The following is a 57,671-nucleotide window of genomic DNA, read 5'->3' as shown; positions in this document are numbered from 1 at the left end:
AGGGGCTGGTACTTCAACAGAGAGCGGGATTCCTGACTTTCAATCCGCTGATGGATTATATAACGCTGGAACGGACGAGAGCTATACTCCTGAAGAGATGCTAAGCCGTGATTTTTTCATGAAACGGACGGGGGCGTTGTATAACTTTTATGAATCCAAAATGATTTATCCAGATACGAAGCCTAATCTGGCTCACGAAGCTTTAGTGAAGCTTGAGCAGAGAGGGCAGCTTAAAGCAAAAACTTTATGAAACAAGCAGATGTTTTGATCGTAGCAGGTACTTGTCTTACTGTTCAGCCAGCAGCAGGATTAATTCGGTTATATAAAGGAAACAAATTCCTATTGATTTATAAGAGCCCACGCCAATGGATGGACTAGCAAACTATCATTCTAAAGAGCATTGCCAAAGTGGTAGGTGCGTTAACTGCGGAATGAAGTTGTGTTATAGGATTAACGACCCGATGTTGGTATCAATCGAATGCAAATATCCATTTTTCATGGTATTCTGAAAAGAAATGGAGGTGTCAGGTATGGAAAGAAATGGCGATTTAAAGAAGCTAATTAAATTAACTGGAGAACGGGCAAAGCTTGACGCCAAAGCGAATGGAACTTATGTTGTTTACAAAGATATAGAGGGCAAATTAGTGAAGGAGTATGCGGATGGGGTAAAGGAAGTTCTACCAGCAGAGAATCAAGAATATGTCTGAGCCAACGATGTTTGTTTTTGCTGGAAACAATGGCAGCGGAAAAAGCACGATTCGTAATTTAATCATTGATCGAATAGGGATTAGTGTGAATATTGATCCGGATGCTTTGGCGCGGCGTATCAATCCATTACAGCCTGAAACATCTCGGGTTTCTGCTGGGAAGGAAGCGATCCGCTTAGCTCGAGAATGTATAAGAAATCATCGGGATTTTTCGATTGAAACGACTTTGTCTGGTGGATATGTGATACGGCTCATGCAGGAAGCAAGAGCGAATAACTTTGAAATTACCATGTTTTATGTCGGTCTCGGAGATCCGAATTTAAATATTGAGCGTGTTGCCATTCGTGTTCGAAACGGAGGTCATCACATCCCTTCCAAGGACATATTGCATCGTCATCATTCTTCAATTCAAAATCTGCTTAATCATTTGGATTTGGTGAATTACTTACTCGTCGTCGACAATAGCGCTCTGAATGGGGAGATCGTTCTTGAAGCAGATAACGGTAAGTTGAAATACCAAGATCCTAAACTGCCAAAGTGGGTCTTGCCTATTCGAAGCCAATTAGATTTGCCATAACTCGAGTCATCCTACACTAAAGTAGGTATGTTTCGGGTTATTTCTTTAATCAATTGTACCCTTTTTAAAACGGACGATGTACTTCTTGACCCTTATTCTGCAGAGTATCGGATTGAGAGCTAATTACGACAGCAAGTCGAATTTTTTTGAAAGCGTTAAATCTAGTTCTCCAGTTTTGGGTACAGGCAAATTGTACAATTGGTTTTCCTAATACGCTTCTGCACATATACAATTACTAAGGATTACAAAATTAAGAGGTGGTATATGAGGGCTAATAGAAGATATCCAGAACAAGTATATGCAACCATGCGCAGGATCAAACACCAGACTGGGATAATCAAGTTAAGAACGGACACACGAATTATATTTACCGATGACGATCTTTTACTCGGAACCGTTTTTATGACTAATCCGGGTTCTTATGGATTAAAAAGTCATGATCAATGGGATTGTTTTATACGAGGAGAAGGTTCGGAGGATATTATTGATGGTACAGATGCACCGGATACCACCATGCAAAATATTATTGAAGTCGTAAAAAAATCCTGTGATCAAGTCCAAGGCTACGAGCTAAAGGGATATCTGTCAATTTACAACATCACATCAGTTGTGGAGCCAGACGGAGAGAAAATCCAGAATTATCACCAAGCTATCATTAATCTATTTGAGGCTGACGGAATGGATACATCCGTATTATATGAAAGTCCAGTATACCGAGAGGCACATTTTCATGAACAATGCGAAAACTCTTCCTTTGTCATAATGGGTTTTCTAAATAATATATTATCGGAACACGTACAAAGGTTAAACAATTGGGGGAATAAGCACCATAACAAACTTGTATTTGCTTCAGACAAGCAAGGATATTTTGCCCATCCTTTCAGATGGCGATTGGATCAAAGCTTAAAACAGCAGGCGGTTGATCGACTTGTTGCCATTCTGAAAAGTACCCGTAAATAAAATTTTGTGATCGCCACGTACTTTCTTAAAAGGAAGCAAAGTGGCGATTTATTTGTTTGCCCCTTTTTGAACAGATACGAACTTGTATTCCCTGACATTCAGTTGCCCAAACCATATGCTACATTCTTATCAGATACTTTAAAAGAGAGGATGCTGAGCATATGACTTCACACATTCAAACAACTTATGCCTGGAACAAAGAGTACTGGCCAACCGGAGGCGTAGAGCGGGCGTACCTGCTTCTAGAAATGAAAGGAAACGCAGGATTGAATATGGAAAGAGCACCTATGAATGTATCATTGGTATTGGACCGCAGCGGTTCCATGAGCGGAGCCCCGCTCGCTTACAGTAAGAAGGCCTGTCAATTCGTTACCGAACAAATGAGTAAGCAAGACCAGCTGAGCCTGGTTGCTTTTGATGATGAGGTTAGCACTGTATTTACTCCACAGAGTATTTCTCACAAAGACGTGATGAAACAGCAAATTGAAACCATTCGATCCGGCGGTTCTACGAATTTGAGCGGAGGGCTGCTTCAGGGGATTCAATACGTGGTACAAGGGAAAAAGGACGGCAGCATTAACCGTGTGATCCTTTTATCCGATGGCCATGCCAATGAAGGAATTACAGATCGTACCAAGCTGCAGTCTATAGCCAGAGAGTTTCAAAGCGCGGGGATAGGCATTACGACCATGGGTGTCGGCAACGGATTCGACGAGGAATTAATGGAGGGTATTGCGGATAATGGGGGAGGCAATTTCTACTTCATTGAGAAATCAGAGAGCATTCCTGATATCTTCGCCAAGGAACTAGACGGTTTATTATCGGTAGTTGCCCAGAATGTGAAGCTGACCATAAATCCCTCAGAAATCACTCAAATCCTGCATATTTACGTGTACAAAACAGAAAGCACACAAACAGGTTTGAAGCTCTCATTGGGAGATGTTTTTGATCAAGAGACCAAGTCAATCCTCATTGAACTCTCCTGTCACCCGCACACTTCTGGAAAACATGAAATACTCCAAGTCCAGTGGGACTACGTTGATGTCACGGAAGGGGCAAAAGTTTGCAAGGTACAGGTTAGCGTCGAAATTGTATGTACCAACGACATAGAGTTGATTAACCTTCCTGCCAATCCTCATGTGGACAAACAAATCAAAATCACTGAATCGGCAGTAGCCATCGAAAATGCCATTTCCGCTTTCGATAATGGGGATGAGGAAGCCGGTAAAAAGCTGCTGCAGAAGCAAGCTGATTCTATGCTGGCATACGCTGTTATATCAGATTCGGTTGAACTTCGCGAAGAGGCACAAATGCTTTACAGCCATCTGGAACAATTCCCCTACTCCAGTAATACGAGGAAATCCTTATATGAGCAAAAGTATCGCCAAATGAAAAGAAAGAAGTAGCAGGAGTATCCCAAACCTGGGTCGAAATTACTATATTATACATAATTCGAGCATTTTCCCCAATGGATGAAGGAGCGAACTAACTATGCCTGAACGTTTGATTCGTCTAATGCGAATCATTAACCTGATCCAATCCAAACCTGGCATTATGGCCAGGGAATTAGCCGAGCGCTGTGAAACTGTTGAACGTACCATTTACCGCGATCTGGATGCGCTAAGCGCAATGCATATTCCCGTCACTAATCTTGGCCACGGAAAAGGCTATGCCTTCATCAGCAACTTTTCCTTGTATCCCCTTGATTGGACGGAGCAGGAGGCACTGGCTTTTTCCTTGCTGACTTCTGTGCTAGAGCCGATCAAACCGCTTATTCCCGAAGGTTTCGACTCTGCCTATGAGAAGGTTATGGGTGCCCATCACAAGGAGAAATCCAAGAGGAGAAATATCGTGCAAGATGTCGCAGATGTTATTCAGCTTGGGACTCCAGCTAATCGGAAGGATGGCCAAACGTCTTTGTACGACATCATCCAAGCGATCATATCGCAGCATACGATCCGCACGGTCTATTATTCGCAGGGACGTGATGAGCAGTCGCAAAGAGACATCGATCCGTATTATTTGATTCCCAGGGATAATCGCTTCTATATCATTGGATTTTGTCACAACGCCAAGGATATCAGGACATTCCGTATCAGCCGTTTTCGTGATGTTCGGCTGCTGGACCAAGCCTTTGATAAGAGTGAATTCAATTTAAAATCCTACATGAAAAACACATGGTCCATCGAGCGCGGCAAACAAAATATTCGCTTTAAAGTCCGGTTTCACCCGGATGCAGCTCGGTATGTCAAGGAAGAGGAGCTTTTTACAAAGCCGAAAATGACTCCTCAGAAGGATGGCAGCCTGCTCTTTGAAGTTACGCTAAACCATGACCGGGAGTTTCTTAATTGGTTGAGCCAGTACGGACCGGATGCTGAGATTTTGGAGCCCGAATCTTACAGGGAAATCATGCGTGACAAGCTGGAACGATGGAAGCAGCTGTATGAGGCTTAAGCTGTTGGGATGGAGGGATGAACTCTGAGGGCATTATCGAGAATTAGTCATTTACATGAAATCATCAAACGAAATCCGATGCAGCGTAAGATATTGCTTACAACAAGCCATGCTCAAGGCCATCAGTGGTTGGAACAGGTAAGCAGACAATATGGTCCAGTGTTAAACACCGAGGTAAGAGTTCTGGATAGGTGGGCACTTGATAGGTGTAAGCTGCTCCTCGCCAAGATTAAATTTCGATATGTATCAGATTCGGAATCCAGGTGGATCGTTGTCAAGCTGCTTCAGGAATTGACCGAGGATACGGGCTTTACCTATTTAACGGGAAATGCTTTAACACCTGGGCTTACCAAGGCATTTCACCAGGCAGTCTTGGATCTCAGAGGAGCCTTGATAAAAGCGGCTGAGCTAACTTCTGACGTTTTTGAAAATAGGGAAAAAGGCATATTTGTGAAAGAACTACTTTCACGATATGAAGCGGAACTGGTCCGTAATCGGCTTGTTGATCTGGCTGGTCTGTTGCCGTATGTCAAGCAGCTTTCTCCGACGAACGATTGTATTATCGTAGATGAATATGCAATTAGGACATCGTTGGTCGGAAAAAGCTTTCTGGAATCGCTCACCGGAGGCGTTTATATCGCTTTGAACAGCGGACATGAGTTCATGAGCGCAGATTCTTCTTTTCCTGTTGAACGGACCGAATTTTTCCATTCCCTAGGTTCATTGGCTGAAGTACGCGAGGTCGTCCGACGTATCATGGAAAAGGGCATCTCATGGGACCAGGTAGAGATCATAGCTTCAGATTATGAGAAACGCGCTGCAGCTGTTTATACAGTTACAACAACTACACAAATAGCATGTACCTTCTCGGATGGTCTGCCGATCGGCATCACGAATGCAGGGAAAGCAGCGAAGCTATATTTGGAATGGCTGGAGTCCGGCTATCATCTGGATTCTCTACTATCCGCACTCAAGCAAGGAGTCATCCGACTAAGGGATGAGCAACAAATGGAAATAACCTCCTCTAATGTGATTGGCGAGCTGGAGCGCTCAGGAATAGGCTGGGGTCAAGAACGTTATCGATTATGGGGACAAGCGATGGAAACTGATACCTCAAAGGAACAAATGCTGATAGTAGGTAATCAGAATGAAGCCAGAAGCGCTCTTTTGAAAATACTCCATCGTTTTTTTGAGCATTTGTTCCAACCACTCACCGAGCAAACCCTATCATCGCCAGCGATGTTGATCCATACGCTGATTAGCTTCTTGGAAACGTATGTAGTTCTAAATGAGGATAGTGACGATCAAGTCCTAAGTGGCCTTCAGAGTTTGGAACAATCTTTTCATATGGCCGATGAGCTTACTATGAACAGCAAGCTGGCATTGCGATATGTTCAGGAAGGACTGGAAGGGCTGCGAATTCAATCGAAAGAGACCCCATCACCGGGACGAATACATGTGACTTCGCTCTCATCGGGCGGGCAAACGGGAAGGCCTTATACGTTTATCATAGGTATGGCCGAAAAGAATTGGTCGTTATCCGTACGTCAGGATCCCCTCCTGCTTGATGAAGAACGGGCTAGAATAAGCCCTGATATGGATCAAAGCATAGAGCTTGCACAACGTCAGGTCGAAGAACGGGATGTTCGAATGGGTATGATTCGCGGCGACTGCACATTGAGTTTCTGTTCTTATGATATCGTGGACCATCGGGAGCATATGCCCGCCTATGAAATGCTTCAAATGTTTCGTGGTAAGACGCTGCAGACAGATGCAGACTATGAAGCTATGGTTCAGAGCATGGAAGAGCCTGTCCGATTCTTCCGAAGTAAAGCTGGCTTGTCCGTTGACGCGAGCGAGCAATGGCTGCGGTCGCTTGTAACGAATAACTCCCGAATTAAGGCTGGACAAGCTTTCGTTTATGCTTACTATGGCTCGTTAATGGATGGGAACAATGCTGAGCTATCTAGAGAAAATCTGGAATTCTCCGCTTACGATGGCTTGATCGAAACCAATTTACATCCTGTGCGGCTTCCAGGAGACGAGCATACCTTTGGTGGATCTGCCTTTAGCGCTAGTAGGCTGGAGCTATACGGCAGATGCCCCAAGAAGTTCTTTTATCAGGAAATTATTGGAGTTCGGGCTAAGGAGGTTGCTCTTTATGACCGTACGAGGTGGTTGGATGCCATGCAGCGAGGAAGTCTGCTTCACGAAATATTCGATCAGTATTTGATAGATTCGAAGGGTCGTCGTACCGATCTTAATGGTTCCTTGGGTCATGACCTTACATTTTTAAACGAAATAACAGAAGAAGTGTTAAGGCAATATGCGAAGGAAGTGCCAGCTCCAAGTATGCATATCTTACATAAGGAAGCGGAGAGTATACGCAAGGACGTCAACATTTTCTACCTTAGTGAACAGCGGCGGACTTCTATTCCTGTTTTTACAGAGCTGCAGCTGCATAGAGAAGGGAAGCCATTAGTACTCGAATTCAGCAATGAATTATCCATCCCGATAAAAGGATTCGTGGACCGCGTGGATCGAGTAGCACCTCACCACTACAAAATATATGACTACAAGACAGGCAACCCAAGGAAATACAAACAGAATGAATGCTTTTCCAGAGGGACACAGCTGCAGCTACCTTTGTATGGTCTGGCTGTCGAACAGTGGATGAAAGAGACAGGCTTTGATCCGGAGGCTCAGATCGTGGCATCTGCTTATTATTTTCCCACTGAACGTGGGATGGGAGAGGAAGTGAGCCGGCCGCAAAACCGCCGCGAAGACTTGGAGTCACTTCTTTATAACATGATGGAATCCATGAGAACAGGGCTTTATCCGCCTGCAATCGATCCCATAGGATGTACATGGTGCGATTATAACTCCGTTTGTGGCTCTCATTCAGAGCAGTTTTTGGACAAGAGAAGTGCACCCGGGAATGCGGATCGGCTTGAGCGTATCTTGGAGGTGAACCGGTTTGTTTAAACAATTTGTGACACAGGATGATGATGATGCTCGCTTGCGAATCGGGTCGGATCTGGATACCACATTTATGGTAGAAGCAGGAGCGGGGTCTGGCAAAACAACTTCCATCATCGGTAGGATGATTGCCTTGGTTCGTACACGCAAAGCCCAGGCTCGTGACATTGCTGCCATAACGTTTACGAACAAGGCGGCTTCTGAGTTAATGGGACGCTTTCGTATCAAGCTCGAGCAGGAGTGTGCCAGAGCTCCGCAGGGTGTGGAGCGGGATGCGTTGGAGGAAGCCCTTCGACAAATACCGGAATGTTTTATTGGTACCATTCATGCTTTCTGCGGAAGGCTTCTAAGAGAACGTCCTATCGAGGCCAAGCTCGATCCTTCTTTTCAGGAAATGGATGATCGGCAGGACCAAGAATTCCGGGATCAGTGCTGGGATGACTATCTGGATGAAATGCGTAGTGAGGGTGGAAAGAAGACCCAAGCAGAAGAGGGGGCCCAAGGTGAAGCAGCGTCGTGGTGTGCAGAAGCTTCCATCGAAGCTTTGGCAGCTCTACAGGTCAACGTGGAGGACTTGCGGGCGGTATATAACCGCGTTGCGGAGTATGAGGATGTGGAAATCTATACGGAACAGGTGGCGAGGCCTGGTTTTGACCGATTAAGAGATTCACTGTTTCCACTGTTAGAGGAAGCGTCCCCTTACATTCCAACCATGGAGCCGGCGAAGGATTGGGATGTTTTGCAGAAAACAATCCGCGATGCTGTGGGCCATATACGAAATAAAAATATGGCAGACGATATCAACATGCTAATTTTGGCGAAGCTGTTTGACCGTAACTTGAGCGTGACCTTGAACCGCTGGACCGACCCGAAGATGGCAAAGCAATTCAAGGAACAGTTTCACGACTGGCAGACATATATCTTGCGTCCATTCTTACAGGAATGGAGAGAGTTTCTCCATCCCAAGCTTATTGCTTTTGTGCTTCCTGCAATCCGGTATTGCACACAAAAGCGCATGGAGGCAGGCAAGCTGAACTTTCAGGATCTGCTCATGAAAGCTGCGGAATTGCTCAGAACCTACCCCGAAGTAAGAACATATTTTGGGAAACGATACAGCAGGCTGTTTGTAGACGAATTTCAAGATACGGATCCTATTCAAGCGGAAATGATGATGCTTCTAACGGGATCTAATGAAGCGGAGTGGAATTGGCGGAAGCAGCTGCCACGTCATGGTTCCCTGTTTGTGGTTGGTGACCCCAAGCAATCTATTTACCGATTTCGCCGGGCCGACATCTCGACCTATAATTTCGTGAAACAACGGATTGAACAATGCGGAGAGGTGCTTCAATTAACTCGCAACTTTCGTTCAGTTAAGGCGATTGGGGACTTCGTGAACTATGCTTTTGAAAGCAAATTTACATTAAAGGGGGAAGAGTCCGAATGCCAGGCACCATTTATCGAGATGATAACCCAACATCCAAACCCTGGGGGTAGGACTGCGCTGCATGGTGTCTATACCCTGACTGTGCCTAAGCAAGAAAGAGACCGACAAGTTGATATTGCCCTCTATGATGCGGAACGAATCGCGCAATTTGTTGCTTGGGCCTGTGGTGGCGGACTTCTCATCCATGACAAGACCGACGATGAGGGAAAGCCGATTTCCCGTCCAGCGCGACCAGGCGATTTCCTGATTTTGCTCAAATTCCGCAAGTTCATCAGCTTGTATGCGGGACAGCTTGAGAAGTATGGTATCGTGTCGGATACTTCTGGCAGCCTGGTCGTTTTTGAAGAGCTGCGGGTTCTTTACCAGTTGGCTTTAACGTTAAATGACCCTACCGACCGTGTACCTCTGTTGGCGGTTCTTCGAGGTATGTTGTTCGGTTTGAGTGATGATGCCTTATATCATTACTGTCAAGAAGGTGGCAGTATTAGCCTACATACTATTGCGGACCCGGCTAGACTCTCCGTGAAAAGCGTAAAAGTGGATCAGGTACTTCATAAGCTTCGTCAATATATGGAATGGGTCAAAGCCCTGCCGGCGTTGTCCGCTTTTACGAGAATCATCGATGACATTGGCCTTGTCGCTGCAGCAGCAGTAGGTGATTCCGGCGCAATCCGCAGCGGAACTTTGATCAAGCTGCTGGAGGTGCTCCAAGGAGATGCGGAAGCATCCATTGAATGGCCGGCGCTTACCGAATGGCTGCATAGGCTAACAGATTCAGAAAGTCTGGAAGCCGCGAGCCTGTTCTCAGGAAGCGCGGACGCTGTGCGAATCATGAACCTTCACAAGGCCAAAGGATTGGAAGCGTCGATCGTGATGATGGCCTGCCCTTGCGGCGACAATGATCACGATGCGCAGGAGCATATCGACCGGCTAGCCGAACCGTCGCTTGGATACTTCACCATATCCAAACAGAAGGATATGTTCACTTCGGAGGTAGTCGCCCAGCCTGTGGGTTGGACCCGGCATGCCGAGAGGGAGCGCGAGTTCATGAATGCGGAAACTGACCGTCTGCTCTATGTAGCTGCGACCCGGGCGAAGCAGCTATTAATTGTCAGCCAGTACCCCTCAAGGCCGGCTATAGATCCATGGAGTCTATTGTCTGTTTCCTTGCAGCAGCAACTGGAGCTGGAGCTGATTCACGTAGATCCTGTACAGCCAGAGGAGCTTGCCATGGTACCAGATATAGCGTCGAGTGTAGACGAATGGCAGAAGCGGCTGGATTCGGGGTCTGTACCCAGCTATCAACTGGGCAGTGTTACAGGCTTGGCGAAGTCATCGAGCGATATTGTGATTGAGCGTTCCTCAGGGGGTAAAGGAATGGCATACGGAAGCTTGATTCATCGCTGCCTGCAGGCTCTCGGTGAGGGGATGGATGACAGTGATTTGACTGACTTTTGCCGAATGGCTGTTGAAGAGGAAGGTGTCGAAGAAAAGTGGCTGGAGCTTGCAGTTGAAACGGTGCTGAAGGTGGCCGCTAGTACGTTGTGGAAACGAAGTATGTCGGCGCGCCGACGATACCACGAGTTCTCCTTTATGATTAGCCGAAGAATCGCAGCGACTGATGAAAATAAGCGGGTACAAGATAGTAGTTTCCAGGGTGGTAGCCTAGCTGACTCCGTTACCACGATCCTACGCGGCGTCATTGATCTCGTGTTTGAAGAGGAAGAAGGCTGGGTCATCGTTGATTTCAAGACGGATCGTTATGAGCTCCCGAATGAGCAGCAGTTGGTGGACTTTTACAAATCGCAGGTGCTGGCTTATGTGGAGGAGTGGGAACGGACGATAGGCGGGAAAGTAAAAGAAGCTGGGCTTTATTTTATTGATAGGGATCGGTACCTTCTAAACTATGGTGATACTCATGGATAGTAGAGAGAATAAGGAAAAATTCGTTCAAGGTCTTAATACTGTCAGAAGCAGCTTTGACCAGTTAGAAGTATTGTGCAGGGAAGTAAAGTCGGAGAATGATATTTTGTGGGACGTTATTCTTGCGTACGGCAATGAAGCCCTGTGGCAGAAGCTTTTTATCGCGTTAGCTAATTACAATGGAGAAGATGGCCCCGCTCTTATTGTTAAGAAAATTAGGGAATTGCTCGAACACAACCAATATTCGTTGGCCTTTTTGGGTCTTAATCATCTTGTGGCGATTACATATACTGAGGGTGAAGAGCCATCGGAATTCGTTCAGATTTCGGTCTCATCTATTCTTGATTTAATGTTTGCAATGAACATACCTGACCTAGATGAAATGGATAGGCTATTAATGGATACCATGAACTGGATGAAGAAAACAGCCCATTCGCCTTTACGGGATAGTGTTCATGAATTTATCCATGGAAATCACGCTAGATTGAATCAATTGATAGCGGATACGAATTCGCCTGAACTCATCCTAGAGTATCTGCATACCTTATTGGCATTTGATTTCTATTATCCGCTGAAAGGTATGATGGCATATATATTGGGTAAAGAATGGCCGTTTCTGGATGCGAAAATTCAGGAGAAGCAGTATGTTCATTTTTTATGGATAGCTTTTTATATTTCTATGGATGATGTTTTAGTGGAAGCTTCCGGGGAAAGCAGACGCTTTATTGAACAAGCTCACACCCCAGAGATGCTTATATATAAAAAATATTGCGCTATGAAGAGCGGCGGAGAGTGTAATCGTCAGACAACAGAAGATATTATAGCTCTTATGGCTCAAAGCCGAATGTTTGAAGAGCACGAAAAAACGAAGCTATGGGAAGAGATTTCAAAATTCCTAGAACCGCTAGCGGAAGCCTCGGTTACTATGGAATTACCAACCCAATTACCAACCGATATGAAGAAAGCCAGCAGTATCTGGCAATTAAAGAATAAAACGGACCATTGTCCGCACTGCAGTCAAAGCCAATTGGTAAAAGAGCTTGTCATCGTTGACGGATTTAAGAAACATTCAGTTCCGGCATATAAACCAATTGTTTTTGAATTGCTAACCTGCATCCTTTGCTCCAGAATATATGCTTATGACAGCACAAAAAGGAAGCTAAACAATGCTCTTGAGCCCTACCGGTGCATAGTCCAATTGGATCCAATCGATTACCCGCCCAAGCAACTAGCGGTGAAACCAGTGGCTTCACCAAAAAGAGTGGTGATAACGCCGACAACAACGAAAACATCGACAACATCGAAAGCTGCTGTAACGAATGAGTATTTTGCATGGCCAAGTACAGAAGCTAGGGAATCACAAGGGAAATCTGATAGAGAAAGTAACTTTAGAGATGAAACGCAGCTGCATCGTCTGGGCTATAAAATTACTGGCCTTAATCGAATGAAACGATGGGACATATTAGTCCGCAAAGTGATTCCCAAAATGACCCTTAAAGAAATTGTCAATACGATTGCAAACAATGTTCGTTTACGTAAGTCCCAGGAAGGCGGTCATACCAAATTTGCTTATGCTATTGCAGAGTGGGAGCATGACCTGGAACGTCTCAAACAAGAATATTACAGCTCGAATTTTACATGGCCGCAATATTGAGGGCGAGCTTTAAAACGAGAATTTAGTTTCTTTTCGATTGGTTAATGATAACATTGAAGCTACTTATTTTGAGGGGGTTGATTTCAAACGAGTATTAAAGTAGAACAAATGTTTCCTGACAGGGTAATGCCTTTAATGTATGATAAGCTTCTCTTAGTAGGAAAAGAACGTGTCTCTGGTATCACGGATATGTAAATATAACCAGATGATGGGATCTGTATAATTGAGAAAAAATCGCAATTTCTTATACATAAGTACTAAGAATCTATAATATGTGATATCCTATTACTTGTATTTTAAATACGAGTATTAGAGGTGTTCAATTATGGATGTATGTTACAATAAACTATTCAAGCTTTTAATAGATAAAGGGATGAAGCGAACAGAGTTACGTAAATTGACTGGTATCAGTCCTAACACCTTGACGAAGCTCTCAAATAATGAATTCGTTTCGATGGAAGTGCTGGTGAAAATCTGCCGTGTTTTGGGCTGCGATTTTGGTGACATCGTTGAGATTGCTAAGAGTCTAGAAAATGAAACGTCCAATCTTGTAGCATCGAGCGAAGAACTGTTATGAAAAAAAGAGAATACAGCGCCGGATCCGTTAAACAATCCTTTTGGTTCTCCGAGTTTCGAAAGGTTGTAAGCCTAATCAACAAAGGGAAAACACTGAATGAAATTAAGGAATTAAATATAGAGGAAAATCTTTTCGCGGCTCCAACGCAGGAAAGAGCTATTCAGATCTTTAACACGGTGTCCAGACGTGTAAAGAGTTTAGATCAGTCAATTTATCAGCTGTTTGAACAAAGTGACGTATCTACGCAAAAAATAATTGCTATTATTGCAATCATGAAGACAGACAGCTTGTTCTTTGATTTTATATATGAGGTTTATCGGGAAAAGCTGATTATTGGCAGCGATGAACTGGTTGGCAGTGATATCCGTATTTTCTTCAAGGACAAGCAACTGCAAAGTGAGAAAGTTGCAAGTTGGACGGATTATACGCTCAGGAGACTGGGCACTTGTTATAAAACGATGCTTATGGAAGCCGGATTAACAGATCGTGCATCCGGTAACAGAAAGATTCTGAAACCAATTTTAGATAAATCGTTAGAACAATATCTGAATGAAAATGGCATGGAAATGATGATTCATGCCCTGACGGGGGTGAGATAATCATGGCCAGCTTGGAGGAAAGATTAGACTTAGCAGAACTTATTATCAAAACGCCAAGTTTTCGTCAAAATAAAGGACTTGGCAATGAAGTAGGCTATTATGTATTTGATTATCCGGCAGAGAAAGAATTGCTTGTCAGGGAACGAATTGCTTATATGAAGGCAAAGAATTCAAAGGCGAACGATGGTTTTGAACTGATGGTTTTTGATCTGTATGATATTATAATTGACGTCTTGGAGCAGGAAGACTTTATGGAGCAGTGCTTCAGATTCGAAAAGAAAAAAGGCATGGAACGAATTATAAAGTCAGTCGGAAATCTTTTGCAGTTTAATGATGATGCAAGTCTGATAGTTAAATATGTTCAGGAGCGGACACCAAAAGATGCCGTAGTATTGTTAATTGGAATAGGGAAATGCTACCCGCTGCTTCGGTCACATAAGGTATTGAACAACCTGCACCAAGCGATTGACCGTGTGCCGGTTGTCATGTTTTTTCCAGGTAAGTATGACGGACAGGAACTGATTCTGTTTTCTGAAATCAAAGACGATAACTATTACAGAGCATTCAAGCTCGTTGATTAGGGAGTGCACACGATGAAGATTAAAGAAATGTTCGCAAGGTCGATAGACCGGGATATAAAAGGTGTAATTAAGGTTGGCCAAAGCGATGAAGTCAATATCAAACAGGAACTTGAAGAGTATGTTGTGACAAGAGAACTGCAAAAGCACTTTGCGGACTTCTTCTCAAGCTACAAGAAAGGAATCAACGGCCACACCGATAAAATGGGCGTTTGGATTTCCGGTTTCTTTGGAAGTGGTAAATCGCACTTTTTGAAAATTCTTTCCTACCTGCTGGACAACAAAGAAGTACACGGCAAGAAAGCGCTTGACTTTTTTATTGAGGATAACAAAATCGTCGACCCCATGGTGCTGGCAGACATGAAACTGGTCACAAGCGTACCGACTGATGTTGTTCTATTCAATATCGATTCCAAGAGTGAAATGACAGGCAAACAGTCTAAGGATGCCATTGTTTCTGTCTTTCTGAAAGTGTTCAATGAAATGCAGGGTTTTTGCGGTTCCATTCCTTTCCTTGCCGATCTGGAAAGACAGCTTGTTGAAGAGAATCGCTATGAGGAGTTTAAGAAATTATTTGAAGAGAACTTCGGTAAACCATGGGACGCTTCCCGACACAAGTTTGATTTTATTCAAGACAGCATTGTGGAAGTGCTGGATGAAATGGGCTTTATGAGCGAAGCTGCTGCACGTAACTGGTGTGAGCGAGCAACTGAACCGTACAATATGAGCATTGAAAATTTTGCCCGACTGGTGAAAGAATACCTTGACCGAAAGGGAAATAACCATCATGTCGTATTCTTGGTGGATGAAATCGGTCAGTACATAGGTGACGATTCTAAGCTGATGCTTAATCTGCAAACTGTAACCGAGGATGTAGGTACGGCTTGTCAAGGCAAGGTCTGGATTGTCGTGACCAGCCAGCAGGACATTGATTCCATTACAAAGACGAAGGGGAATGACTTTTCCAAGATTCAGGGACGGTTCGATACCCGTCTGTCCCTTTCCTCAGCCAATGTGGATGAGGTCATTAAGAAGAGAATTCTGGATAAAAATACAACCGCTGAGCAGACGCTGAGAATACTCTATGAGCAGAAAGCCACCATAATCAAAAACTTGATTGTGTTCAATGATGGCGTGGAAAAGAAACTATACGCTGATGAGCGTGACTTTGCTGCCGTTTATCCCTTTGTCCCCTATCAATTCAACTTGCTGGGAAGTGTCTTGACCTCCATTAGAACCCACGGCGCTTCAGGGAAGCATTTGGCTGAGGGCGAGCGATCCATGATTGCGCTGTTCAAGGAATCTGCAGTAAAGCTGATGGAACACTATGCAGGAACGTTAATCCCCTTTAATGTATTCTACGACGCGTTGCACCAATTCCTGGATCACAGTCATAAGGGTGTAATCAGCCGCGCAAACGATAACAGTTATATTAACCCGGATAAGCTTGAGGACTGTTTTGCGGTCAACGTCTTGAAAACACTGTTCATGATTAAATACGTTAAAGAGATTACAGCCAACATTGATAATATTACCAGCTTGATGATTTCTGATATCGACACCGACAGAATTGAATTGAAAAAACAGGTAGAAGAAGTCCTGAAAGTTCTTGCTCGTCAGATGCTGATTCAGAAGAACGGCGAAATCTATGTGTTCCTGACGGATGAGGAACAGGAAATCAACCGTGAAATTGATAGCCAGAATGTGGAGATGGCTGAGGTCATCGGCAAGGTTTCTGAGCTGATCTTTGAAGATATTTTCAGCGATAAAAAATATCGTTACCCGGCGTTTAACGGCAGGTACAGTTTTGCTTTCAATCAATTTGTGGATGAACGACCTTACAAATCGAACCAGAGCCATGATATCGGCATAAGAGTACTTACTCCGAATTCCGATTACGGTGCCGATGAAACAACGCTTCGTATGATATCTGGTCAGGGGCGAGAAATCCTTGTCGTACTGCCGAACGATTCTGCCTTCCTGGATGAAATCAGAAGCTCACTGAAAATCGAGAAGTATCTGCGCCTAACGACGTCGAGTACATTGACTAAGTTTGAACAGATTAAAGATGCCAAGCGTGTGGAGATGCGTGAAAGAAACGGTAATGCCAAGATTTTCCTGATTGAATCATTAAAAAGTGCTGACATCTATGTGAATGGCGATAAAGCACAGATTGGATCAAAAGAGGTGTCAGCTAGAATCAATGACGCGTTGGGACGCCTTGTATCCACTGTATATCATAAACTGCCCTATATTGAAGCAGCCATGGGCGATGCTAATATTCGGGCCATGTTCAAGACTTCTAACCAGCTTACCCTTACTTTGGAGGGCGGCTCAGAACCGAATATTCATGCGTTGAATGATATGCTCAGTTACATTGCCGGGAATTCCTCTATGCACATGAAGACTTCCATGAAGAGTCTGATGGACCGCTTTATGAAGGCTCCCTATGGCTTCGTGGAAGACGATGTGGAATGGCTGGTTGCCAAACTGTTCAAGAACGGCGATATTTCTTTCACCGTAAATAGTACAAACGTTACCTTGCTGAATAAATCAGATGAAGAAATCATCAATTATATTACCAAGAGAGAATTTGTAGAGAAGCTGCTGACTGAACGGCGTGAGAAGGCCAATGACAACCAGAAAAAGGCTGTCCGTGAAGTCATGAAGGAATTGTTCGGCGTTTCCAGTGTCAATGAAGATGACGATGCTATGATGCACAGCTTCCAGAACTACAGCAGGAACATCTTGAATGAGTTAGAGAAGTTTGAAATCATGTACCAGAGCAAGTCACTTCCAGGCAAAAAGGTTGTGGCTTCCGGTAAAAATTTGCTTCGTGCAATCATCCAGATTCAGTCCCCGATGGAATTCTTCAAGAAGATCCATACGGATCGGGGCGATTATTTTGATTTTGCTGAAGATTATGAGCCTGTCAAGTTGTTTTTTACCGGAGAGCAGCGGATCGTCTTTGAAAAGGCTCTGAAACAGATGGGTATTTATGATGATAGTAAAACCTTTATCGTCGATGAAAAAGTAGAAAGTATCGTTAATGAAATTAAGGCGATTCTAAGAAAAGATGCTCCATACGGAGATATTCCAAAATTACCTGAACGACTGAATCAATTCACAGAGCTTTATGCAAAGCTCTTGGAAGAGATGGAAGCTCCTGTGATCGCAGCCATAGAAGATGCCCGGAAAAGAGTATTTGATGTTCTAGATACAAAGGGGTACAAGGATCAGCTCATCAGCCGGTACCATCAGCTATTTGCAGAAATCTTGGAAAAGGCGAGGACCTGCAATAATGTGGCGATTTTACAGAATATCAAGGTAGAAGCCGATGCACTGAAAGTTCGATTGCTCAACGAGTTCTCTAAGAAGGATGAGCAAATTGCTCGCGATAAAGTCAAGGAAGAAAGTGAGAAATACAGTCAGGATGAAGTTGAGAAACCGGATACTAAACCTCAACCAAAGATCAAGAAAAGGAAGAACATCAGCATCAGGAGCGTCAATCTTTCTACCTCCTGGCAGATTGAGACGCCACAGGATGTAGACAAGTATATGGCCGCTCTTAGGGAACGGATCCTGAAAGAGTTGGATGACGAAACCATCATTAATATTGAGTTCTAGAGGAGACGCTGAAGATGAATAAGACAGCTATTAAAAACTTTGCAGTGTGGGCGAGAAACAAGCTCATCGCAGAGATCATATATAAAGCCGGGTTACTGGGTATTACAGACAAGGGAATTAAAAATCCCTTGCCGCAGTCTACAAAGGATGTTCAATTCTATGATATAGGTACCAAGGAACCTTATTCCATTACTGGCGTGGAAATTGAGCAACGCAGAAATCTGACAGAAGTTATGCAGAAAAAAGAAAAGCAGTCTGATTATAAGACTGCTTTTAAAAACGTAATTGAAGAGGTTGCCTATACGTGGTTTAACCGCCTTATTGCTGTGCGCTTTATGGAAGTGAATGACTATCTTCCTTTCAGAATCAGGGTGCTGTCTTCAGAGAGCAGCACCAAGACCGAGCCTGACTTGGTGACTTCCCCCTTTGACGCTGAGCTGGATTATGCGCCTTATGAAAGAGATCGGATCATACAGTTGAAGAATGATAATAAGCTGGATGAGCTTTTCCGAATGCTCTTTATCAAACAGTGCAATGCCTTGAACGTCATTCTACCGGGGTTGTTTGAGAAAACGAATGACTATACCGAACTGCTGATGAACGTTTCATTTACGGATAAGGATGGTGTGGTTTATCGTCTGGTGCACGGTATCCCAGAAGACGATTTCAATGTGGAAAAAGAAGGACAGGTTGAGATCATCGGCTGGCTATATCAGTATTATAATGATGAAAGAAAAGATCAAGTTATTAATATTTACAAAGGAATCGTGAAAAAAGAGGATATTCCTGCAGCTACCCAACTTTTTACTACTGACTGGGTTGTTCGGTACATGATAGATAACTCATTAGGTAAGTACTGGTTGGAGCGGAATCCGGGTAGTACGTTAAAAAATAATCTAGAATACTTGGTGGACGATGCAATCGTTCATGTTGAAGAAAAATTATCTCCCGAAGACTTGAAAGTGCTTGATCCCTGTATGGGTAGCGGCCATATTTTGGTGTATGCCTTTGAAGTGCTAATGGCAATTTATCAGGAATGCGGTTACTCTCAAAGGGAAGCTGCAGTGAAAATTGTTGAGAAAAATTTGTATGGTCTTGATATTGATAATCGTGCATATCAACTGGCCTATTTTGCAGTTATGATGAAATCAAGACAGTATAATCGTCGAATTCTGAACGGTGGTATCCATTGCAATGTCTATGCGATTCAAGAGAGTAACGGGATCAACCATACCCAGCTTAAATATTTTGGCTTTGGCATGGGCGAAATGGAGCGAAATAAAGCCCAGAACCAGATAGAATATCTGTTGGACACCGTTCGGGATGCCAGAGAGTACGGATCTATTTTGCAGGTTGATAACTTGAACTGGGAGATGTTACACCAATTTATTGACCATGTGGATTTTAAAGGTCAGATGACGCTGGATACTATAGGAATGGAAGATACCCAGAAGCAATTGAGCCAATTAGTGAAAATTGCGGTTTTAATGTCTCAAAAGTATGACGTAGTTGCAACTAATCCACCATATTTGAATAAGATGGATGCCAAACTTAAAGACTTTGTAAACAAAAATTTTAAGGACTATTCTGGCGATCTGTTCTCCGTTTTTATATACAGAAGCTTTGCCTTCTGTAAACAAGACGGCTATTCAGCATTTATGTCTCCGTTTGTTTGGATGTTTATTAAAACTTATGAAAAATTGAGAGAGTATATCCTCACTCAAAAGTCGATTTCAAGCTTGATTCAGATGGAATATTCAGCTTTTGAAGAAGCTACTGTACCTATTTGTACTTTCATTTTGAAGAATGGCAGAGATAATCAGACTGGAACCTATATTAAGCTATCAGATTTTAAGGGTGGAATGTACATCCAGCGCCAGAAGGTATTACAAGCAATTGCAGATAATAACTGCGGTTATTATTATCAATCCCACTCAAAAAATATCTCGAAAATTCCTGGTATGCCTATTGCTTACTGGTTAAGTGAACACGGAGTATTAAATTATCTTAGATCAAAATTGTTGTCAGAAGTCGCTGAAACTAAGCAAGGTTTTAAAACAGGTAGCAATGATAAGTTTTTGCGTTTATGGTTTGAAGTGTCGTATCAGTTGCTCTATTTATCTGATTCGAATCGTGAAACTAAAAAGTGGTTTCCATGTAATAAAGGCGGGGCCTATAGGAAGTGGTATGGAAATCTTGATTATGTGGTAAATTGGGAAAATGAGGGCTTTGAAATTCGCAATTATAAAGACGGAGAGGGGAACTTGTTATCACGCCCACAAAATCTACAATATAATTTTAGAGAAGCCCTAACTTGGTCTTCAATTTCTTCTGGACCGATTTCTTTGCGGTATAGCAGTCCTTACATGATGTTTGAATCAAAAGGCTCGGGATGCTTTGTTAGAAACTCCTCTGATTTATATACGCTGCACGGTTTTCTTAACTCTAAAGTAGGAATGTATTACATCAGTGCTTTAGCTCCTACTCTAGATTATTCAGAAGGATCTTTATTAAAACTTCCCTATATTACTTGTGAAAATGAGAAAATTAATTTAATAGTGAAAAAATGTATTGAACTTTCAAATATGGATTGGGATTCATTTGAAACAAGTTGGGATTTTATATGTCATCCTTTTCTCGCTTTCTGCTCTGTTAATGATGAAAATATTTTGTGTAATCACTATCGAGATACAGAAGGTCATAAAATCAATCTCGGTATAACGAAGAGTAAAGACAGCATTGAAAATGCCTTTATGAAATGGTCTTCTTTTTCCGAATCACAGTTTAATCAACTTAAATCCAACGAAGAAGAACTCAACCGTATCTTCATCGATATTTACGGCTTGCAGGACGAACTTATTTCAGAAGTCGAAGATAAGGATGTCACTATCCGCAAAGCAAACCTTGGTCGTGATGTCCGTTCGTTTCTCTCCTATGCAGTCGGTTGTATGTTTGGCCGGTACAGTCTTGATGTGGATGGACTGGTATACGCCGGAGGCGAATGGGATGACAGCAAATACGCCAACTTCATCCCGGATAAGGATAATGTTATTTCAATCACAGACGAACAATATTTTGAGGATGACATTGTCGGCTTGTTCAGTGCGTTCTTGAAAAATTCATTTGGGTCGGAAACACTTGAAGAAAATCTTGACTTTATCGCTAAAGCTCTTGGAGACAAGGGAAATACATCCAGAGAAGTCATCCGTAATTACTTCTTGAAAGACTTCTTCAAGGATCACTGTAAGATTTATCAAAAACGTCCGATCTACTGGCTCTTTGACAGTGGTAAAGCAGATGGTTTTAAAGCTTTGATCTATATGCACCGCTATAATGAGGATACAATTGGCAATCTGCGGATTGACTATCTTCACCGGATGCAGCGCGTCTACGACAGTGAAATTGCCCGGATGCATGAAACCATTAACAACAGCAACAATGCACGTGAAGTGGCCGCGGCAACCAAACGGAAAGAAAAGCTGACCAAGCAGTTGAAAGAAACCAAAGAATACGACGAGAAGATCGCTCACCTAGCCCTCGCGCGAATTTCCATCGATCTGGACGACGGCGTGAAAGTGAATTATGATAAAGTTCAGACTGGTACAGACGGCAAGAAGCTGGATGTGCTGGTGAAGATTTGATGATCCATGAAACGGAGTTGGGCGGATGCCTGAGTTGAATTTGAAACAGATTACCGATAAGTTAAATGCTGAGTTTACCGGCGGTACTCGCAAGCTGGTATTCTGGTACGATGAAAAAGCTGAATTTGTCGATGATGTTAATACGCTAAAACTGACCAATGCCAAGGTGTACCATTTGGAACCGGATAATCAGTTTTATACTAAATACTTCATGGAGCGGACGGATCGAACGACCAATTATTTGATCTATGCACCGTTTCCAAAGCCGCCTGTTCGGGACAATCATCTGGCCGATACCATCAAGTATTCCAAAGAATTTTTTGCAGATCGCGCCTCTTTGCTTACTCTCGATCTTGGAATTGATGAGAAGTACAAGCCCGTTATTCAGAAATACATTAAGTTCTTTGGGGCAAAAGACAGAACTCAGCGGTTCTATGATCTGGAGATTGAGAATTTCACCAGAGATACCATTGAAATTGCACTGATGAGCGCACTATGTAAGACACGAACAGCTTCCTTTGAGGAAGTTGTTCGTGTCGTTTTGACTGATGATGGCATGGAAAATAATAAGATTCTGGCGGATTTTGAGAAGTATGATCTCCTTCAAGCCTTCTGGAGGCTTTGCGAAGAACAATTTGGTTATACAGATGTGAATCCGACGCTTGAGAAACTTGTTGTTACCCTATTTGTGACCTACACGGAGCGATATATGGATGCCGAGCTACCTAAGTCATGGAAGAGCTTTGCTTCCTATAAGTCTGGCAATATTATTGCCTTCTTGGACAATTTGATGAACAGTATGCTGTACCGCGACCGATATAACGAGCTTTCTGAATATGTGGCCGCGGGATTGAATGCAGCTGTCGCATTAGAAGCATTTGGGACAGAATCATTGCTGCGTTGTGATACATTTGCTTTGATTGACCGAATGATCATCAACTGGATTATGGAAAGGTTGCTGGCTGAGGATACCGGTGCGAAGCTGAATGGCATGACCATTCAGCTGATTTGCCAGGAACGAAGTAAAATGCATTTTGGTGAAATCTACAAGATGCAGTATCAGCTTCTGGAACATGCCTATTATTTGATTATGGAAGGCAGCTATAACTGTCCAGATGATTTAACAGGGCTTGTCAATCAATACCGTGAGTCTGACTATCTGATTGATACCCATTACCGGTACTTCTATTACTGCTTTGACAAGCTCAAGGATACTGTTGCTTTTGAACGATTACGTGATCTGATTGAGAACATCTATACCCATGAATACTTGTCCAAGATCACTACAAAATGGAACGCAGCTTTTATTCAAGAGGAAGCCATGACGGTGCTGCCGTTGCAGCGGAATTTCTATTCTCGGTATATTCGCAATCGTAAGGAGCGTGTAGTCGTCATCATTTCTGATGCTATGCGCTATGAGACTGGCCTCACGCTTTGGGGAAGATTGCAGGATGATGAGAAGTGCACGGCCAAGCTAGAAGCCATGCTTAGTGTGTTACCCTCCTATACTAGGCTTGGTATGGCCGCTCTCCTACCGCATAGAAATTTGGAAATGACAGATGATTACCGTATACTGGTTGACGGGGCTACCTGCGAAGATCTGAAGCAGCGGGAGAGTGTGCTGCAAGGCTATAATCCCAATAGTCGCTGTATTCAATTCGATGACATCAAGTCTATGAAAAGGGATGCGATCCGTCAGGTATTCGCCGGAATGGATATCATCTATATTTACCACAATCAAATTGATGCTCGCGGAGACAAACCCAATTCAGAGAATGAAGTATTCTTCGCCTGTGAAGAAGCGGTGAATGAAATCCATGATCTCATCAAGCAATTGACGGATCATGTAAGTGCTACGCATTATATCGTCACAGCGGATCATGGGTTTATCTATAAGCGGGACAGGCTGCAGGAAAGCGATAAGATTGCAAATGTATCTGAGAAAGGTTCGTTTGTTAACCGCCGCTTTATTGTGTCAGAACAGGCACTTCAGGGTGATGGAATTGGTTCGGTATCTATGAGCAGAATGCTTGGCAATGATGATAGCAAAGTGGTCTCTTTCCCGATCAGTTCTAATGTATTCAAGGTTGCAGGAGGCGGTCAGAACTATGTACATGGTGGTTCATCCCCGCAGGAAATGATTGTTCCTGTATTGGATATTAAGACTGAAAAGGGTCACAAAGATACCCGTACCGTTCAAATTACACTTGTTAGTATGGTTCAGAAAATCTCCAACCTGATTACCACGCTGGATTTCATTCAGAACGAGCCAATTAGCGATGTGGTGAAGGGAACCAGCTATAAGATTTTCTTCATAACTGACGAAAATGAAAAAATCTCGAATGAGAATATCTATGTCGCTGACAAAAAAGATATAGAGCCACAAAAACGAATTTTTCGTCTGCGCTTTAACTTTAGAAATAGACAATACGATAAGTCGAAACGGTATTATCTGGTGGCTTACGACGAAAAAAATGATGTAGAAGTCCTTCGTCATGATGTGTTAATGGATATAGCCTTTGCCAATGACTTCGGATTTAATGTGTAGGACGGTGATAACATGAGCGACTATCAGCTGGGAGCGGAAAGCCAATCAGAGTTGATTGATAAATTGAAAACCTATTTCATGGGTAAAATTGTTAGAAAAGACCTGACCAAGAAGATCAAAGAAGGGGCTAACGTACCGGTCTATGTGCTGGAATATTTGCTGGGAATGTATTGCTCTTCCATGGATGAAGAAGAGATCGAGGCAGGGGTAGCAAATGTCAAGAAAATACTGGCCGAAAATTATGTGCGCCCGGATGAAGCGCAGAAGATCATCTCGAAGCTTAGAGAGAGGGGCAGCTACACAGTCATTGATAGATTGTCAGTTAAGTTGAATTACAAAGATGATATCTATGCAGCTGAATTCTCCAATCTTGGGATTAAGGGCGTACCCATTGCTGAGAGGTATGTTACCGAATACGAACGTTTACTTAGCGGTGGTATTTGGTGCATCGTCCAGATGGAATATTTTTATGATGAGGCAGTTAAAAACCGGAGTCCTTTTATCATCCATAAGCTGACACCCATTCAGATGCCAAGTCTCGATATCGAAGAGGTCAAGGCTGCCAGAGCTCATTTTACCGACGAAGAATGGATTGATCTTGTTCTGAGAAGCACGGGTATGGAGCCAACTCAGTTTAATAAACGGGTCAAATGGCTGCATCTTGCCAGATTGATTCCGATGATTGAGAACAATTATAATCTATGTGAGCTTGGACCAAGAAATACGGGCAAATCCCATATATATAAGGAGATTAGCCCAAACAGTATATTGGTATCAGGCGGGCAGACTACTGTAGCAAATCTATTCTATAATATGGGCAGTAAGACCGTGGGACTAGTCGGCTTATGGGACTGTGTGGCCTTCGATGAAGTTGCCGGTATTAAGTTTAAGGATCATGATGGCGTTCAGATTATGAAGGATTATATGGCATCAGGCTCATTCGCAAGAGGCAAGGAAGAAAAGAACGCTTATGCTTCTATGACCTTTGTCGGTAATATCAATCAAAGTGTAGATGTGGTGTTAAAGACCTCCCATTTGTTTGATCCATTTCCTGATATTATGGCCAACGATACGGCTTTCTTGGATCGTATGCACTGTTACATACCTGGCTGGGAGATTCCGAAATATCGCCCAGAGTATTTCACTAATGATTATGGGTTCATCACAGACTATTTTTCAGAGATCATGAGAGAGCTGCGTAAAATCTCCTATGGAGATTCCTATGATAGATATTTTAAGCTGGGCAATAACTTTAACCAGCGTGATGTTATTGCTGTGAAAAAGACCGTATCAGGACTTGTGAAGCTGATCCATCCAGACGGCAAGTTCACGAAAGAGAACGTGGAAGAAATTCTGCGGTTTGCTTTGGAAATGCGACGCAGAGTCAAAGAACAGCTGAAAAAGATCGGCGGCATGGAGTTCTATGACGTGAACTTCTCTTATATTGACAATGAAACTTTCAACGAAGAATTTGTTCCTGTGCCGGAGCAAGGCGGTGGAAAGCTGATTCCGGAAGGCATGGGCAAACCGGGACATATTTATACCGTATCTCATGGAAAGTCTGGCATGATTGGTGTTTATAAACTAGAAATGCAGATGACTTCGGGTACAGGTAAGTTTGAGAAAACCGGCATTGGATCGGATCGAGGAGCGAGGGAAGCTGTTGATACGGCTTACAGTTACCTGAAGGCCAATGGCAGGAATATTAGCGGTTCAATTAGTACGACCACTAAGGATTATCTCATGCATGTTCAGGATTTGAATGGTATCGGCATGACCAAGTGTCTGACTCTCCCGGCTGTTGTAGCTATCTGTTCGATCGCTTTGAACAAACCGGCTCTGAGCAGTGCTGTGATACTGGGAGACTTGAGTATCGGCGGCACGATTATTAAAGTCGAAGAACTTGCCAATACGTTGCAGGTTTGTTTGGATAGCGGAGTCAAAAAGGTTTTGGTCCCGATTACATCTGCTGTGGATCTTGGAACTGTGCCGTCAGAATTAATTGGTTGTTTTAATATTATCTTCTACCAGAGTGCTGAAGATGCTGTGTTCAAGGCTTTGGGTGTAGAGTAAATAAGAGATGGTTCTAATTATGAAGATGGATCTAAGAATAAATAGTGCGTGTGAAAAATTATGTATTAGAGAACCTTCATGGGTTCTCTTTTCCTGTTATAGAACATACGTTCCGTGACATGATTGGTGTCAATCCCCTTTGGTATAATCAGATTAAATAATAATCTGCTTACTAAGGAAGGTGTAAATATGAGCACCGCAGAAGTCGTTAACCATATGCTTTACCAATTAATCATTGGCCTACAACAATGGAGGAAAGTGCCAGCGACGATACCTAATGATCTAAGAAAAGCGCATCTCATGCTAGCCAAGATGAGGCTATCTGTAAGCGAAGAAGTTCCTTCCGATATTCCTGCACTCATAAGATTTTTGCTACTGCCAATATCAGATTGGAAGCTTGACCTCACTAATGTTGCTTTTCCCCAAGATGCTCCACTGCTAATTCAGCATATCGGTTTGTCGCCAGAAGCTATGGATTTCCTACAAGACTACCAATCCCCTTTTGAAGCTCATCAACAAGAAGTTTACGAGATTGTAAAATACTGCCGCGATTCCGATCCGCCTCTTGCAGACGCTTATAGCCGAATCAGGTTGTTTCTTGTATCGCCTGCGAACGCAGTAATTACTGGTGTGCGGCTTCTTTACTTTGCGCGGTCAGTAAGTGACCCTGAGTTGTCCAAAAGAATTCTTGAATGCTATGAACCCATCTCAGATCCATTATCGGATTTCCGGACATGCAATCGATGTGGCTGGACCCTAAGCTTCCACAATCACCAATGGAGATGTGGGGTTGAGGACATTTGTGGTCACATTGAAGCCCGTGGCGAGCCGAAGGAACTAGAGAATTCAACGGAATTGGTGTATCGATTAAAAGAAGGCGTGCATCGCTACACGCTTTTGCCAGGCTTAGCAGAGTTTCAGCTCGCTAATCGTTTCACCAAGCAAGGGTACCAGGTTGAGATGTACCCCGATGTCGATCGCTACGATCTAGCCGTTCATAAATCAAATCAAGCTGTATACTTTGATGTTAAGGATTACAGAAATCCTTATTCGCTTGCTGCGCATTTTAACAAATTGGATGCTGCAGCCTTGGAGAAGTACAAGAAAGAGCATGTCTACATTGTCGTACCGTCCTATCGTAAAAGAGGCTATCGCCAGTATATACGGCAGGTAATAAATGCATTGGAGCCAGCAATACGGAAAAGTATCCAGATCATTGACGAAAGAGCCGTACTTCGCATTGTGGGAGGGATTGAGCAGTGAGGAAACGATATTACGATTACCTTGCAGACTTCCGTGGTTATTTCCAGGGCACAGGACTAAGCAAGTCGCAGCTGGAGTCTATGTTGATTTTTGAGTGGATGGTTACTGGGTGTTTACATATGGATCCCGAAATGCCTATTGAGGAAGCATGGTCGATTCTTCTGGGCTATGATGAGCCTGTTCTGAAATATTCAGACAAGCTGGAGGTCGTTCATCGGCTTCGGGTGCTTTTTCGTGATATTCGAACCAGTCGTAAATGGAGCTATATTATTCGAGATTATGCTTCCATAGATGCTCAGCACTTATTGTATACACAAATCGAAGGGGTATGGATTAGGCGTGTTCCTCAGCTATTCAGCCATCGGGAACGCTGGTACATGGATGCACTATCTTCTCCGATACCTGCCAAGACCAAGGATTATAGCTTTGCATCTCAAGGTCCCTTTACTTATGAAAGGTGGATTTCCAGCAATACTAAGCGATCTTTTACTGGTGAGATCCCTTCGCAGCCTGTCCAATCTTACACGTTACCAAGTTATCGTGACAAACGCAGGAGTGAAAGGAAGCAGGATGTAGATACCCTTCATGAATCCCTACAAGAAGTGTCCGCGGCGCATGGTAAACCAGGTCAACAACAGAAAATGGAGTTGAATACGCCATCACAGCTGGTTCAGCTTATTCAGAACGCTGAGAAGACTTTTCGCTACGAAGGTATTCAGCATGTGATTGGCGGCTTGGGTTCAGGTAAAACCAAGTTTATGTTAGATGAAACGATTCGTTTGGTCAAGGAAGATGGGTTGCGCATTGGATTTATTGAGAGCAGTGTGGCTCAAGTATTAAACCGAGTAGAACAATTGAAACGTGCTGGAGTAAAGGCGGTTCCTATTATCGGCAAAAGTAATCGCAGCCTATATGAGCAGCAATTTCTATCATCCCGTCAGCACCAAATTCATGATTTGACAGGTTGGGGAAGTCAAATTGGCGATGGGATGGAGCATTTATCAACCCTATGCTACATTCATGCATTGGCAGGCGATGGGGATGCTGGTAATGACTACCCGTGCAAAAGAATTAAGCAGGAGGGGAAGGGCAAATGTTGTCCCTATGCCTCTCGATGTGGCATTTATCAAGATTATGCCAATCTTGCTGATGCTGAAGTATGGGTAACGACGTCTCCCGGTGTTTTAAAGACAAGGCTTCCCGTGTTTATTGATTCTTTGGAGCGGTCGGTTTATGAGGCTATGTATGATTTGCTTGATGTTATTTTCGTAGACGAGGCAGATGAGGTTCAGAAGCAATTCGATTCTGCTTTTATTAATGAATACCCGTTGTTTGGTCATGGGGGTCAATTATTCGAGTCTCTTTATAAAGAATCGATGAACAAGACATTGGGCGAATATACACTTTTCTCCGGCGATTACGATGTGGATTCATGGAATCAATATATGAGCCTGATGGAGAGGGTCACTAGAGCCGGCATATACGACAAGCTGATCAAAACTCCGCGGCTCCGGCAGTATATACGTAGAGTGATGATTCGCTTAACTACATTAACTTATAAAATCAGCCATGCCTGTTCCATAGATGACCAACAGCAGGAAGAAGTTTTTCGAAATCTCAGCCGTTATATGAATAATCCTATGGATTTGCCATTTGCTGCTTATGTGGACAAACTGATGGATGCACGTTCTCATTTGGAAAAACGAACACTACTTGATGCAGTGCTTGCTGAATGCGGCGCTGCATTTAGACCAATCGTTGATAGAGACCTATGGTATGATCTTCTTGAGTTTTATCTGTACCTAGTAAGGGCTGATTACTGCATTAAAGAAATTAAGAGTTTGTATCCGATCATACAAGCTAAGCTCCAGCTTACATCAGAGCTATATCAGCAATTTGCGGTTAACGAGGATCTGCGTCCGTTCATCAAGGAAGCTATGACCGGTGCCCTGACCGGATATAGCTACGATGTCGGAGATGGGGAAACCATCGGCACGTTTAAAATTGTTGAATATACAGGTGTGGGGCGATTACTTCTTCAAGACTGGCACCAGGCTTTTGAATATGCGGATGCCAAGAAAGGTCCGGCGCTTGTCCTGCTGTCAGGTACATCACTCGCTCCGGGTTCCGCACATTACAATGTCGATATCCAACCTCAATGGCTACTGGAGAGGGAGATCAAGGTTCCAGTTATTAAGCAGCATTACTGGCCGGTATTTAATGAGGATCCTGATGAGGCGTTAAGCATCTCGGGTATTAGAGATCAGGACCAGCGGGATCAGAACCTTCGAATCATGATGGCAAAGCTGCTTGCGAAAGTTGAACAGGAGTTAAGGGAGTGGAAGCATCAAGGGACTCCCAGAAGAATCTTAATTATTGTAAACTCCTACGATGATGTGGAGACTGTCGGTGAGGTACTACAGAGGGAAAGTAGATGGAAAGGACGATACAAGCTGCTTCATCGCCAAATGGATGGCGGAGATGAATCTATGTTCTCACGTTCTAATATTGAAAGCTTCCACATGGAGGAAGCAGAACTGTTAATTGCCCCATTAATGGCAATCAACCGAGGCTATAACATATTGGATAAGCAGTTGGGGGCATTGTTCGGCTCCGTATTCTTTCTCATCAGGCCTTACCCAGTCCCTCATGATATGGGGTATCTTGTCCAGATGATTCATGCCAAGCATGTCCAATATGTAGAAGAAATTCATTCTGAGCAATTGAGCTACGCGAAAGCGCTAAATTCTTTACGTTGGAAGAGTAACAAACACTTTCATTATGTGTATGAGCGACCGGATTATTGGAAGCATCTAAGTGAGAAAGAGAGAGAAATGGTAGCCTGGTATACGTTCGTGCCTATATGGCAGACGATAGGCCGGTTAATCCGGAACGGTTCCCCTGCGAGAGTTTTTTACTGTGATGCTAAGTTTAATAAGGTTCCAATGAACGAAGGCGCTGATCAGTCTATGCTTGGATATTGGAAAAGGATTATGCTGAACAATTCGGATCAAAAGGAATTCGTAAGCTTATATAGTGCGTTTATAGAAAGTATCCAACAGATAAGAGGTGTAGAGATTGAATAAAAGAGAAAATCTTCGATTAGTGCCCTTAGCACTGGAAGTTAATGAAACAGCGATTCGTGAGATAGAAGTGTATCGTTTGGATATGCCTTTAGGCTGGGTGGAATACATCAATCAATTCAGGAAAGCTCCAGATAATCCGTATAAGCTGACGATTACTATTAATAAATTAGCAGTCAAGCTGCAAAGCTTATTTCCAGAGATCGTGTGGATGAATGATCGAGCTTACTGCAAGCCCGGAAGCCCTTGGATAATATCGGTAGTTCCGATTCCCTTAGAAATGATCATTGCTCTTAGCATGGGTTGGTTGGAAGATGTGAAGGCCAAATCGAAAGTAATTGTTCGACCGCCAACTGAACCATTAGCTAGTGAGATGGAGTGGTTACGCACGAAGTCTGGAGATGTTTTATCCAGAGACAATGAGTATCAGATGATCCCAGCTTTAATGGCACATCAATTCTGCAAATCTCCTAAAAGGTTGACAGAAGAGCTAACAGCTGAATTGCCACAAGAATTAAACTTCTATCAAGTTCATGCGAAAGGACAAGCAGAATGCATGTCCGAACGTATCTCTACCCGTAAAGGCGATTATGCTTATGTCATCAGAATCCGTATGAAGACTAGAGCCACCAAAGCGGATCAGCATATCATTATGCTTTCATTTGGCGTTCGAAGATTCATTACTGAATCTTATATTAAATCAAACGAATGTTATGTCGAAGGTGAGACGAAAAGCTCAATGTTGATATCGATGGATAATCCTTTTCTAAGAAAGAAGGGACTGGCTTCAAGATCATTCGCTAAAATTAGATTTCAAAGAAAAGGCAATCAGGCACCCTTTACAAAATGGATCGAAGGCAGCGACTCTATATTTTGGGATGTATTGTGGGGACAAACCATTGATTCGGATCGTATTTTGGAGAATCCATCCCAATTTTTGCAATCCGATAATCCTATCCAGGCACTTGTTGTTAATAATCGCTTATTTAAGAAGGCTAAAATTCCTGGGGCGGGCATCGGCTTCCCGGAGAAAGAAGCATTATTTCGTCTATTCTGCGAAGAGTTCGCTAATTGGGTACCGTTACGTATACTGCCTGAAGTAAGGAAGAAAGCAGATAAGAAGCCTGGACTTACCTCCTTGCCATTGTTTTATTCTCGAAATTCTATGCATATTACCATCGAGGTGTATGGCTCATCCAAGCTGTACGAGCAAGTGGAGCAGTCTTTAGTCAGTACTATGGGTGCAAATAAAGAGTCTATCTCTATGAGAGAAGCGGATGGATTATTCAAGCTAAATTGCAATAATAATGTTTATATTCGATTAGTCCATAATTTGTCAAGTTCCTTGGTGGGCAGCCTTGACATCGACACCTATAAGGATCAAGCATTTGATCAGCGTGTGAAGCGGATTGAGCATGAACTAATTGAAGTTCAATTAACAGCAGCAGAAGAAGAATCTGTGGTTGACACCATTGTCGCACTAATAGAAATCTATCCTAGAGACCACTACAAACCTAACGATGCGGATCCAAAGTTAGCAATAAGAGAAGGACTCCGACGTACTGGACGGATTAATCAATTCGTACATCCTCAAGCAGACAACGAGTCCGCAGATTTTCACCATCGGGTGTGCAGTGCCCTCCTGGATCTCTTATCTGATACTGGTATTGTAGGGCGCAATGTGGTTAAGATTCCCTCGGAAATTAACATTCTTGGCTTTGATATTATTGAAGTTAAGAAAAAGAAACCTAATTATAGTAAAGGCTACGATACTGTCTTTATTCCTGTTTTCACTAAATTTCAATATGGTGCCCTCTATCTCCGAGGTTGGGGGATGGATAACTGGCTATCTTTACATCAGGCCCAGTTATGCGCCGATCAGTTTAAAGGCTGGAAAACTAAAAATGAGCAATTGGTCTTGCAGCTCTTAGAACAAGTATTAACAGACGAAGTGTTGGAGGATGAGAAGATTTACATATTGTTAAATGCTGAACTAAGAAGAGATTTCTTAAAGTCTCTTCAAAATGGACAACTAAGACATGATCAAAACCCTTTGTTGTTTCCTAGAATTCAAGATCTCTCTGGGATTAACGTTATTCGCATTAATACTACTGACGAGGTTCCTGCCTATTTGTTCGAACCACGCTCTTATGCATCAGGTGTATTTAAAGATGACGGGCTGTACTATGGTGTTGGAAGGAAAATGAGCACCATCCAAATTAAAAAGACCAAAACTAAATATGCTCATCCCAACGAATTTTTCAGACAGCCGCGCAACACCGAATACATACCATTAGGATTCAAGGATGAGGAGGAAAGAGACCACGCGGCGCTTCTTATTCATGATTTGCGAGATGTGGGTATTACTTTCGACACGCATACGGCACAGCCTTATCCATTTCATATGCTAAGGTCTCTAAAAAAATATATGAATGAAGAATCTTATCAAGAGTGGGAGATTGAGCCTGAGTTTGCTGAGGGTGAGTAGTGTTTTCTTGATATTATTATAGATTCATGGTTGGAGGGAATAAATTGAATTTACAATTGATCATTACAAATTTATCACGCAAACGAACTGTATTTCACAATGAAGCCGATTTTCAACATGCTTTGTCTTGGGAAATTAGGGAGTGTTATCCGGACGCTAAGATTCGACTAGAGATAAAAGTGCATGGAGCTAATACAAAGGTTTACTTGGACATCTTGGTTCACTATGAAGAACGTAAGTATGCTATTGAATTAAAGTACAAGACTAGGACTTTGGAATGTTTTGTTGAGGATGAGGAGTTCTCATTGAACAACCATGGGGCACAAGATGTCGGTCGGTATGACGTGTTAAAGGATCTACAACGCTTGGAACGGATGGTTACAGCCGGGGTTGTTGACCAAGGTTATCTGGTATTTCTAACAAACGATTCTTCCTATTACTCTGATCCACAACACGACAAGCAAACGGCTGATAAAGATTTTCGGATTCACGAGGGTAGCATAGTTCATGGACAACTCAACTGGAACGAACAAACTGGAATTGGCACAATGAAGGGTAGAGAACAGTCGATAATCCTTCAGTTTCAGTATGACTTGAAGTGGGTCTCGTATAGTCATATTGGGGATTCAAGCCGTGGGGACTTTCGATATCTTTTGTCTACAGTTGAAGGGGTTCCGAGGAAGAGAGAAGTATCCCAAAGTGTTCCGGTTCAGCCCATACCGATCAAATCGGAAACTGAAGTAGTGGTAAGTGCAGATATTGAATCAAACATACCTGAAAACTGGTTTAGATCATTTTCCTTGAAAGGAGAAATTCCCTTGTCTCAGGTAGATCTGAGGGATAAAATCGTGAGCTATCTACTTCATGTCGGCTATATGACTCAAATCAACCGTGAGTTGGGAACAGATAAGATCGACATATGGGCTGTGAAAGGGAACGAAAGCATAGCTATTGAGATTCGATATAAGACCAGTCTACTACAGACGATGTACAGAGGCCAGTATGTTCATTTGAAGAATCAAGGGGCGCAGGATATATCAAGATACGACTTTGTCAAGGATTTATCAAAGGTTGAGAGAGTCGTGCTAAGTAGACCGAACGTAAAAGGTTATGCACTGCTCATTACGAACGATCAACTTTATTGGCAAATACCGAAAAAGCACAACTCGGTTGATGCAGCGTTTCACGTATACGATGGCAATACGGTTTGCGGTATATGTTCATGGAAAGATGTTGCTTCCAGCGGTACAATTTTAGGGCGTGAGGAGCCTATTCATTTTTCAGGATCGTACCAGTTAAGATGGCAGCCATACCTCAGTTTAGGATCCAATAAAAATGAATGCTTTCAAGCACTCCTTATAGAGGTTTGTATTAAAGGTTGAAAAGAATCGATTACTCCGCTATCCGATTGATATTGAACAAGAAGACGCCATGGTGAGCGATGGCGTTTTTATACAAAAGAATCTACATTCACTGACAATATAGAGCCATATCTACCTGATATAATAGCTTTAAACTGAACGAAGCATTATTATGGCGTTGATTTTTTCAAAATAGGGTAGGTTGTGCGACTGACAAAGATCGCAATAATCTAAGCGATTCAGAAGCTGTTGTTGTGGAAATTCCCTCGATTGGCCGAGTTGGATATATAGCAAACAGCTTGCATACAGTTCCGACCATCGGTTCCAAACACTTTTGAAATTCATAAATAAATCCTGGCTCTATCGAGTAGTCATTTCTTCGGATGCATATAAGTACCTCCGCAATTGTTTGTAGACTCCTGCCATATTAATATACTCAGGTATATCGTAGAATTTTAAGAGTTGACACTTAACAGATTATTTCAGGTATTTCATTGTCTTTCATAAAAGTTGTTGTATTTTCCGACATATTATTCCATTATTGAAATAACCAAATCCTGAAATTTAGAATCGGAGAGCTGACCATCCAACCATCCCTTGATAATGATCCAATAAAATGCTGTAGTCTCTTTCATCTAGTGGACTGAGGTAGACACATAGTCAGAATGTGTGTTTCATGACATCCTTATATCAAAACGATAAATTATACTTAATAAGTGAGCTGAATGGAGAGTGTGTACTTTCCGACAACTGAACTTACTGACTAAAAATTGATAAATGGAGGATGAAATATGACCGTTCCAGATAAGAATCATATCATTGAAACACTCAGTAACAAACATAATTGCCGATTAACTAATATTACAAGGAAACAAATAATGTTTGAAGGAAAGTGTAATGGACAACGGATCGTTGTATGTACGCCCAAGTCGAAAATTCACGAAAAGGGCAGCGGTTGGTTTGATTTGAACATGGCTCAAGTTGAAATATTAGATGAAGCGAATATTGCAATACTAGCTGTCCGATTAGAAGGGTCTAAGGTCTATTATGTTGATTTTAAAGAACTGAGGAAGCTGATAACACCAGAATTAATTGTGTTTTCAAAAATTATCGGAAAACATTGGAAATTTTTTGTCTGGGAAACGCATATCCAAATACAAGGTAGTAAAAAGAAGTTTGATGTTCAACCAGAGCTTGTTTCTTAGTAGATTGACTATATTAAACTAAGCTGTCACGAATGATCTGAAACAGCGATTGCGAAACTATGCTTATATAAACGACATGTTGTTAAACAGAAATAAAATGGTCTGCTGCAAGGACAGCGGTTAGCAAGCATAGTTATTCTGCATGGACTATCTTGAGATAAATGAGGAGGGCCTATGGTAATCGATTACGAAGTTGCTCAAGCTATGTATAACGCCATTTTGCAAGAAACCTATAATAATTTTAAACTTCAGCTGGGTTCTACCTCAATTTTAGTTGCCTTTGATGAAATCATAGAAGATGAGGAAGGAACTTTTTGGCTTAATTTTATATTGAGCTTTGACCATGATGGAGAGGAATACATTCACTATTTTTCACTTAGGCTAGGTCCGTGGAGCCATAATGGTTTATCTAATGGTATTTCCTATTATATGAATGGTTTTATTGGCAATAGCGTGCACCATGAGGTAAGTCTGCAGAAAGTGCTGACGGAACATCGGCTGCAGCAAAAACTTATAACAATCAAATCCACTGTCATTTTCGCTTCAAGGGATAATGGGAATGAAGAAAGAAAGAAACATGCTTTAGCTGTTCTACGCCTTCTCGGAATGAATACAGATGAAAGAATGGTAGAAGCAGGTGTGTGGGATGTGGAATCCGGGGGTTTTATAGATGGTACTGAAGAATTCGTCAAATGTATGATTTTAATTACATTAGTAAAAGCTCATTACAGAATTAATTCATCGCTAGAAATTCCAGGAATTTTGGACATGAAAATCGCGGATTATGATGAAGAATTGCAAATAGTAAAAGATGATGATAATCAATTGAGTTCCTTCTTCATACATCAATTTCATGAATTTGTGAGAAGCCGTGGCTTCTTTTTTGACAAGGAATTACTAATTCGTTTCGTACTTTCATTAAAGAGCAAACCATTCCTTATTTTATCAGGCATTTCAGGAACAGGAAAAACCAAAATCGCACAATTGTTTGTGGAATTTAGCTCAGTAGGAAGGCACTTATCAACTCCACCAAATGATCTATTTACTTACATACTGTATCCCTACAATTTTACATACCAAAGGATGATCGTACCTGTTCGTTTAGCGGAGCAGTTAAACTTGGATGGCTTGGACCAAGGTGTTGAAATAACACTGAGATTTGGTGAGAATTCAGAATCTGCACTTATAAAAAGAGAATCACAAGGCCATATCAGGTTAGGCTTTCGTAAAGCATTCATGGTCTGGCTGAGCGGCAATTTTAGCATTGGAGATTCCTTATTTATATCCGTAGAGGGCAAAGGAGAAAGTATCCAATTTTATAAGGAAATGCCTGGATCCCAGGTGAATAGTGTATGTCAGCACGCTTTTATGTCCGTGAGGCCTGATTGGCTGGACCATACCGCGCTTCTTGGTTTCTACAATCCCATACTCCAAATGTATCATTCCACGGACTTACTAAAGCTAATGCTTAGAGCTCATCAAAATCGGGATCTACCATTTTTCCTTATTCTCGATGAGATGAATTTATCCAAAGTGGAATATTACTTTGCTGATTTCCTTAGCTGTATAGAAAGCAGGCGTGTCGGGAGAACTGGTGAACTACAGCAGGAAAAAATTCCTCTTCATGAAGAGTGGCAAGAAGAAATAGTAATAACGGATGAGGATGGTACGATTTATCAGGTACCCAACCGAATTGAAATTCCCGGAAACCTTTATATCATCGGCACAATAAACGTGGATGAGACAACCTATATGTTTAGCCCTAAGGTGCTAGACCGTGCCCATGTCATAGAATGTAACGAAATGGATCTAGATGGATATATCAGAATAGATATGAGGCGAGCATTCAATCAAAATGCATCAACAGCTTCGTTGCGAGAGATAGAGTGGTTTACTTCCGATTCGAGGTATCATTTGGATTTGTATAAGAAAACTTTTTTAAACCCTGAACACCGTCTTTTATTGGATGACTTATTTGATGCTGTTGAAGGAATTCATTCACTATTACTTCAAAATGGGATCTCTTTCGGTTACCGGGTAGTAGATGAGTTATTCTATTTTATTTTGAACGCATATTCAAACAATTTGTTGGACGGTACTGATTCTCTGGATATAGGGGTGTTACAGAAAGTACTGCCTAAGCTTCATGGGAACAGGGCTCAGATGGAACAAGTTCTAGCTGATCTATTTAAATGGACAGAGCCAGCAGAAGGAATTTCATTGGAAACGGATATGCATGCTTTGACGGGGATTTATCCGAGAACCATGAGAAAAATGCAAACCATGCACAGACAGCTGAGTCGAACCGGTTATTGCAGCTTTATCCAATAAAATATACGGGGCTGTAAAGATGAAGTTATATTTGGACGGTAACGAAATAAAGGACAACGTTTTATATGAACAAACAACCTATTTGCTTGATTTAAATGGGGATGATTTTCCTGTGGAAATCGTTCGGAGGAATTATTCGAGTATTGTTAAACATATACATGGAAAATTGTATACACTAAATGTTAAAAATTATGTAGGCTCTCTTCACCTCCTTGGGAAAACGTTCTCCGTAAAATCGTACAAGTGGGAAGAAGAATATGTGCAAAAATTATGGATGGCCGTTAGCAAAGAATTATCCTCCTTGCCTTATAGTGCCTTCCGACCTACTAAGCAGCTAGTTGAGAGGTCGAATGAAGAGGAAACCATAAAAATTCAGCAATGGGTGTTTGTAAGAGACCGTATATTGTATGAGTCTGAGGCTATCAATGCCTGGGAGTGGATCGCTAGAGAGCCGCATCAAGCTATGCTTACTGAAAATGAAACACAACCGGTTTGGAAGGCGAAGAGTATGAATGGGAAGTCATGGGAATTGTTGATGAATGCCGGAAACTTAGAACGTCTTGGACCTAGCCATCCTTTCAGACATAGATCGTTAGCGCATATTCTAAATCGCAATCAGCATGATAATAACGCAGTATGGTTTCCGAAAGAGGTTAAAGTCATCAAAAAGTATCTCACCTACGATACAAAAGAGAACCGATTTATTCTTATGTTTCTTAGAGAACTGTGGGAACTGACTGAATGGATGGAAAAACAAATATCAAAAAAAATGTCTAATAAACGGATTCACCGATTGGATGACCTTCGCAGGGAAAACACGAAACTTCGTCGTTGGCTTCTGGATTCGCTCAAAACGAACTGGCTGCAAGGCATATCGGTATCTTATCACATACCCCAGAATAGTACTGTGCTACAAAGAAGGAAAGGTTACCGCCATTGGTTCGGATTGTACCAAGAGTACATGCAAGGGAGCCGTTACCCATTAAAGCCTGAAGAATTCAACAACTTATTGGAGACTAGAGAAATTTCAAAAATGTTTGAATACTGGTGTTTCTTTCAAGTATTACAAGCAATCGAGCAGGCAACGAAAAGTAAGCGCTCAGCATTGTCCCTATCAGGTGATAAAGAATGGGGAAGGTATCTTGCCGAAGGCTTTCACCTTGTTTTTACTTATAATGGAACGCAGGGGGCGCTGTATTACAATCGAACCTTTTCTAACCCTGAGTCGTACTCTGTTAAATTACGCCCAGATATTAGTCTATTCTGGAACGAAGCTTGGTATCATTTTGACGCTAAGTATAAGGACCTAGAGTTCTCGGATTTTCTTGCGGAAGATATTAAAAAAATGCATGTTTATAAAGACGCCATTCGAGGAACTGTTGCCTCATTTGCTTTATACCCGGCAGAACAGGTCCAGGTCTCCAACTTTCATCAAAGCCATAACAATCAATTAAATAATGGAGTGGGTTCATTGTCTCTTTCGGTACATGAGAATAATGAACAGCTATTGAGCTGGGTTGATATGCTAATAAAGGGTAAGGTGATTTGATATGGCTGATCCATTAACTAAACACAATAAGAAGCGGGGAAATGGCTTGCCGCTGGATCTCCTAAATAGTTTACGATATCGCCTTAAACTGCCTGGAATTGAAGAGAGAGAAGGGAAGAGCGGATATTCCTATTTTCCTGATGGCTATAAAAAGGGGCGCATTCTAAAATTATCAATTGATTTAGAGAAAATTTTTATTGAGTTTAACAGTATATATTTTGAAAATATTGTTGAACAGGACATCTGGAACCTTACGGACATGGATCGAACCCATTTACATGCAGCTGGAGTAAGCTGTTGTTACGTTGGTGAGAACTTAGAAGTTGCCTGTGAATTTGTTGACGAGGCGATTCGATTACATCCTATACTAAACAACAAGAATAAAAAAGATTAACTTGGATCCTTCCAAATGCCCGCCAAAAGGATTTTGAATTCTTCTTGGAACCAGCATTGCAGATTCTGGTGGTGTTGTTTAAAATATGTGTTATTATCTAGGTAGTAAATCTTGATATGTTTTTTAGGTTAACTGCATCGTGGCAAACATTAGCATCGAACAAATACATAATTGAACTGAGAGGTGTCTTCCATCACGTTAGAGGATTCCTCTTTTTAAGTCAATGTGTGCATTCTTAGGTCTAATAGATTGATCTACCCACTATAGAATTCAAAGGTCGAAATCTTGGGCCAGCATTTCTACATCCGTAATTTGTGGCAAATATCGCAATGTGGTCTCCATATCCTTATGTCTTAATTGTCTTTGAATTATCGAAACATCTACACCACTATCTAACAACAGGGAGGCCATTGTATGCCTCAAGCAATGAGCTGTTATTTTCTTAATACCGGCAACTACACATAGCTCCTTTAGGATTTCATTAATAGTTAGAGTCGTGAATTTTCTGCCGTTACTACGGAAAAAAACTGATATATTTCCGTTTGTCTGCCAAGATTTGTGTAAAGGATGATTGATTAATCTCCTTAACTCAAAAGTCAAAATAGTTGACATATATACTGAGTTGGCAGTCGTTTTTTGTCCTTGATCCACATAAATGATGTTTCTTCCAAAATCTATTTGTCCTATTGTCAGCTCCCGTATCTCCTTGTTTCTTAAACCGGTAGTAACCATCAGTAGTACCAAAACGTAAATAACTCTAAAGAATGGGTCTACTTTAACAGATGCTTCCAAAAGCAAACCACAATCATTTTTTGATAACGATCTATCGTTTATTTTGGGATCATAAAAAGGATTCTTATAGTGAGCCATAGGATTGAGTTTGATTACCCTCATATCCTTCAGAAAGGTAAAAAAATTACTTAAAGCCGAAATGTTAGCGTATAGAGTTGACCTTGTAGCTTTACATTCGTTCTTTAAATATTGAATATACTCGTTGATAAAACCTTCAGTAATTGGAGAATAAAGATTATCGTCAACGTAATATGTAAATTTATCGAAATCTAAACTTCCCTCAAACTTCTTTATTTGTATCAGGAAAAATTCAAATTTTCTTAAATAGCTCATATACGAGTTTAAGGATGTTTGTCTTAAGCCGCTATATCTCTTCCACAAATGTAGATAATCAGAGTCAATAAGTATATGTTCCATCATTGTTCTCCTATTGAATGAGCAAATGGATGTTTTTCAATGGCTTTTCTCAACTGATCATCAAACAACCTCAAGTAAATAGAAGTCGAATTTATGTCTTTGTGACCAAGTAACTTTGACAAAGTGAAAATGTCAATTCCAGCGTCTAGACCGTATACCGCGAAACAATGTCTAAATGTATGGACTGAAAATTGATTCTTTTTGTCTTTTGGAATAGTAAGACACTGTTCATAAATATGTTTTACAAACTTTTCGATCGTTCTGGAATGGATTGCAGTACGACCACTCTGGGCAGAGAAAACAATCAATTTATTGTACTCTTCCTTGGGTAATCGCTTTATATGAGATCCATAAGTAAAATTAATGTAGTTTAGTAGAATAGACAATCCCAATTGATTTATATGTCTTGGTTTTTTTACATGTTCGCTGCCTTTTGGAATGACATATAATAAAGAATTTTCTTTATCCACATCACCAATCTGAAGATTGCATAATTCGTTTATACGAATTCCAGAACTAAGAAAAGTCATAATGATAGTGAAATTTCGTAAGCCACTCCTGGAAGCAGCAGAGATCTGTACTACCTCCGATAACTGAGGTTTGGTTAATGCCTTTGGTAGCACATTACGATCCCATTCAATCTTCAACACTCGTTTTAACTCCTCAATGGATTCACCGAAAAACTCTCCTAAAGTCACTTCAAAGAAAGATCTTAGGAAAGAACTCTTCTTTGATCTTGTATTGCCATTTTTAGTCTCAAAAAGATATTCCATTAAGAAAGCTGGCTTTGTTATATTTCTCAATGTTGCATTATTGCTTAGTTGTTTAAAAACGAATTGGTTAAATTGGTTTAATTCTGAAATGTAGGTTTTTTTTGATGTTGTACTTAAACCCAAATACCTAGGACTAGCAACATAATATTCATATGCTTCTTGAATAGAGGGATCCCTTTTTTCGGGAACAGGAATTCCGTTAATAACTCCCATTTCATTAAGAACTGTTTCCACCATTTCATGAGAATAATTAGCTAAAACCTTTTGTAAATCCGAGCGTAAATGGTTCAATGGAGACTTATTTTCAATTATTGGCATGTGTTCACTCCTAACAATTTGAATTTACATTTTAGATTAGTTTTGATATAATTATCTCATTACGTTTACTAATTAATTTTCTTCGTCGCTTGATAATTATCGTTTCGACGAAGAGGGAGACGGCTTAACAGCCTGTAAAAAACTCAGCTGTAGATACCAGGACATACGCTAGCCGTATGTCCTTTTTATGTTATCAATAAGAGCAGTCAAAAATAGTCGATTTGGTTGACAGCTTGTTGCAGCGAACGATTATTGCGATGTATATAGAGACTTGTGCTAGCCGGTTTAACGTGTCTTGATAACCGCATCAGAAGTTGTGGTGTGCAGTTTTTATTATTAGACAATGTTGTGATATAGGTATGTCTAAAAAGATGCAAGCCACTTATATATCCCCAGCCAGCAACAAGAGCAAGGAGTTTGTGGTATCTATAAAAATCCCAGTATACTCTTTTTTGGTTTTCTCCGAAGATAGGACCTTCTTTTTTGTCTGGGAATTTGTTGAGAATTTCGATTAAGTTCCTTGTTAACGGTAGAATCGAGTATTTGTTTCCTTTTCCTTTAACAGAGATGCTGCGATTAGACTGGTTTACATGCTCCCAGTTTAAACTTGAGATCTCGGAAATTCTTAAACCAAGGAACAACATTAGGCCAAAACCGAAACCATATAGACTGGGATCTGGAGTATACATATGTATTGCTTCAAAGTATCGCTGAATGTCTTCATTAGACGGAATTTCGCGGTAGTGATAGTTTTCAAAAGGTAAACCTATCACACCCACAGTTACGTCATTCTTTAATAAAGACATTTGGTAAAGTGACTTAAAGAGCGAGCGTATGTAATAAAACAGTGTACTTGCATTCTTATCGTCAATTTGTTCATTTGCGACTTTTCGTTTCAAGAGAAGACTGAACTCAAGTAAATGATCTTTATTGACTAAATACAATGGAACATTATTGATATCATAACCAGTAAATTGAGTGTAACTTTGGCACATCCATGACAAGAATTTTTTATATGCTTCCGTCCGATCACGCAATGTTTTTTTATTTAAACCTCCTTTTTCAAGATGTTCTAAATGCCTAAGGATTGTTGGATGACAAAGTGTGCATTTTTCTGGTTTTAATTTTCCATTCATGTATGACAAGCTGCTGTTTGGATGGAATTTGCGATATAAAGAAGTGAGTGCTCGGATCTTTCTATCACCTAATTCATTTGAGGAGATATAAGATTCATAGAATCTTAGTTCAGAGAGAGCAATATTATCAACGGAATTTGGGTCAGCATGGAGGTGCGATGCGCAGTGGTCAATAAAACTTTTGACCAAGATATACCGTTGGTAATATTCATACGGATGAACTGACAGATGGTCTTGAAACCATTCCCTAACTTTCTTCTCTGAAAATGAAGAAATCAAATTGGTTAAGATCCATTTGTTAATTCCATTGGGACCTTGGTAGGGAGAGTGTTGTTTTTCTTGGAAATCGACTTTGTATAAACTGTTCAAAATGCTCACCACTTTTTTAGGGGAATTATTTTGGCTCCCGATAAGCTTGTTGTTGTCATTAACATTTTGACCGGTTTCATGCAATGATAAACATTCTACCGAAAGATTTTTCGTAGAAGAGGCATTCCACGAAATAATATTCGGTTCTTGATTCCACTGATTTGGCTTTAGAAGCTGTTCAGTTAAATCGTTAATGATCTTAGTTAAGAATGTTGATTTGTTTTCCATTTAAGCAATCTCCTTATCATATAGATTAATTAGGTGCAACTACCTGTACCCCTATTCAAATATATGAAAGGAGGTGCGGCTTATGGGTCTGCCAGTTAATATCAAAGGAGTTTCTTTGGCATTGATTCAAAAGTTACCCTCACTAATTTCTTGCTTAACTAATGTAATCGGGGCTGTAAGGGGAAAGAAGTTTTTTGAATATTGTGTCCGATTGAAAGTGAGAAATTGGGTTCAATATATCGAAAATAAATGCACTTATTGGTAAAAGTTCGATTCATTTTGTTTTTTAATATCAGCATTTCCTTGAATAACTGGATCACACGGTTGCTACAAATTTGTAGTAGCATATGTAATTTGAACTTAATAGTTTACGATAACCTTGGTGAGGTTAATGATTAAACTAAATTCAGGTGCTGATGATTATTGGAAACCGAAACATATGAAGTACTATAAAGAATTCTGTGAGGATAGAATTTCTGAGGAAGTAAATACACGTATACAAGCTGAGGAAGCCTACATAAATAAGCATAAAAAGGATGGGCAAGATTATTGGCATGAAATTCCACAATTAAAACAGAATATGCTTGATTATTCAAAGCATATTTTTTCAATTAGTTTAAAATTGCGTAAGTTAACGTTATTTAATCAAAGTGCGACTAATATGACTTGGGAAGAGATACTTGGATGCGTTAACGAAAATCCCAATAAACTCTCATGGTTTATTCATCATCGTAGCAAACGAGATGAATATAACTTAAAGCTAGTTTCATTTATGGCACTTTTAGCTAGAGTACCGCTTAGATTGCTTTTATATCAAGATGTTAGGTCAGAATGGAGTATATCCCATTTTGAACATCTTACTAACATTTACATGAAGGAAACTGATTTTATTAATTTACTTGAAAATTCACTATCTCATAAAGAGCATCAAGTAAAGGGAGTGATATTAGAATCTTCAAGGTTTACTTTTTTCCTCCGCATAGAATTTAACTCTGGTGGTTTTATTGTAGAGATGCTGGAATTTAATTGGTCGATGTTTTATGATCTTCAAAGGATATTAAAGCCCTTTAATTTCCATATGGGATTTATTCCGACTGTAACCCAACATGTAAACATTGCATTCTATCTAGAACCAATAATGCTTCCATTAGAATGTTCTAATGATATACAAGTACTACAAATATAGAGTAAAGTGATTTTTAGATTGAGAATTGGAAAACCTCCTTATTATTAGGGGGTTTTTAATTATGTCTTTTGATTTTGACTATTCGGATTTAAAACAAACATAATGAGGAATTGTAGTAAAACGATAATTGTGTACAAAGACGTTTAAGGATATCGAGAGCATCAATACCTGGATAAAAAAGGGGATCAATAAGAATGCAAGATAAAATAGTTTATTCGGTTAATGAAATGGCTGATTTGTTAGGGGTTTCCACAGATTCTATCTATGCTATGGTCCGTGAGAATACAATCCCCAGTGTTCGAATAAGAAGACGAATATTATTTTATTCAAAAGCTATAGAAGGATGGCTTGAACAAGGCGGAGGTAGTTTTGGTAAATAAGGTTTAAAGTAGATGCAAGTTTTTTTAGTTTTGTGTCTTACAAAGACCTGAAAAAGGTGACCACGTATTTAAAACCGATCTACAAGCACCGATGGAAGATACTCAGATTTACAGTACATATGTTCGCACTTATCCGGCGTTGAATAGACAATAGATGAATGGTTTCGTTTGTGGTTATAGAAGTATTCGATGTATTCAAAAAGTTCACGGTAGGCTTGTAGTCGAGTCCTAAATTTCTCTAAGTAAATGAGTTATTTTTTCAGCACGCTATGAAGGATTTGATTCAAGCATTGTCGTAACAGTTGCCTTTGCGGCTCATAATCGACTTGATCCCGTACGTTTTCAATCGCTCTTGGTAATCAACAGAGGCATATTGGCTGCCATGATCGGAATGATGTAACACGTCGCCTTTGCATAACGCTGGCTAGATAGACCCATCCTTCATCCGTGTGTACATACGTAATGTCGGTCAGGCGCTTTTGTTTTGAACTTTATTGTATTGACAGGCAGGTTATGGTTCGAATTCGTGGTCGCTTTGTATTTGCGGAGCGTACGTGACTTCAAGCTCAACTCTTTCATGATGCGGGATACGGTTTTCTCCGATACCTGCATGTTTTTTGCATTTTATGGAAATGTCTTATATTGTTTTGTATGTCCGCTGCTGCCTTGCTTGGTATCAATGTTTCCCTTGCATATATTATCCTATTAATTATTCAAAAAAAGCACAAATGGAAATTGAAAGAATGGATGATTTGAAACAAGTAATTATTAGTATCGCTTCGTTGAGTGAAAGAATAGCAAAAGAAAATGGTGAATTGTCTGAGTCAATCAGACAATTGACTTCCCAAAAATACAATAGTTGGATTTCTTATACAGAACAAAAGGAGCATAATAAAGACCTAATACGATGGATGAAACAAACATTCGAAAAAATCAAATAAATGGATGCTTCCGAGTCACGGGTATGTGGCTCATTCGACACCAATAAAAACAGCGAAGCAGTGGTTCTGAGGACATTTGGTCATGTTTGTTGTCGTTCAACGGGTAAAGTTCTCTTCATCCGACACTACTACTACCATTGACTGTACATATCAGAGGTGATGGAAAATGATGCAGGTCTCACCGATTGGTCCAACAGGCGTTGGGAATTAGTACGGTAAGCAAAAAATTAGCGGAACATTTTTAATAGTGAGTGTGTGGAGCTCGATAGTCTCCGTACATGGAGATATGGTTCGAAGGCCGGAATAGATAAATACTCTGAAGAAGGGCAATTCTATATCGTACAAAATACGAAGGCCATTCAATGTTGGATCTCATGGTGTTTCATTTTGACGCAGTCAAGAAGTGGAAGAGTTGAAACAACTGTTCAAGCTGAATTATCATACTCTGAAGGTAATTGCTGAGACAATTGTAGCGAGAGCGTAGCAGTAGGAGCCTGTAAAGGTAAACGATCTGCTGCCTTCGACTACATTTTTGATCCGTTCGGATTATAAACGAGCGATTCATACTTACTTGGCAAGCCTTACGGAAGCGGTAAGTGGAAGACGGAGAACGGGTTACCCATACCTGTGTCTGTTTTGCTGTCAGAGTTGACTTATGAGCAGTTTGGACAGCTCAGAATTCCATACTTACAAATCTCCAGAATTATTCCAAGAAACATGTTGGGGTGCTTTATTTACGCGAGCAGCTCAACGAGATAAGGCGGAGATTGAACGAACTGTTTACTACTACAGAGCAGCTGGAGATGAAAACTAAACTAATGGAGTACGTTTGTCTAGGAGTTGCTCTTCTGCGGATCTTGTCTTCACTCGGCTACAATGGTGAGAGCTCTTAAACTTACAACGTTATCAAAAAACTGAAGGAGAAGTATAATGAAAGCACTAATTCCAATTGATAATTTTAATATTGAAAAGCCTTTTATTCTAGGAGGTATCAACTTTATACCAGCCTCTGAATATCAAAATGTAATGCTAAAACAGAAAAATATGGCCATTCCTAAATTAGTAATTACAGATAAACTTTCAGCTTATGAGTATACAGATGAATCACTGCGTGATTTAGGAAGCATATTGACCGGAATCCAAATTGAAGACGTTTGGAGTATGACTGTTGCAGTCATAGAGTTAAATTGGTCTGATACAGGTTATTATTCAAATAATAAACGTGAAGATGAAAAAATGCTGATGGATGCCTGCAATGTAGTCGACAGGGTCTTGGATGTGGTTAGGGTTAGTTTTTCTCGAATGGACAATCCACTAATGAATCCGGGAATTCCAGGACTATTAAGAACAGGTTATAGCGGAATGATAATTATCAATCCAGATACCGAAAATGAATACAGGATAGTAGGTAGTAGATTATACGGCTTAACTATGGTAAGTGGAATAGGTCTTGATTTAAATAATGATAATATAGATTCTTTAGTAGAAGATGAATTTATTAGTGTATTAGAATGTGATGATGGGAATTACGTTTCTTTACTTTCTAAGCTTGCTTTAAAGAGACTAAGCGAGGCAATGTATATTCCCTTAATTGATAGTAAATTTATCTATCTTATGACAACCATCGAAACTTTGGCATCTCAGCAATACTTGCCATTTAAAAAAGTCAAACCAAGAATTATCCCTCTTTTAGTAAATACCAAGGAGCAGTACCACTCAATGTCTGAAGAATTGAGAATTTTCTCCGAAGATATAAGAACCGAGATAGTACATAATGGTAAATCACTTACCGACATACAGAATAATGAATACAAGAAGATACTTTTGAAATTGCAATCAATAATTGCTAGATTGGCTTTAGCACTATATAAAAGTAACTGTTCAACAGAAGAAGAGTTAGATAATTATAGGCAACAAAAAATGGAAAACATGGGTATTATTTAATAGTAAAAGATTGGTGCTTTAACTGTATTTTATGCGGATGCCTTTGACCCTAGCTCCTTTTTTGGGAAATGCCTAGGGTTACTATCACACTTCGCCCAGGATTACTAATACGCGGAATATGTAAATGTGTAGAATTCGGCTTTATTTGGAGGGGGGGCATGGTAGGCTGTTTGCCGGCGCGAGGAGGCTTAAGCCAACTCGCCCGCTCGCGTACCCTCCATGCCCACAGAGGCTCCAAGTCAATCCGCGGCACCATACTTAAAAGAGGAACTCCTTACTACATAGTAAAATACTCTAAAAATTGAGTCCTAGTATGGTCTGGAAAAGGAGATTCAATAATTTCAGCATACATCGACTGATCCCCCGCAGTAACAAAACCATGGTCACCCTTGCGAATGTCGCATAAAAATTGAAACAGCTCTTTCCTAAAATACACAGGCAGCCAAAACTTCTCATTATATTGATTCACGATATTTTCAATGCCATTTCCTCGGAACGTACTTTCATCAAGGACCGTAAATTCACCGTCTGAACTAAAAGTTGTAAGTTTAATTTCGTACTCGTATTTTCCGGAAAGTTTAAACTCTTTCTTTATTTTATTAAAACTTTTATTGGAAAGTAGTGAGCGAAAAATATTATGCTCACTCAGTCCAATAACAAGTCTATTGGAAGCACGCGTCATCCCAACGTAAATCAACTTTGTAGCGTCTATTTCCGGCATTTTAGTAAAAAGCTTATTTTCTATTCCCGTAATTACAACATGGTCGAATGTTAATCCCTTGCTTTGTTGAATGGTACCCAACCATATGCCTTCGTGGTGATCAGGTTCTTGTGACAATAATGTAAATGGCACTCTACGCAAATTTAATTCATCCATAAAATCTGGAATTATGGATTCATGCGTGCAAAGTATACAGATTTTCCGGGCCCGATTTGTGGATTTGTTGAATACCTCATGTACCATATTCACTATTTTCCTATTTACATCGTTTAAATCAATCCCAACAATTACGCGAGGCTTTTCACCATCTCTAATGCAATCGAAATCTGTCACTGCATAATTTATACTATCTACATTATCTGAAACACATTTCTCTAAGTATTCATTATTAATAAATGCGTTTGCAAATTCAATTATTTGACGTGTGTTCCGGTAGTTAATATCTAAATTCAATGTCTTACTAACTTTTGACCGATGTAATCCAGCCCAACTTAATGTATAAGATTGACGGTAGATGTTTTGTGACCCGTCCATCGTTAGAAACAAATGAGCGTTTTTATTCTTATTTTCGAATAAATTTCTATAGATAAAAGTTAGCCATTCTTCATAGAAATCCTGCGCTTCGTCTATTAAAATCGCATCATATCGTTTAGGAAACTGATCTCCTTTTGAATTTAATCGATCTAGAACACGTATGTAATTGTCTGTAGGCAGTTCCTCATCTAGGTTACAATGCAGGACTATCTCATGAAACAGCTCTCTAACATCGTAGATATCAACCGTTGCATGATTCCCAATTGGCATATTTTTTTTCAGTTCACGTTCTAAAAAGCTTCTAGTAACTGGATTATAACATAATACCAAAATTATCCAATTTGTTTGAAGTTCGGCCAGTACTAACGTGCGATGAAATAAAACAACGGTCTTGCCGCTCCCAACGGGAGCATTAATCAAATGAAGCCCGTAATCGATCGTCTCAACAAGTTCTCGTTGTTCGTACGTCAATAATTTTTTCAAACCATCTGAGTCCATGCTCACTTCAGGAAAAATGTATTTCCTACACAAGGCCAATTCATCATCGTTTAATATTGGAAATCTCCCTATATACCGAGAAGCTAATCTCTGTAAGCCTTTATGCAAATCAGCAGGAGATTTTAATTCGTCCTTAAAAATACATGCCTTCAAGTTGATAACATCAGCATTTCCAACTTGACTTTGAAACTCAGATCTTGTCATATAAGGAAAGACGATTCCAAAAGAGTAACTAAATTTTAACCCTTTAGAATTAGTAAGAGACTCCTCTTTACTTAATTCCTTAATCATCAAATTCGTGTAATTCCGAACTTGTACTAAAGGGTTGGAGACCCATGTAGGTTTTCCGCTATAATTAACTAATACTTTCTCTTTATTTATTTTTTTAATGAATCCCTTTGACCAGTCCTTGACTTCAAGAATGAATAGACCTAAATCAGGTGTTATTATGAGAAAATCCGGATAATAATCATATTTCTGCCCACTCTGCCTTGTATCAAAATAAGCGTAATACTTCTCAGACTCAGGCATGTTCTCAATCAGTCCATACACATACTCTTCACCAGGTTCAATTTTTCTCGATACAAGGTGAATTTTATCAGGAGACATTTGGGCCATGCTATACACTCCTTACAGATTCTTCAAAAGGAAAATTAAGATTTATTTCAGCAGAAAAAAGTATTAGACATGAAGTTATTTTCCACGCGGCTTTTCGAGTTTGTCATTCTTGCCTCTACGACAGTATTCAAATTGTGTTCTACATAATCCCATGTCGTGTTTACATAGCGATCATCAATATTATCTGTCTGTATGGTATAGATATGTTTGGAGGTCCCTACATTTTCCGCTTTAAGAGCAATGGTTTTGGGCATGGAATCTCTTCTATACCAAACTATACTATCTCTCCTTGACGGGAGAACCGAATTCGAGAAACTCGCTGGAATCACATGTTGGCGTCAGCCTGGTTGAGCCACAATAACTTCTCCTTTGTTAGACTTGTAGGTATATTATACCATATTGGGGTTATTCAGTTTTCTAATAAGTAGATAAGGGGGAGTTGTCCCATACAAGGGGAGTGTCTAGGGTTATGCCGTTTTTATCATACAAAATGCAATTAAGAATGATTCAAGTATGGTACTTAAGATAGTATGTTCTTGAATTAAATCCTTTCCCGCGTCTAGCATTAATCTAACCACAGCCTATGTCTGTAATTTTACCTCATATCTATGATGAAGGAATATCAAATTTCTTGTGGAATATAGCATATATTGTTCTTAAGTTGTGTTACTGTAAAATTATAAGCCTTAAAGACATTCCCTGATAATGCTTGTAATGCATATTAGGCACTGCCTCTGTTAAAAAGAGCGAGTGTCTCTTTTTCTTGTATAGTCGTGATCAATTAAGAAGAATAAAAAAACTAATAGGCTGGATGACAAAAAGATCTAAGAAGTAGTGTCGAAAAGAAGACTGCGCTCTAGAGGAATTTAAGCAATTAACCATGAAGCAAGCAGAGTATGAAATGAATAAGCGATTAGATAAAGGGATTTGATGGTGTAGAAACCGTTACTTAACATTACAATGTTGGAATAATATTTGTATCTGGCAATGGTAAGTCATAGATTGTTTTTAATATTATAAAAATAAGAGGAAGATTATATTCCTTTAAAAGGGGCTCTAGAAATGAAAGTTTTATCTAACAGACTGATATTTATTTATTTAGGTAGCGCTTTAGTAACCTTCATTTCATTTTTAGTAATTAGAATATTTATACAAGAACCCTCCCAAGGGTACAGTATCTACGAAAAGCAGCTGGTATGGACTCTTTTGATCATAGCGATAGTGGCGGCGTTACTGGGGTACTACAAGGCTCCGAAGAGATTAAGTTTACTAAGGAAATATGTATTTCTTGGATGGGCGTGTGGACTGGCAGCTAATTATTACTCGGTAAAAAATCATTATGGTTATTTTACTGGTAATACGCTATCCAATCTGTTCGATTTATTGATGTATACCACTTTAGCCATTGCAATAGTGGTTATTATCTCTACAGTACTGGATCATGATTTAACTCAATTATTAAAGATGTACGCGAGATTACTTTCGCCTGTTAGTCTGCGTCCCCCAGGGTTAATTATTAACTTCAAGGATATGTTATTCAATACTATACAGAACAAAGAAAACCAGGACATCAACGAACTTCGTGATAAAATCTTAGATCAGCTGAAATCTCAGACGGTTCCGATCATGGTGTTTTTGGATGATATCGATAGGTTGGATAATAAGGAGATACAAACGGTGTTCAAACTTGTTCGAATGATAGCTGATTTTCCAAATGTAACTTATGTAATTGCTTTGGATGAACAAGTTATATCTTCTTCGCTTGCCCAATTGTATTCAAAGGATTACGCGAAAGAAGTAGGAAGAGCTTACTTGGAAAAATTTATACAAGTGCCTATCTACTTGCCGCGGGTGGATAAATCGCTGCTCAATGAGTTATGTTGGGATAAACTAGGTGAGATCCTTCAGTTTTATAGCACTTCTATTGATCGGGAATTATTTGTCTTAATGACGGAAGGACTTGTCTCTACACCAAGAAATGTAAAGCGATTTCTTAACCTTGTAAATATATTTTTGCCTCTAGTTCATAAAGATGTATATACATTGGATTTCTTATTCTTACTATTCATTAAAGTGGAAAAACCGACCTTGTTTGAAGAAATTTTCCGTCATTCAGATTTTTTTCTTAGTGGGATAAAAGGAAACGAGAATATTGCAAAAGAAATAACCGACAAGCACGTAGAATATAGCAGAATGCTTGAGCTCATGTTCCCAGCTATTGTATCGGATCAATCTAAGAATCCAAGATGGTCTATAGATAAGAGAATTTGCACACTGGATCATTTCTGGACATATTTTATGTATTCGTTACCTGACGGAAAGGTTTCTCAGGCCCAAGTTGATACACTATTCAATAGTTTGTTAAATGAGGGACACACCTTCCATGAGCTATATACCGGTATTCAAAGAACTTCTTCGGTAAAAGAACTGAATCAAAAGCTTTCATGGGATTGTTTCCGTAGAACTGCTAAGGAGAAGCGTCTTCTCTTGGATGTTCTACTCACACGTTACGACGATTTGTACCCTTTATGGGAAAGTGGAGATCCAAGTTTGTCTCTATCCAGTTTGATTATGGATGTAAGCAGACTTCTTTGGAAGGAGGCACCTGATCTATTATTACAATCTGGCTTGTTTAGGCCAAGAAGGATTATGACATCAACCATTACCTTCTACAATATATTTGGGAATGATTCAACGGTAAAGTCCTTAACAAAAGAGCTTGTTTCAAATGTCTTTTCTTACGATTTGTTGAGCCGTCATGACCTAGAAGATGCTCAGCAATTCTTTAATGTTTGGTATCAATTGTCAACCGATGAGGATAAAAAATCAGGAGTTGAGCCTTGGATAAAGGATCTTGAATTCAATCAATATATAAAGTATTTTTGGATGGAAAAATTAGATCCAAGAGAAGATGAGTTATTGCTTTCTTTCTATTGCAAGGTCATTCATCTTATATCAATAAATGTATTAGTCCCTGAAATCGAAAGGATAGGATTTAGAAACGTGAATCAATTTATAAATTTGTCTCCAGAACAAAAAATACCGTATATCTTTACCTATGCTCATCAGAATTCCTATAAACATGCGAGATCTATGGTTACTAAGGTAATCAACCAAATGCTGCATGAGCAGCAAGTAGTTAGCTTAAAAAACCACATTATGGTGAACTTAGAAATTTTATTACAACATGGTGAGATAAATAAACTAGCAGACCTTGCTAATCTTGTTGAGGAATATCATACTGTGCAAGCGGAAATCACAGAACAGAATGTTGAGCAACAAGAAGCATATGAGGAAGTTCTAGGGCAATTGAGGGAAAACGAATAGACCTACGGATATTTTTAGGTATTTGTAATGTACTGTTGGTGATAAATTGGTGTTAAACTGGTGATAAAGTTTAACACCAGTTAGCCCAAAAGAACCCAATAGAACGGAATGCGAACATGAAAAACCCAGTAAAATCGAGGCTTTAACAGACTATAACAGATTGTATCGGAATGCGGAATTGACCCGCATACGGTGCATGTGGAGTGCGTGGTAAGGATATATCGAGAAGATGTACTCTTATAATATCCAGCTTTTTTTGAAATAGTGTGACTAACGAAGGACTTCCGCAAACGGAGGTCTTTTTTTTATTCTACTATTCTAGTAAATATGTCCTGCTCATATGGACCCAATATGGTAATAATGGTATGATTTCCTTTGGATAATTGTGGAATACATAAGTTCAATTTACAGAGGAGCGATACCGTTGGGGAAATTAAACAAACTGCTTAAATATGTGGCGTTGGCCAGTATTGTATCAACAAGTGTTTTCGGAAGTTATAGCAGTGCTTGGGCTAAGAATGATGCTGTTCCAGTTCAACAATCAAACAGCATGGTACAGACAATAAGCAATAACGTTTATCAGGGATTATTACACAAACTTGGTGATCGAATTCCTTCACCAGATAAAAAAGAAGATCAAAAGGAAAGAAAGGAAATTCTAGTCAAGTACAAAGAAGAGTCTAAAGCAGACAATATCAAAAAAAACCTAAAGAACAAGCTTAAACTCACTAAGCTAGAGGTTAAGAAAAAAACAAGAACGACCAAAACTGAAATATTGGGAATTGACGATAAAGACGATGTAGATGGCATTCTAGCTGAATTGAAGAAAGATAGTAATGTTCTATACGCACAACAGAACTATAAACTATACACGAATGGACTCCCTTCTGACCAGAGGTTTAATGAGCAGTGGGGACTTTTGAATAATGGACAGATTGTTTCCGGTCAATCAGGAACCTTGGGAATCGATATTCACGCAGTTGATGCTTGGAATGTGACCACAGGAAATCCTGCTGTTTTGGTAGGCGTACTGGATACAGGGATCGATATCAACCATAATGATTTAAAGAATAACATCTACATTAACACGAGAGAAATTCCCGGCAATGGTATCGATGATGATGGAAATGGATACATAGATGACGTGACGGGTTTTGACTTTGTGAATAATGATAGCACCGTATTTGATGGAAGTGGTTCAGATACGCATGGCACTCATGTGGCAGGGATTATCGCGGCAAGCGCAAATAACGAAGGAATCAGCGGTGTGGCTCCAAATGTGAAACTACTGCCATTGAAATTTATTCAAGGAAGCTACGGTTATACCTCCGATGCGATAGAGGCGATTGAATATGCCCGATCCATGGGTGTCAAATTGGTCAATTGCAGTTGGGGAGGTGCGGAATACAATCCCGCGTTGAGGGATGCGATGGAAACCTCGGGCATGTTGTTCGTGAATGCTTCAGGCAATAATGGAGCAGATGTAGGAATAGCACCGATCTATCCGGCAGGTTTTAACCTTTCCAATGCCTTATCGATTACAGCAGTAGACAATAAAGGGAATCTTGCCTCCTTCTCCAACTACGGAAATACCGTGGATATAGCTGCTCCCGGTGTCAATATCCTGAGTACGTTGCCCAGCAATGGTTACGGGTTGATGACGGGAACCTCGATGGCAACTCCTTTTGTAACAGGGACAGCGGCACTGTTATATTCATCTAATCCCAATCTATCAGCGCAAGAAGTAAAGGCCAAACTGAAGGGGAATGCAACGAATCTTCCTCAGCTTGCAGGAAAAACAACCTCCGGTAGTATAGTCAATGCTTATGGGGCTTTAACCGGAAATACTCAGCCGCCATCTACATCTCCACCGACGATACCTCCATCCGTACCTACAACTGGAGAACCGTTGACAACGTATCCTTTTAACTTTACTAGCTCGATAGAAGGGGCAGGATCTGTAGTCACTAAGTTTACACTTCCTGATACAGCTTTGCCTTACGAAAAGGTACAGCTTATCGTTAACGAAAAAGATAAAAAAAATGCTGTATTTAACAGCTATATCAATGTGGGTCAGAGAGAAGTCAACTTAGGTCAATTGCCTGCCGATACGAATTTTACATTCAATGTTAAGATCGTAAGGAGCGATGCAGTAGACTCCTATGTCGGTCAGTTTATTATTAATCTGAAAAGTAATCCCGAAACCAATAAACCAACAGCCGCGCGACCCATGATGACCGTCTACAAGAGTCCTTTTAATATCACCTTATCGGTAGCTCAGGCTGTATACATGAATGCACCTAGCACACAGAGTGTTTCGAACTCAGTATATAGCCATGTGTATACGAAGGAGCGTTCAACCCTATCCGACACCACTATTCTAGCTAACCGATATGAGGTGGAGTCGAACGATTCTTTTAATTTGGCAGATATCATCGTAGATGATGACGATAACTATGGAGTCATCGGATCTTCCAGCGACATCGATTATTATAAAGTGATGTTCTCCAGTAATGGGAATGCCAACTTTTATCTGGGTGGTATCCCTTATGGACGTGATTATGACCTCAAACTGTATGATGATACGTATCAGGAAATACGCAGCTCATCTAATAGTGGAAATGCGGATGAAATGATATCGAATTATCCCGTACAGGCCAATCGTTGGTACTACGTGAGAGTGAATGGGTACAACGGAAGCTATGACAGCAGCAGCTATTACCATCTCAGAGCCAAAAATTATGCAACCATCAGCAATGGCGATGTTTTCGAACCCAACGATTCCTTTTCTCAAGCAACCTACAGGGAGAGCAACTCAACCACCTATGCCAATATACACGTTAGCTCGGATGAGGATTATTACAGCATTAATACAGTGACGAGATCCAATTTCACAGCTACTCTCAGCAACATCCCTGCTGGAGCAGACTATGATTTGAAGCTCTATAACAGCTCCCAAGCATTGATAACAAGCTCATCCAGTGGAGGAAATGCCAATGAGGGATTTGCCCCGATTTTAGATCCGGGTACGTATTATATAAAGGTTCATCCCTATAGCGGATATTCCAGCAGCAATTATAAGCTTGATTTTACAACGAACCCCATATTGTATGCGCCTCAGGTTAGCCTGACAGCACCGTCAAATTGGTCAACTTATACAATGGGACAAGCGATAACGATAGCAGCAACAGGAGTAAACACTCACCATATGGCTGCGTTTGTAAAAGGTCCTACGGATACCGACTACCAATGGCTAACCAATCAAAATGGAACTAATTTTTCGTATGATTATAGTCCAGCTGTAGCCGGTACTTACAGCATCTTAGTTAAAGGACGAAATGCAGAAGATGGTACTCCCAGTTCGACGTTGGTGGAATCGAGTGTGTCAACGGTAACAATTGTTTCTTCACCCACTTTAGTATTTGACAGCGTCACATTCGAGAAACAAAGCCCACAGCCTGCCAATACGACTCT

General features: G+C 40.7%; 36 protein-coding genes (1 of these 36 running past the window's edge). 30 read left to right on the top strand and 6 right to left on the bottom strand.

All coding sequences use genetic code 11. From position 1 onward, the window contains the following. The 24 genes from OB236_RS32200 to OB236_RS32085 form a co-directional block, all read left to right on the top strand. Positions 1 to 250, top strand: partial view of a Sir2 family NAD-dependent protein deacetylase gene (locus OB236_RS32200; protein WP_262687675.1) — the 3' portion only. Its footprint begins 59 nt before the window's first position; only the last 250 of its 309 coding nucleotides appear in the window; its start codon lies off the left edge, out of view; its stop codon occupies positions 248 to 250. Positions 251 to 530: 280 nt separating this feature from the next. Continuing rightward, a complete protein-coding gene (locus OB236_RS32195; RefSeq protein ID WP_262687674.1) occupies positions 531 to 707 on the top strand; it encodes a hypothetical protein in 177 nt (58 codons plus the stop codon). Then, complete coding sequence (locus OB236_RS32190; RefSeq protein ID WP_262687673.1) at positions 700 to 1,284, top strand: zeta toxin family protein; 585 nt, start codon at positions 700 to 702, stop codon at positions 1,282 to 1,284. Before OB236_RS32195 ends, OB236_RS32190 begins: the two co-directional genes overlap by 8 nt. A 264-nt stretch (positions 1,285 to 1,548) precedes the next feature. Next, the gene (locus OB236_RS32185) at positions 1,549 to 2,244 is read left to right on the top strand and encodes a hypothetical protein (protein ID WP_262687672.1); all 696 of its coding nucleotides are present in this window, start codon (positions 1,549 to 1,551) and stop codon (positions 2,242 to 2,244) included. A 161-nt stretch (positions 2,245 to 2,405) separates the two neighbouring features. Then, positions 2,406 to 3,650 carry a vWA domain-containing protein gene (locus OB236_RS32180; protein WP_262687670.1) on the top strand — a complete coding sequence of 415 codons (1,245 nt, stop codon included), beginning with the start codon at positions 2,406 to 2,408 and terminating at the stop codon, positions 3,648 to 3,650. Between the two features lie 85 nt (positions 3,651 to 3,735). After that, positions 3,736 to 4,698, top strand: a complete 963-nt coding sequence (locus OB236_RS32175; protein WP_262687668.1) for a helix-turn-helix transcriptional regulator — start codon at positions 3,736 to 3,738, stop codon at positions 4,696 to 4,698. A gap of 93 nt (positions 4,699 to 4,791) precedes the next feature. Then, a complete protein-coding gene (locus OB236_RS32170; protein ID WP_262687667.1) occupies positions 4,792 to 7,683 on the top strand; it encodes a PD-(D/E)XK nuclease family protein in 2,892 nt (963 codons plus the stop codon). Further along, positions 7,676 to 11,047 (top strand): UvrD-helicase domain-containing protein, encoded by a 3,372-nt coding sequence (locus tag OB236_RS32165; RefSeq protein WP_262687665.1) that lies wholly within the window; start codon positions 7,676 to 7,678, stop codon positions 11,045 to 11,047. The genes OB236_RS32170 and OB236_RS32165 overlap by 8 nt, the downstream gene beginning before the upstream one ends. After that, positions 11,040 to 12,698 (top strand): hypothetical protein, encoded by a 1,659-nt coding sequence (locus OB236_RS32160; RefSeq protein WP_262687664.1) that lies wholly within the window; start codon positions 11,040 to 11,042, stop codon positions 12,696 to 12,698. The genes OB236_RS32165 and OB236_RS32160 overlap by 8 nt, the downstream gene beginning before the upstream one ends. A gap of 325 nt (positions 12,699 to 13,023) precedes the next feature. Further along, positions 13,024 to 13,275, top strand: coding sequence for a helix-turn-helix domain-containing protein (locus OB236_RS32155; RefSeq protein WP_262687662.1), 252 nt, complete (start codon positions 13,024 to 13,026; stop codon positions 13,273 to 13,275). Then, positions 13,272 to 13,874 (top strand): DUF1819 family protein, encoded by a 603-nt coding sequence (locus OB236_RS32150; RefSeq protein ID WP_262687659.1) that lies wholly within the window; start codon positions 13,272 to 13,274, stop codon positions 13,872 to 13,874. Before OB236_RS32155 ends, OB236_RS32150 begins: the two co-directional genes overlap by 4 nt. A 2-nt stretch (positions 13,875 to 13,876) precedes the next feature. Then, a complete protein-coding gene (locus OB236_RS32145) occupies positions 13,877 to 14,455 on the top strand; it encodes a DUF1788 domain-containing protein (protein ID WP_262687657.1) in 579 nt (192 codons plus the stop codon). A 12-nt stretch (positions 14,456 to 14,467) separates the two neighbouring features. Continuing rightward, a complete protein-coding gene (gene brxC / locus OB236_RS32140) occupies positions 14,468 to 18,079 on the top strand; it encodes a BREX system P-loop protein BrxC (protein ID WP_262687656.1) in 3,612 nt (1,203 codons plus the stop codon). 14 nt (positions 18,080 to 18,093) lie between these two features. Beyond that, positions 18,094 to 21,720, top strand: coding sequence for a BREX-1 system adenine-specific DNA-methyltransferase PglX (pglX, locus tag OB236_RS32135; RefSeq protein ID WP_262687655.1), 3,627 nt, complete (start codon positions 18,094 to 18,096; stop codon positions 21,718 to 21,720). 25 nt (positions 21,721 to 21,745) lie between these two features. Further along, the gene (gene pglZ / locus OB236_RS32130) at positions 21,746 to 24,268 is read left to right on the top strand and encodes a BREX-1 system phosphatase PglZ type A (protein ID WP_262687654.1); all 2,523 of its coding nucleotides are present in this window, start codon (positions 21,746 to 21,748) and stop codon (positions 24,266 to 24,268) included. Between the two features lie 12 nt (positions 24,269 to 24,280). Further along, positions 24,281 to 26,341: a protease Lon-related BREX system protein BrxL gene (gene brxL / locus OB236_RS32125; RefSeq protein ID WP_262687653.1), complete on the top strand. Its 2,061-nt coding sequence runs from the start codon at positions 24,281 to 24,283 to the stop codon at positions 26,339 to 26,341. A gap of 189 nt (positions 26,342 to 26,530) precedes the next feature. Continuing rightward, entirely contained in the window at positions 26,531 to 27,604 is a 1,074-nt protein-coding gene (locus OB236_RS32120) for a restriction endonuclease-related protein (protein WP_262687652.1), read from the top strand. After that, the gene (locus OB236_RS32115; protein ID WP_262687651.1) at positions 27,601 to 30,690 is read left to right on the top strand and encodes a pPIWI_RE_Z domain-containing protein; all 3,090 of its coding nucleotides are present in this window, start codon (positions 27,601 to 27,603) and stop codon (positions 30,688 to 30,690) included. The genes OB236_RS32120 and OB236_RS32115 overlap by 4 nt, the downstream gene beginning before the upstream one ends. Beyond that, complete coding sequence (locus OB236_RS32110) at positions 30,683 to 33,175, top strand: pPIWI_RE module domain-containing protein (protein WP_262687650.1); 2,493 nt, start codon at positions 30,683 to 30,685, stop codon at positions 33,173 to 33,175. The genes OB236_RS32115 and OB236_RS32110 overlap by 8 nt, the downstream gene beginning before the upstream one ends. 44 nt (positions 33,176 to 33,219) lie before the next feature. After that, on the top strand, positions 33,220 to 34,557 hold the full coding sequence (locus OB236_RS32105; protein WP_262687649.1) for a hypothetical protein: 1,338 nt from the start codon (positions 33,220 to 33,222) through the stop codon (positions 34,555 to 34,557). Between the two features lie 770 nt (positions 34,558 to 35,327). Next, complete coding sequence (locus OB236_RS32100; protein ID WP_262687648.1) at positions 35,328 to 35,741, top strand: hypothetical protein; 414 nt, start codon at positions 35,328 to 35,330, stop codon at positions 35,739 to 35,741. 174 nt (positions 35,742 to 35,915) lie between these two features. Then, the gene (locus tag OB236_RS40240) at positions 35,916 to 38,072 is read left to right on the top strand and encodes a hypothetical protein (protein ID WP_262687647.1); all 2,157 of its coding nucleotides are present in this window, start codon (positions 35,916 to 35,918) and stop codon (positions 38,070 to 38,072) included. Between the two features lie 19 nt (positions 38,073 to 38,091). After that, positions 38,092 to 39,621: a DUF2357 domain-containing protein gene (locus tag OB236_RS32090; protein WP_262687646.1), complete on the top strand. Its 1,530-nt coding sequence runs from the start codon at positions 38,092 to 38,094 to the stop codon at positions 39,619 to 39,621. 1 nt (position 39,622) lies between these two features. Further along, a complete protein-coding gene (locus tag OB236_RS32085) occupies positions 39,623 to 40,015 on the top strand; it encodes a hypothetical protein (RefSeq protein ID WP_262687644.1) in 393 nt (130 codons plus the stop codon). A gap of 270 nt (positions 40,016 to 40,285) precedes the next feature. Here the strand turns inward: OB236_RS32085 and OB236_RS32080 are convergent, their stop codons facing one another. The 3 genes from OB236_RS32080 to OB236_RS32070 all read right to left on the bottom strand — a co-directional run bounded on the left by OB236_RS32080 (position 40,286) and on the right by OB236_RS32070 (position 44,048). Beyond that, the gene (locus OB236_RS32080; protein ID WP_262687643.1) at positions 40,286 to 41,224 is read right to left on the bottom strand and encodes a tyrosine-type recombinase/integrase; all 939 of its coding nucleotides are present in this window, start codon (positions 41,222 to 41,224) and stop codon (positions 40,286 to 40,288) included. Beyond that, on the bottom strand, positions 41,224 to 42,315 hold the full coding sequence (locus OB236_RS32075) for a tyrosine-type recombinase/integrase (protein WP_262687642.1): 1,092 nt from the start codon (positions 42,313 to 42,315) through the stop codon (positions 41,224 to 41,226). Before OB236_RS32075 ends, OB236_RS32080 begins: the two co-directional genes overlap by 1 nt. A gap of 206 nt (positions 42,316 to 42,521) precedes the next feature. Further along, the gene (locus tag OB236_RS32070) at positions 42,522 to 44,048 is read right to left on the bottom strand and encodes a tyrosine-type recombinase/integrase (RefSeq protein WP_262687641.1); all 1,527 of its coding nucleotides are present in this window, start codon (positions 44,046 to 44,048) and stop codon (positions 42,522 to 42,524) included. A gap of 391 nt (positions 44,049 to 44,439) precedes the next feature. Here OB236_RS32070 and OB236_RS32065 point away from each other — a divergent pair, with 391 nt between their 5' ends. Both OB236_RS32065 and OB236_RS32060 read left to right on the top strand, forming a co-directional pair. After that, positions 44,440 to 45,234, top strand: coding sequence for a hypothetical protein (locus OB236_RS32065; RefSeq protein WP_262687639.1), 795 nt, complete (start codon positions 44,440 to 44,442; stop codon positions 45,232 to 45,234). Between the two features lie 194 nt (positions 45,235 to 45,428). Next, positions 45,429 to 45,614, top strand: coding sequence for a helix-turn-helix domain-containing protein (locus OB236_RS32060; RefSeq protein WP_262687638.1), 186 nt, complete (start codon positions 45,429 to 45,431; stop codon positions 45,612 to 45,614). A 68-nt stretch (positions 45,615 to 45,682) separates the two neighbouring features. Here the strand turns inward: OB236_RS32060 and OB236_RS40235 are convergent, their stop codons facing one another. Both OB236_RS40235 and OB236_RS40230 read right to left on the bottom strand, forming a co-directional pair. Next, entirely contained in the window at positions 45,683 to 45,862 is a 180-nt protein-coding gene (locus tag OB236_RS40235; RefSeq protein ID WP_408638546.1) for an IS3 family transposase, read from the bottom strand. Positions 45,863 to 45,897: 35 nt separating this feature from the next. Continuing rightward, entirely contained in the window at positions 45,898 to 46,017 is a 120-nt protein-coding gene (locus tag OB236_RS40230; RefSeq protein ID WP_408638541.1) for a DDE-type integrase/transposase/recombinase, read from the bottom strand. Positions 46,018 to 46,357: 340 nt separating this feature from the next. Between OB236_RS40230 and OB236_RS32055 the strand changes: the two genes are divergently transcribed. Next, positions 46,358 to 46,555: a hypothetical protein gene (locus OB236_RS32055; RefSeq protein WP_262687637.1), complete on the top strand. Its 198-nt coding sequence runs from the start codon at positions 46,358 to 46,360 to the stop codon at positions 46,553 to 46,555. 930 nt (positions 46,556 to 47,485) lie between these two features. Next, a complete protein-coding gene (locus OB236_RS32050) occupies positions 47,486 to 48,499 on the top strand; it encodes a hypothetical protein (protein WP_262687636.1) in 1,014 nt (337 codons plus the stop codon). Positions 48,500 to 48,776: 277 nt separating this feature from the next. Here OB236_RS32050 and OB236_RS32045 read toward each other — a convergent pair whose 3' ends face one another. Then, positions 48,777 to 50,870 carry a 3'-5' exonuclease gene (locus OB236_RS32045; RefSeq protein ID WP_262687635.1) on the bottom strand — a complete coding sequence of 698 codons (2,094 nt, stop codon included), beginning with the start codon at positions 50,868 to 50,870 and terminating at the stop codon, positions 48,777 to 48,779. A gap of 1,062 nt (positions 50,871 to 51,932) precedes the next feature. On the opposite strand from OB236_RS32045, the gene OB236_RS32040 reads away from it, so the two are divergent. Further along, entirely contained in the window at positions 51,933 to 54,197 is a 2,265-nt protein-coding gene (locus tag OB236_RS32040) for a KAP family P-loop NTPase fold protein (protein ID WP_262687634.1), read from the top strand. Between the two features lie 424 nt (positions 54,198 to 54,621). Continuing rightward, a partial coding sequence (locus tag OB236_RS32035; RefSeq protein WP_262687633.1) for a S8 family peptidase occupies positions 54,622 to 57,671 on the top strand: 3,050 nt, incomplete at its 3' end.

This window comes from Paenibacillus baimaensis (genome assembly GCF_025567575.1).
The sequence above is the reverse complement of the archived record's forward strand: the minus strand, read 5'-3'. Positions and strand labels throughout refer to the sequence as shown.

What these genes read in the sequence shown, in the direction of transcription:
- OB236_RS32195 (WP_262687674.1), top strand. Translation starts at nt 531, where the DNA reads ATGGAAAGAAATGGCGATTTAAAGAAGCTAATTAAATTAACTGGAGAA.
- OB236_RS32190 (WP_262687673.1), top strand. Translation starts at nt 700, where the DNA reads ATGTCTGAGCCAACGATGTTTGTTTTTGCTGGAAACAATGGCAGCGGA.
- OB236_RS32185 (WP_262687672.1), top strand. Translation starts at nt 1,549, where the DNA reads ATGAGGGCTAATAGAAGATATCCAGAACAAGTATATGCAACCATGCGC.
- OB236_RS32180 (WP_262687670.1), top strand. Translation starts at nt 2,406, where the DNA reads ATGACTTCACACATTCAAACAACTTATGCCTGGAACAAAGAGTACTGG.
- OB236_RS32175 (WP_262687668.1), top strand. Translation starts at nt 3,736, where the DNA reads ATGCCTGAACGTTTGATTCGTCTAATGCGAATCATTAACCTGATCCAA.
- OB236_RS32160 (WP_262687664.1), top strand. Translation starts at nt 11,040, where the DNA reads ATGGATAGTAGAGAGAATAAGGAAAAATTCGTTCAAGGTCTTAATACT.
- OB236_RS32155 (WP_262687662.1), top strand. Translation starts at nt 13,024, where the DNA reads ATGGATGTATGTTACAATAAACTATTCAAGCTTTTAATAGATAAAGGG.
- OB236_RS32150 (WP_262687659.1), top strand. Translation starts at nt 13,272, where the DNA reads ATGAAAAAAAGAGAATACAGCGCCGGATCCGTTAAACAATCCTTTTGG.
- OB236_RS32145 (WP_262687657.1), top strand. Translation starts at nt 13,877, where the DNA reads ATGGCCAGCTTGGAGGAAAGATTAGACTTAGCAGAACTTATTATCAAA.
- brxC (WP_262687656.1), top strand. Translation starts at nt 14,468, where the DNA reads ATGAAGATTAAAGAAATGTTCGCAAGGTCGATAGACCGGGATATAAAA.
- pglX (WP_262687655.1), top strand. Translation starts at nt 18,094, where the DNA reads ATGAATAAGACAGCTATTAAAAACTTTGCAGTGTGGGCGAGAAACAAG.
- pglZ (WP_262687654.1), top strand. Translation starts at nt 21,746, where the DNA reads ATGCCTGAGTTGAATTTGAAACAGATTACCGATAAGTTAAATGCTGAG.
- brxL (WP_262687653.1), top strand. Translation starts at nt 24,281, where the DNA reads ATGAGCGACTATCAGCTGGGAGCGGAAAGCCAATCAGAGTTGATTGAT.
- OB236_RS32120 (WP_262687652.1), top strand. Translation starts at nt 26,531, where the DNA reads ATGAGCACCGCAGAAGTCGTTAACCATATGCTTTACCAATTAATCATT.
- OB236_RS32100 (WP_262687648.1), top strand. Translation starts at nt 35,328, where the DNA reads ATGACCGTTCCAGATAAGAATCATATCATTGAAACACTCAGTAACAAA.
- OB236_RS40240 (WP_262687647.1), top strand. Translation starts at nt 35,916, where the DNA reads ATGGTAATCGATTACGAAGTTGCTCAAGCTATGTATAACGCCATTTTG.
- OB236_RS32090 (WP_262687646.1), top strand. Translation starts at nt 38,092, where the DNA reads ATGAAGTTATATTTGGACGGTAACGAAATAAAGGACAACGTTTTATAT.
- OB236_RS32085 (WP_262687644.1), top strand. Translation starts at nt 39,623, where the DNA reads ATGGCTGATCCATTAACTAAACACAATAAGAAGCGGGGAAATGGCTTG.
- OB236_RS32080 (WP_262687643.1), bottom strand. Translation starts at nt 41,224, where the DNA reads ATGGAACATATACTTATTGACTCTGATTATCTACATTTGTGGAAGAGA.
- OB236_RS32075 (WP_262687642.1), bottom strand. Translation starts at nt 42,315, where the DNA reads ATGCCAATAATTGAAAATAAGTCTCCATTGAACCATTTACGCTCGGAT.
- OB236_RS32070 (WP_262687641.1), bottom strand. Translation starts at nt 44,048, where the DNA reads ATGGAAAACAAATCAACATTCTTAACTAAGATCATTAACGATTTAACT.
- OB236_RS32065 (WP_262687639.1), top strand. Translation starts at nt 44,440, where the DNA reads ATGATTAAACTAAATTCAGGTGCTGATGATTATTGGAAACCGAAACAT.
- OB236_RS32060 (WP_262687638.1), top strand. Translation starts at nt 45,429, where the DNA reads ATGCAAGATAAAATAGTTTATTCGGTTAATGAAATGGCTGATTTGTTA.
- OB236_RS32055 (WP_262687637.1), top strand. Translation starts at nt 46,358, where the DNA reads ATGGATGATTTGAAACAAGTAATTATTAGTATCGCTTCGTTGAGTGAA.
- OB236_RS32050 (WP_262687636.1), top strand. Translation starts at nt 47,486, where the DNA reads ATGAAAGCACTAATTCCAATTGATAATTTTAATATTGAAAAGCCTTTT.
- OB236_RS32045 (WP_262687635.1), bottom strand. Translation starts at nt 50,870, where the DNA reads ATGGCCCAAATGTCTCCTGATAAAATTCACCTTGTATCGAGAAAAATT.
- OB236_RS32040 (WP_262687634.1), top strand. Translation starts at nt 51,933, where the DNA reads ATGAAAGTTTTATCTAACAGACTGATATTTATTTATTTAGGTAGCGCT.